Below are 57,671 nucleotides of genomic sequence, written 5' to 3'. Positions count from 1 at the left end.
TTGTGAAGAACAGCAGCCTTTCGCTGCGCACGGCATGAATGGGGAAGGAGCGGGACAATGTTACTGTTCCTAGATTGTAACAAACAAGTTAGCGTCGAACCAAACATCCTCGTAAGTGCCGTCAGTCAAAAAACGCCAACCCGGAGGCAACGACAGGAACTTCAATGCAAGGGTGCACTTTAGTTCTAAATGCGCCGTGTGAAGGGGTTTGAAATAGTCTTCGTCCTCTGACAACTGCTCGCCTCCCCAAATATACCAACCAGTTGTGTCGTTTTCTTTCGGATGTCTCAGACCATTAAGTGGAAGTATGCCATCCAATGCTGACTGAGAAATATCAACCTTTTCGCCAACGTGGCATTCACGGACTTCAACACACCCCATGGTATGATGAATCATCAACGTCGGGTTAAGGTCTACGGCGCGCGGAACTGCAGATCACTGTACATATCACTCAGAGTGCCTATTTATTTCTAACCGGTTTCCCGACCATCCTGCAGCTTTCATCGCCGTTATCAGGGCATGCACCGGTTCTGAGGTTGAGAAGGCGCGCCTTTTTATGGATTCTAAAGGAAAGTCGGGCCACGTTTGATTGTACAAGGCAGCGAGTCTACGCGCTTCTGATTGTTCCCCGTTCTCCCAATGAGCGGCCATAAGGTAAGCCGCTGAAATTGGGCCAAAAGGGCCCCCGTGTGCGATTGTCTCTTCGTAAGTTTGAATTGCAGCAGCGTAGTCACCGGTGTGGAACTGTGCGGAGCCGAGGGCGTTGTCGAAGACCAGGCCACCGCTATGTTTTGAAAGCTCTTTGTAATGATCTGATTGCTCAAGTATGCGGTTAAAACGGGATGTATATAGCAAAATAAGAGCATCAAACTCAGCAATGTGCGGGTTGTGAGGAGACAGATCTACTGCGCGGGTGGAAAGCACGATTGCTCGTTCGTGATTGCCTAACCCGAATTCCAACCAGGCGCGTGCGGACAGAGCCCAAGAAGCGTCTGGCGCTAGATTCAATGCGCGAGCGCTGTTTTTGGCCGCAGCTTGCAATAGCCTGTCTGTATCAGGTTGTTCAGGCTGGAGAAGGGCAAGCATTGTCTCAACTTGCGCAGCGCCAGCATAGCCGCAAAAGTAATGCGGATCTCGCTCGATTGCGGCCTCAAAAACCAACAACGCAGGACTAAGACGAGACAGATTTACGACCGGAAAAATCAACTCACGGCCGGCATTGCAAAGGTTCATCGCTTCTATGCGTACAGGTGCAACGTCATAGAGCGTAGTGTAGCCTTCGCTTGCAATTACTGATTGTGCACTGCGCCAGAAATGCATCGCGATCAGGGATCCGCCTATAACCAAGGCAGTGGCTGCTATGATTGCGGTTTTCAGGATATTGCGCTGCCTTCGCTGTTGTTGAGACAGATCGCTGGCGCCGTGCTTGAATTCGGGCACATAACTGCCAACTGGCAACAAAATCACTACTGGGTCCGACGTGCCTTTCCCTTCATAGTACGCATCAAGTTTCCGGCGTACACGACCTGCGTCGACACGAACTACCCCTTCGCGTTTCGAGAGATCGTCAACATCATAGCCGTACACATCCATCGCAATCGTCTTTGCCCGGATGCTGTCCTTACGACCTGCAAGCGTTTCTGCGACGACATAGGTCAGGAACGACTGCATACGTGCCGATCCACTGAATTCGTTGGACGCTAAGACACGCTGAAGCGCCGCATCAATCTCTTCTGATGAGAATGGTCGCGCGTCTCCCCGCTGTTCGGCGCTTTCTGCAGTGGTCAAGAACTATCCTTTCACCACAAGGATTTGGTTCATTTTTGTTACGGTAGCATGCGCCCTGATACGTTCAAGACATATTCTTATGCCCGCATACTTGACGGACGAATGCATTTAGAGCTCCGCCGATGACCGATGATGAATTCTTTGATGCACATTTCCCCGAAGCGGCTTCGTTATTGCAGGATTTGCGGGCCAAGGACAATGAATTTGATCAGATCTGCATGGATTATCGAGAGCTGTTTATGGAGGTGGCTCAACTACCACAACCGGCGGTGACTCTGCACTCACGATATCTAGCGGACCTCGTAGAAAGCCTCTCGGATTTGCGCACCTCGATCGAGATGAGTTTGCGATCTTATGGCAGGGATGCGGTCGATCAACGAAACGACACTGGAGAAGTCTGAAATGAAGCTGAAAGACATACTGCCTACGCTGATCCTTTGCACGAACTCCGCTTTTGCCGAGGAGAGCCCAATTATCCATGATGGGGAGTTCCAGTTTCTGCGGGCTCAGTTTGGGGAAGCTTGGGACGCGCAAGACGTAGAAATTGACGCAAGGCTTAGTGAAATCCGGGAAGCGAATGGCGGCAAGCCTCCTAACATTCTCTATATCCTAATTGATGATGTGAGCTTTGGTCAGATGGGCGATCGAAAGCTGAACTACGTCATGGGGATCGAAACGGTCAATATTAACCAACTGGCGACTGAAGGCCTGTCGCTGATGCGCATGTATACCGAACCGTCCTGCACCCCGACCCGGACCGCGATGCTGACGGGACGCCATCCAGTTCGCGCAGGTGTGGAGGAAGTCAAAGTCGCGCTTGTTGGTGAAGGCCTTCCGGGCAGTGAAGTGACGCTGCCTGAAATTCTGAAAGAGGTGGGGTATTCGACCGCTCATATCGGCAAGTGGCATCAGGGCGATATTGAACAATCCTACCCCCATAATCAGGGCTTCGACTGGGCCGCATTCCCACTACACCAACAAGTGCAGTTGAGCCTAATGACTCCCGAGGCGATGCGGTCGAACAATATGCTGGGATATGTGCCCGAGGGGCAGAACAATCAGTTTCTGCTGGATGAGCGGTTCAAGCCGTACGGACTGGTGACAGGGGTCGAGGCTGAGGCAGGCGGTACCGCCCGCGAAGTGGGCATGTCAGCGGGTGAGATCTGGACCCAAGCCAAATATGAAGAGATGAACGAGCGCTATCAACTTCAGGCTCTTGAGCAACTTGAACGTGTCGCTGCAGCGGACGCACCGTTTTTTCTGCAATACTGGCCACTCTACCCACTGAACTTCGTTTACCCGGATCAGGCGATTTCCCGCAACGGCGGTTTTCACGCCGACAAATTGCAGGTGTTGGATGGATGGATAGGCGATTTGCTGGCCAAACTCGAGGAGACAGGCAAGGCCGAGAATACGATTGTCGTGCTGATGGCGGACAATGGCCTGATGTACCACTACGAAGGTACGTCGGGCCTTAGTCAACTGATCTATCGCGGGGGAAAGACCCAGCACTTGGAAGGCGGCGTGCGCACGGACGCATTCATTCGCTGGCCCGGCGTGATCGATGCTGACAGCGCAGCGGGTGATATCTTCCATGTATCGGATATCTTCACCACCATGGCGCGGATAGCTGGCGCAACCGATCATATCCCCCGCGATCGCGTCATTGATGGCATCGACCAGACGGCTTTGCTCCTGAATGGCGAAGGCAATGGTCGTCGCGACTATGTATATGTCTATGAAGGCCCGGTTCTGCGATCAGTGGTTAAGCAGGAATTCAAGATGCACCTGCCCGCACCTGGTCAACCCGGCGCGGCCGCACCCACCTACAACATCTATCGCGACCCGCGCGAGCAGCACCCCTTGGTGGGCTACTCGTTATGGGCCGGAGCGTCGTTTCAGGACATGGTCAAACGCCATCAGAAGATGATCGCAAAATACCCACATTCGGAGATTGGTAAAGGCTTGCCCTATGAGGGCATCGACAATCTGCGACCGGAAACCAAACTGACCCGCGAGGTGTTCATGAGCTGGCAGTGAAGTCGAACGCACAAAAATTTTGCCTAAATATTAAAATATGTCAATGTGATGGTGGCACCGAGCATCGCCCGCAGGTTCAGCACTATCTTTAGGGGGAAAGAGAATGAAACTCTCACGACTTCTGGTTTTAATGGTGAGTGCCATCGCCCTTCCTGCACTTGCGCAGGAAGACTCCATCAAACACGACGCAGAGTTCTACATCCTGCAGGCGCAGCACGCCGAACAATGGGCCCAAGACGACGCGGCGGTGGACGAAGCCCTAGCCAGTTTCCGCGAAAGCAACGATGGTAAACCGCCCAATATCATCAGCGTACTGATCGACGATCTGGGTTTCGGTGACATGGGGATACCTGAGCTGAATGCAGTGCGCGGCTATGAGACGCCAAATATCAACGACTTTTCCGATCAAGCGATGCGCATGGTTCGGATGTATACCGAACCCTCCTGCACCCCGACCCGTGTCGCCCAGATGACAGGGCGCCTACCGGTACGCATTGGGATGGGTGACACGGCCGTCGACATTGCCGGTTTCGGGTTGCCGGGTGATGAGGTGACATTGCCCGAGGTACTGAAACAGGCAGGCTATTCGACCAGCCATGTCGGCAAGTGGCACATGGGCGACATTTCGGAAAGCTGGGCGATGAATCAGGGTTTTGACTATGCTCAGATGGCGGTTCACCAACAGGGGCAACTCACGATCTTCAACGATGATGCGATCAAGGAACAGGTTTCGGTCGCGATCCGAGATTACGACGACAAATACACGTTAGATGATTGGTTCAGACCCGATGCCTCGGCGATGATGACCGTCATCGAAGGAGAAACTGGTGGACCCATTCGCGAGGTGCGCATGGAAACAGGCGAGCGCTGGAACGCTGCCAAGTATGACGAGATGAACCAAGTTTTTCAGGACAAGACTATGGAAGAGCTCGAACGTCTCGCTGGTGGAAAGGAACCATTCTTCCTTCAGTACTGGCCCATGATTCCTTTGGACAACACCAGAGCGGGCCGCGACGGACCTGAAAGCGCGAACGGTGGTCTCTACGTTGATAAAATGCAACTGCTGGACAAATGGCTGGGAGACCTGTTCGCTCGTATGGATGAGCTTGGCGTAGCTGAGAACACCATCGTCGTCGTTATGGGAGATAACGGACACTTTACCAAATACTCTCCACAATCCGGGTTCACCCCGATGATTTTCCGAGGCGGAAAGGCCGATACTACGGAAGGTGGTATTCGCGTTGATGCCTTTATCCGGTGGCCAGGCATGATCGAGGCCGACGGATTGCTGAACAGCATTGTTCACGTGTCTGACCTTTATACGACGCTTTCGCGTTTTGCTGGCGCGGAACAATTCATCCCACGCGACAGATTGGTGGACGGTGTGGACCAGTCCGCAGCTTTGTTGTTTGCAGATGAATCCAAAGCTCGGCGCGATCATGTAATAATCTACTCTGTCGCCAAAGCAGAAGCGATCGTGAAGGATCAGCTCAAACTGAAACTGCCAGGGCCGGGTGAGAGTCCGATCGTCGCCAAATTTTTCGACCTCTACCGGGACACCCGTGAGGAGTACTCGGTCTCGACCGAAGTTGGTGCGTGGGGTGGTCAGGAATTCGTGCGCATTCTGGGTCGTCACAAAGCACGCAAAGAAGTGTTTCCCGATACTGCACCAGCTTATGGCGTGCCCTACGAAGGAATTGAGAACATTCGCCCGGAAACTCAGCAAGCGGTCGAAGCGTTTATAGTCAAACGCCAGTCACCGCAGCAATAAGAGCGTTCCGTTTGCAGTTTCACTGCGAACGGTCAAAGTCAGTGAACGACAGGATTGCAACATGCTCGAAACCACACTGCTTATACTGGGTTTGATCGGCTCACTTGGGATTGGTTTCGTCTATTTCCGCGATCTTGGGGACGTGTCTCAGATGCTGTTGAAGGTAAAGCGCGAGAATATGGTGCGCTTCATCCGCAATGAATACCGCCTGATTGCCGTTGGGCTTGGATCATTTGTTGTTGCAACGCTTGCACATTTTGCGCTGGGTGCCGGACCCTTTTGGCTTTGGCTTCTGACGGCCTTTCTGGTTCTCCTTCTCTATGGGTTTCCTTATATCTGGGTGCATCTGGGGTTGAGAAATCAGCTTAACAACGCTCAGTACTTTCCCATCAACGAGGCGCGCAAATATGTCGGACCAGCGGCTCCGGTGATCGTGATTGAGAACAACGGCCATGCCCGAGCGCACCCGGATGCACAGATCATGCGCCCGCATCTCGCGGGGAATGACAAAGGGCTGGATGGCGAGGATGTCGTCATGACCTATTGCGCCATGGCGAACCTCGGTCAGGGGTATTCCCCATATATCGAAGGCAAGCGGCTGAACCTTGAAGTTCTGGCCCAGCACGGCAATAACCTGATCCTGCGCGATAACGATACAGGCGAGCCAATCCAGCACATCTATGGCTTCCGCGAGGCAGACAGTGATCCAAATGCGGACGGCCCGGCCTGCCCACTTCGGCCTGAGGCTCAGATGAGGCCCTGGCCCACCTATCGGATGACATTCCGCAGTTTTCAAAAGGCTTTCCCAGAGGGCGAAGTATTCTTGAACAAACCGTCCCCGAACCCGTTGCTGCGATTGCTGGATATGGCGACTGAAATCACTTTTGGCTGGGGCATTGGCCGTCAACATCAGGAAGACGCGCCAGTGATGGACAACATGGAGCATTCTGACAACCGGTTGCCGAACAAGCCCTATGTCTGGGGCATCACAATCGGACAAGATGCCGCCTGCTGGACCGACGATTTCGTCGTAGAGAACGATTGGGTCGTCAATGCCTGTGCCGGAGGACGTGATGTGGTTGTCAGCCTCGACCCCAAATATGAAAGCCTTGGCGTCTGGTACAATGATAGCAAACAACCCGTCGTGCGGTGCGACTTTTGGGGGATGTCTGATCAGGGCCAGTTACAACGGGTTGAAACCCTGCGCGCGGGGGTGTTCTGGCACGTCTGGTCCGAATTCTTTCCAAACACGGATGTCAATCGCGTCGGTGATGGCTCGGGTAAACCCGAAGTTGTCGCAGCATGAATATGCAACACACCTCAGATTACCGGGCCACTAAGAAGGTTTTGAGTAACCCAATGCAAACGCAGTGAACCAAAACCTGCTCGGCTACTGAAATACGGAATGACGTTTAGTGAACGGGAGAACAGAAATGGGTGCGATAGTAAGATTGAGAGAGATGGCTCTCGGATTGTCATTGGTAATCTCAATGGCGACGACTGTCTCGGCCCAGCAATCGGATTGGTCGTACGAGGCGTCAATCTACCTGTTTATGCCAGAAACAGAAACGTCTGTAAGCACACCGATGGGAACTTTGGACGGTACTCTTAGCTTCTCCGATGCTCTCGAAAATCTGGATTTTGCCTTCATGGGCGCATTTGCCGCCAGCAATGGGCGATGGTCGTTGTTAGCCGACTACAATTATACAAACCTGTCCTTCAGCAGCGACACACCTGGACCGGCAAGCGCCGGTTTGGACACTTCGTTCACCACACAATATCTCAGTGGTTATGTCGGCTATCGGGTCCTCGAGGATCAGGCGGCCAAAGTGGATATTGTCGGCGGGTTCAGGTGGTTCAGCACGGAAACCGAGTTTAATCTACAACCGGGTGCCGCCCCCGGTCGCAGAACAACTGTCGACGGAAGCTGGACCGACCCCGTCATCGGTGCCCGTGCGCGCGTTGTGTTCTCGGACAAATGGTCAGGTACTGGGTTTGTCGATTACGGCGGTTTCCGCAGCGGTAGCGAGACCTGGCAGGTCTTGCTGACCGCCGATTACGCAATCAACGATCGTTGGCTGATCCGAGGAGGATACCGCTACATATCGTTCGACCACGATCTTGATGGCAACGACTTCAAGTTCGACCAGTCGGGTCCTTTGCTCGGGGCTACTTATCGTTTTTAAAGTGGGTTCCGATATTATTAGTCCCGCTTAACTCGGAGATAATAAATGTGAACGATACGCTACGACAAAACACTGAAAGTAAAATCTGAGAGTTGTTGAGCAGCTCTGATAATCAAGCACGTCGTTCACAATCGATAACCCATAGGTTATGAGCATCAGTTATTCTGCAGCAAAATAGCGTCAAAACCCACTGATGCGCTCAACAAGCCAATAAACAGACACAAAGCCGATTGCGTAGCCAGTGATAGGGGCGGCGATCGAGTGGAACCCGGATGTAACGAGCGGAGCAATGACGCGCCACGTTAGGATTGCTAGCGAAAGACATCCAATGAACGCAAGCTGACCGGCCTCAACACCGACGTTGAAGGCCAGTAATGCTGCGGGGATGTCCTGAGATGGCAACCCAATTTCAGACAATGCGCCTGCAAAACCGAGCCCATGTAGCAAGCCAAAGCAAAAGCAGACGATCCACGGATATTGCTCTGACAGCCTGATCTGTCCCTCTTTGTGTTTGAGTATCTCCAGCGCCAGAAACACGATCGACAGGGCGATCACGGCTTCGACCGGGGCAGGCGGAACTTTCAAAACCCCCAAGGTGGCTAGGGCCAGAGTAATCGAATGCGCAACTGTGAAGGCCGTTATTGCCCCGACAAGTCGCCAGGGGTCGCGCACCAGAATAAACAACGCGAAGACGAACAATAGGTGATCCCACCCGGCCAGAATGTGTTCGAAACCCAATCGGAAATAGCTGATAAAGATCGACCAGATTGATGGATGATCAGGGATCGTTAGAATTGGCAATTTGGGTGTGAACCGCAGGGTTATCGTTTCAGAATCCAGCGGCTGCAATCGTAGCAGAACGTCGTTTCGCTGCCTCTCCAGACCGTCAATGGTGACAGTTTGACCATCTAACCCTGTTTCGCATTCGGCAACCCATGTGGACACCCAGGCAACGCCGTCCGAAATAGGCTCGGGCGCGTGCGATGGCGTGCATTGTGCAGGCAGGACAGCGTCAATATCCATGGGCTGGCCATTCACATCAGGAACACGCCACAGAACTTGCCAAGTGCCCTGTGTCAACTGTCGGAGGTCCAGGTATCCCGGATCAAGCGCGTGGGCCTTTCCGGCATGCGGCGCACAGCCCAGCATTAGTGCAAGAATTAGATAAAGAGCGGCTCTCACTGCCCACCTTCTTGGGTTATCGGCGTCTCGATTTCGTAACTGGCAGCAAAACTCTCGTATTGGACCTGCGCCAAATCCTCACCTGCTTCACGGCGCCACTCCGTCAATACTACGTCACGTACATCATCAAGCGGCGGAAGTCGTCCGGGTTCGAGGTCTGTGACCCGGACGAGGTGCTCTCCAAATCCCGATTGGATTGGACCAACCCAGACCATGGGCTCTAAGTTTTCAAGGTTTTTTGAGAACCCACCGCCAAAGTTAGAAGCGATAACGCCTGGCGTCGACAAAGGCATCGTCCTCTGCAACAGGGAGGGGACACCGAGGCCCAACCAGTCTTCCCCGGCAGACAGCTCGGCAAGTGCTTTTGCAACTTTTTCAGGATCGGGCGCATCCCCCAGATAGACCTGATCAAAGGCGACCATATGTGGTGTCGTGAACCGTGCTGAATTATCTTCAAGGTAAGTTTGCAGCACAGCATCTTCCGGTGTCACAGATGAGGCTATAGCTCCGGTTAGGAAATCCATTTTTTGTGCAAGCCGTGCGCGGATCACCTGGTCACCGCGATCTAGTCCAAGTTTTCTCGCTTCCCGGACAAGAACCTCTTCGCGGATCAACGCATCTATCAGCACCTGTAGTTCCGCCTCGCTCGGTACACGCTTCCAACTGGTTTCGAACCGCGTGGACAAAAGCTCTATGTCGCCATCGCTGATAGATATTTTCTCAGCTTCTTCAGCAGCTTCACGTTCAGGGGAAATCAGATAGAACCAGCCAAAGATGGCAATCCCGAACAGAATGAAATGGAAAAGGGGTTCTTTAATAATGCGCATAGGCAACCCTGATTAAGCGAGTGATCAACATCAAATCGTTGGTCTGAGCCGCTGAACATGTCAAACGGCAAATCTCTGTATTCTTCGGAAGTCGTAGTGGGCAGAAGGACTCCCGGCGTGAAGTCTTTCGCCCCCGGAACACAGTTCTCCATGAAGGATCGATCACTCGCCAGGTGTGTACCAGATCGGAGACGAGTAAGCCCTTTCCTGATGGGTCAGCTGTGCTTCTTCCGGTAGGTCAATTCCGAACCGAAGCTTGTCATACAGCACCCAACGCGGTGTCGGGATTTCAAGGACCCGCACGTAGTAAAAGGCCCGAGCACCCGGATCGAAATCAGGGTCTGTCCAGATTGTCAGCAGTTCCGAGGCTCCGATCGTGTTGCTCCAGCTTGCGGCGTCCAGGTCGACGGTGTTGCCCACCTCAGGAAGGTTTCCATTAGCGTCCAACGCGCGATCATCCGACCAGGCAACGTTATAGACTTTCTCCTGAAGTTCACCGTCGGAATCTAGCCAGCCCTTGACGACCTGAACCCGATCCAGGTTCGCTCCGATCGGGTCACGCAAGGCGCCGATCAGGAACTTGGGTGCGCCGTCACCTTCACGCGGGCGCAGGTCGCCACCCATTGGCACGCCTTTGGTATAGCCGACATCAGCCACCAATCGGGTCAACAGGTCTTCATCGGCAAAGTTCCATCCTCCGAAGAACCGCAGCCCGATCCGTGGACCGGTGGTTGCGTAGGTTTCCCGGCGTTTGAAGGCGTCGAAAATGGCCGTACGGGTATTCTCGGACGCCCAAACAGCGGTGTATCCTGACGCCACGAGAGTGTGACCTTCGAACGCTCCAAGTTCGCTTTCGACGAATGGATGCAAAACCCGTGTGGCAGAGGGTTCGGCGCTGACGGATTTGCCGAAATAGTTGTCTTCCTCAGCGGTCGTCAGGGACGTATGGCTATCCGTTGCGCCGCCCATGCCGAACTTATAGGGGTTCACGCCGAACTTCTCTTCCAGTGCCAAACCGCGTTTCAGAGCTTCTCGGGCGTATTCCCCGGCCAGCATGTCATCTGTCTTTAGTTCAGTGATATCGAGGTTCCCGACGTCCCAGTTTTCATAGTCGGCAAACGGATCATCCGGACTCAGGTAAGGATGGGCTTCACCATCGCCCTTGATTTGCGTAACCTCGTAATGGGGCTCCCACTTGGCACGGTTCTGAACGTATTCCTCATCAACCTTACCCCCGTGATAGGTATCCTCTGTTGGGAACATCCAACCGTTCGACAGGTTCCCGTTATGGGCAAATGCAACGGCTCGACCGCCCGTATTGGCCTGGTATTCTTCTAGCCAGGCATAGAGCGCCTTTGGATCAGTATCGCCATAGGGCGGCTGCGTGACGGGTGGCACCATCTGCAACGCCCGGATCGGGCCATCGCGCAACATAACGTTCCGGTGCAGATTGAACCCCTTGGGGACCGAGGTCCATTCGAAGCCGATAAATGCGGTAAAGGTCCCGGGGTCGTTGTGGCGTTCCGCCGCCAAAACGATCTGCTCCCATGTAAACGCAAAGGCGTCCGCACCGGGGCTGTAGGATTCTAACAATACCTCTGGCAACGTCATTTGAGAGAAGTTGGTGATGATATCGAAGGCCGCTTTGGCTGCTTCTTCTCCGCCGGCCTTGTAGCCCTCATACCATTGCAAGCCTTTCGGATCGGAAAGAACCCCGGATTTCCCGGCCTGCAGATCCGGAGCAAATCCCATCAGGTCCGTATGATCCGTAAGCACCATCCAGTCCAATGGTCGCGCTAATCTAACCGGTTGGCCTGTCGATGAAATGACTTGTTCGCCTTTTGCAAATCGCCATGCGGCATCAGGCAACAGCGTGTTGCCAAATGCCCCCGCATCCAATGAAAGCCCCGTATGTAGATGTGTATCACCCCAAAGTGGGCGTTCCGGCAATGAGCGGTTGGCATAGGGTGAATACGGTCGCTCGGCAAAAGTACCTTCCGCGGCTTCCTTGCTTGGTACGGCGTCGGCCAGAACACTCGCTGAGCTATAAACCAAAACCAACAAAAAGGCGTAGAGTCGAAGCATAAGAACCTCCCAAATCCAACGCATCGCGCGACCGATTACTGGCAATGCAAAATAACATTCAAATTCTATAATATTATGTAGTGTAAGTCTCGTGTGAATTAGTTGCTTCTATTTATTTGCTTCGATAGCACTCATACCGCGAGATGAGCATTGCTCACGAACGGCGCGCGTATTGTTGTCCAATCTAGGCGGAATGCGAAGGCCGCAAAGAGGTTCCTGAAACGTCTGATCGCCGAGTTTGGTGAACCCCGAGCTGTCATTACAGACAAGTTGCGCAGCTGTACCAAACCGATCCACGATCATGCACCTGGCGCGGATCACCGCGCACATATAGGCTTGAACAACCGCATTGAGGGCTCTCATCACCCAACAAGGAAGCGTGAGAAATTCATGGGAAGGCTCAACTCACCATGGCAGGCACAAATGTTTCTATCCGCACACGACTAGATCAATGACATCTTTCGCCCACGCCGCTATCAACTCTCCGCCGATTCATACCCTCACACTGCCGCAAGACCGGCATACCGACCGACCCAACGGTTCAGGGTCGCGTGATCCAGGTTAACCCCACGCTCGGCCATTATTTCTTCCAGATCGCGGTATGACACTGCATAGCGAAGATGGAAGAACTCCGCCCGCGCTTTCCTCCTTGTCAGGTTTGTGGCTGCTGGATGGCACAGCAGCCACAAACCTTAGACAAAGCGGAATCCCAAACGATTTGATCTGTCATCCGAAACCCAGGACTCACGCCGAGGTATCGGACCAACAGAAATTGCTCGATCGACATCTCGCCTCCCTGCCCCAGATCAAAAAAGCTGCCACCTGAAGCCTCACCAATCTGTCATTCGAGCGTGACGAATAGATGCGCGCCCTGAGTGTTAACCAAATATTGCAATCACTCATTACAGGAGCATGGTGGTTATGTTTGGGGACACGATATCTTTTCTTAATCAGTTCGCAGAAGCCAATTTAGATGCGCTGGCCGCACGGTGGGTGGAGGCTGATGGCAGGATAATCAAACCTGTCCCCAAGCAGGTAGACGAGGTTTTTATGTCACCGGAGATTGGCCAACCTGTCGCACATGCCTATGAGGCGGGGTATCACGATCCGCATGACCCTTTGGTGCTGGCCTCCTACCAACAGCTAATAGGTGAAATGTTCTGTCAGTACCGCTTTGTTACCGAAACACTGAACATGCATATCGAACCCTATTTCGGCGAGGGCGAACCTTATGAAGACAGCGCAGCGATGCGGGTGGATGTGTCGGACAATGGTCATCTCTATTTCCTGACAACAACCGAAGAGGCGTTTGGCTCAGGGCAAACCAACGTGACCGGCAATTGGATGGGTCAGTCAACCGGTGTGCAGGTCGACGGGTACGAATTGCTTGTCAACGACATGTTCCGCGCGGTGCATGATTTCTTTGGCCACGCCGTGCCAGGCACCAGTTTCAGCGCCACCGGTGAGGAGCGGGCCTGGTACTGTCACTCCCGGATGTGTTCGCCACTGGCGCGTAGCGCGCTGACCACCGAGACCCGAGGGCAGAATACCTGGGTAAATTTCGGACCTCATATGCTGGATGATGCAGGCAATGTGCGCGGTGAGAGCGACAGTGGCTGGCTTGCCCCGCGCGATCGTCCGTTTGCCGAGCAGAAGAATATGATTTTACCTGCGTCGATAAGCGGTGTGCATCTATTTTTGGACCAGACAGGAGTAGTAAAGGCAACTGCTCATATACCGGCACTTGCTCAGCCGGAGTTTGCTTGATGGCTGAACCGGATCACTGGGCAGGCTACCGCACCGCAACTTACGAAGTGTTTGCCTCGGAAGGGACGTTCCTTTTGGAGTTAGGTAAACCCAACCCGGCGCTTGAGGCATTGCTGGATCTACACAATGCCGATCACGCAGCATTCATTACTGCATCCAACCCCGGAGCCAGGAAACTAACCGACGAGGAAAACCGCATTCGGGCGGCGGAGTTGCACCGCGAATGTACCATGCGCCGGTATCACCTCCTACCCGGGCGCGGAGGCGCACCCGATTGGGGGTGGGAGGAAAGCCTGCTGGTTCTGGGTATCACCGAAGCCGATGCCCTGATGCTCGGGCAGCAATTCGGACAGGACGCCGTACTTGTCACCGATAACCGCCGTCACATTCAATTGCGCGATTGCGCAAAACCCAATTCCTTCAAACAAGGATATCCGAAATGACGCACGACCCTTTCGAGATCGCATATGATCTGTTCCCCGCCAGCGAAATCCCGTTTCTGGAACGTGCCAAGTCCATTGCACGGCGAACACGACCATACGAGGGATTGAAGATTCTGCAAAACATCCCTGTGACAATGGAAGCGCTGCATAAGACGCACGCCCTGTTGCTGGGTGGCGCCGACCTGACAATCACCTGCCCCAGCTTCATGGACCCTAAGCCCGAGGCTTTGTCAGTGCTTGACGCCGCTGAGGTGAAGATCGCGGCGCCGGATGATTTGCCCACTGAGGTGGATATCGTGCTGGACTGCGCCGGCGAACTCCTGAGGCGGGTGTCGCCGAAATTGGGCGCGGTAGAACTGACCGGGACGGGCACCAATCTATATGCTGCCGCTGACGATCTGAGCTATCCTGTAATTTCCGTGGACCAATCCCGGGTCAAGGTGCTGGAAGCGCTGTTCGGAACCGGAGACGCCTTTCAGCGGGCCTTTTCAACGCTGACCGGAGAACGCCTGCAAGACAATAGCATTCTGCTGTTCGGCTATGGCAAAGTCGGACAGGGGATTGCTTATGCGCTGCGCCCGCATAATTGCCGCGTCGCGGTTGTTGATCCCAGTCCTGACGCGCTGCAGCTTGCCAGCCGTCACGGCCACGTCGCCATTCCGGCTGATGACATAACTGCGGTTGAGGACGCAGCCGCCTCGGCCTTCGTGGTGGTCACCGCCACCGGCCGACCAGGGATCATTTCAGAGCGCTACGCAGCCGCACCGTTCCTCAAAGCCGGGTATCGGGCGAATATGGGCGGCGAGGATGAGTTCGGACCGGATTTCGACGTTGATACGGTCTTGGTAGACAAAAAACCCATCAATTTCGCGATCACGCACCCTACCCGCATCCGGTTTCTTGATCCGCTTTTCTTCGCACACAACCTGGGGATTGATCTGCTTCGTCAATTTGACATAAAACCAGGTCTGCACGCTTTTCCCGGCTTCATGGCGGAACAAATCCTCGCGGAATGGGAAAGCCTGTTCCAGGTGGATGTAAACGCCGTGCTGCAACGGCAAGGGTAACAGTTGCTGTTTTGGTTTCCTAAGCTCTGAGCTGTCCACAGAAGGTGTTTAGCATTACTTGAAGCGAATGTAGAAAGTGAATGCTGCCAATGTGGTGAATCTGGGCCAATTTCGCAAATCCTACTTTCCTTACAAAGCGGCCGTCAGCGCTGACAAGTGGTGCACCCGCAGCGAAGGTTCACTTGATGGCGATTGGGTTGAAAAACTCCGGTTTTTTCCGCAAATCGAGAGAATTTGTGACCACACAGACCGAGTAGTTGGTTTTGGCGAGGGGGTTGGTCAAACTCAGTCTATGGCACTGGTGGGCGACCTCATTTTCCCTGAAGCGCAAGCTCAGCCGACTTTGGCGGATCCAGCAAATTCATCGGAAAAACACGATTTCGCATTTTGGCGTTTTTAACAATACCCAGACAGACCTGCCGTTCATGTGTTCTTCGCGAATGCCCGCTTTGCTGAGATGAAGCAGACTTGACATTGCACTGCATATCGAGATATCTCGATTTATGGACATTGAAAAGCCGATATCAGCTCTGAACAATCCGGTGCGCCGCCGGATTCTGGAGTGGCTTAAGGACCGCTCGAACTTTCCGCCTGCCTTGCCGGGGCACGAAGACTTGGAGGGTGTGTGCGTTGCTTACATTCAGGAGAAAGCGAAACTCTCGCAATCCACAATCTCAAACTACATGGGACTGCTGAAACAAGCAGGTTTCGTGATCGCGGAACGCCATGGGCAATGGACGTTCTACCGACGTGACGAAGAGAATATTCAAGCATTCCTCGCTGCCGTCCAAGACGAACTTCTGAAGCCGTAATTCACAAGGAACGAGCCCACCTAAACCCGAGGTGCGTTTAATTGAACCGAAATATCGAAATATACCGATGGAGGGGTGAAGTGAAAAACCACGATGCAATAAACCTGCTGGCGCAGCCGCTAGTCCTTCCCTGTGGCATTCGCCTGAAGAGCAGATTGATAAAATCGGCGATGTCTGACTCCCTCGGCGACGGTGCTGGAAACCCCACCGAAGCTCAAATGCGCCTTTATGAACGGTGGGCAGAGGGAGGTGCTGCCCTGTCTGTGATCGGTGAAGTACAGACAAGCCCATACTACCCCGAAAAGCCCGGTAATCTCGTTTTGGTTCCGGGCGCGGATATGCCCGCCATGAAGGAACTTGCGAAACGAGGATCAACAAATGGTGCTCATATCTGGCCGCAGCTTGGTCACGCCGGTGCGCTGGCACATGGACCGGTCAGCACCCCCAAAGGACCGTCTCCGTTGGACGTTGAGGGGTTGAAATGCGACGGCATGTCTTTGGACGAAATCCATGAGCTGCCTCAAACCTATGCGCAAGCGGCGACACTCGCACAGGAGGCTGGTTTCGGCGGCGTCTTGATCCATGCCGGTCACGGGTTTCTGTTTAGTCAGTTCCTCTCACCTTTGTTCAACCACCGGACTGATGCATTTGGCGGAGCGGTCGAAAATCGTTTCCGCATCGTTGGCGAAGTGATTGCCGCCGTTCGGCAGGCCGTTGGACCAGCTTATCCGATTGGCATAAAGATCAACTCAACCGACAAGCTGGAAGGGGGGCTATCTACGGATGATGCGCTGGAAGTTGTCCGACTTCTGAACGAAACGTCAGTAGACCTGATCGATATCAGCGGTGGCACGTACTTCCCCGGCGCTGCATCCAGTTCCGATGGCACGTCTTCGTCTGGGCCCTACTTCATCGACTTCACCAAACGCGCCAAGGAAGTCACAACCATTCCCATCCTTTTGACCGGAGGGTTTGAGACACGGGGTCAGGCCGTACAGGCTTTGCAGAATGGCTCTGCCGACGCAATCAGCCTTGCCCGTGCAATGGTGTTAAACCCGTCGCTCGCGAATGCCTGGTTGAGCGAAGTGGGTGGTGATCCAGAGTTTCCGATATTCGACAAACCTCCGCGTGGTGGTGTCACTGCGTGGTACTCAATGCGTTTGACAGCCCTTGGCGAGGACAGTGAAGACCAGTTCGACCAGAGTCCGACGGATGCCTTGGAGGCCTATGACGCGCGGGATGCGGAGCGTTGTAAGGCTTGGCGAAATCGGTTCAGTTGAAGCAATCCACTTAGCAAGGCCGACCTTCGCCACTCAACAGCAGGTTGGTAGGTAATGGGATGTACCGGCTACTTCACCCACCAGGTTAGGCTTGGCCTATTTCTGCAACATGGAGAAGTAGCATGGCAAAGAACGATTTTGATGATCTGATGTCGGTCCACATCGACATTTGCAAGGATGTCTTTTCACTTGGCTGGCTTTGGCCGTGGGCGTGACTTTGCAGCTTGGCTCGGGTTGGTGCCACGACAGAGCATCAGCGGTGGGCGCACGATATTAGGCAGCATCACAAAAAGCGGCAGCAGATATCTGCGCATGCTATTTATGCAGGCGAAACAGGCCATCATGATGCGGCCAAAAAACTGGCACAAGTTCAGCCTTGGCGAATGGCTGGAAGTGGCCGCGACACGCATGCCACCACAAAACCAGGGCCTTCATTGTCAACGGCGGTTGTGCAGACCCACTGCCCCTGCTCGCCTTCGGACCTGTGGGTACGGAACGCGTCATTCTGCGCAGCAATTGTCTCGCCTTGGCGCTGTCTGTTCTTTTCTATCACTTCGACGCTGTCAGCCATATCGGACCTTTCTTTCTCGCGGTGCAGCGGTAGGTATTGTCGATCAACCTTTATGCCTGCGGTTCCGGTCTGTTCCATCGGGCCACGGAAACGGTCCGATGGCCCTGCCGCTTGCCCCTCTTCCGCATTTTTCCCGGAAGGGAGGGCGGGCGACAAAAAGAGGCCGAAGGTGAACCCGCCGAGTTGATCAAATGGAAAAACGGAAGCTTCGCCCGCAATGCCGGGTGAAAGCTGTTTTTCTGATTGACGCGTTTAAGAAATAGATGTGATCCGCGCAGGCGGGCCTCGGATCACGCCATTCGACCCGCAAGGGTCAGCTACGCATCCTCATCGCCTGCCTGACCGCGAGGAAAAATCAGCACTGCAGACCGCGATACGGTCTGTCATCAATAAAGGAAAGAATGTCTGGGATGGGATAAGCTTGGCGTTCAGGAGGACGAGGCAAATACTGGCGATGAATTGCCCCAAATCAATCATCTGGTACCTATAACCGAAAGATCCACTGGCAATACAATTCAGACGCCAGTGGTTTGCTTTGCAGATGAATTGCTTTGAGGTGCCGCTTCAGGCAATCTCCTCATAGTGCGGGGTCCAGAATTTGGCGTCTATCGCAGCTTTCAAATCATACTCGGTGGTGTTTGGTGCAACCCCGTCCAACTGTGCCTGCTGACCTACGGCAAATGCGATAGCTTTGCTGACTTCGCAAATGTCACTCACATCGGGCAGTAAGCTGGCAGTACGATCCGATTTTGCGGGCGACAGCGCGGCCAGAGCCTCAGCAGCCGCCATGAACATTCCATCGGTAACACGGCGCGCGCCAGCCGCCAGTACCCCCAGTCCCATACCCGGGAAAATGTAGGAATTGTTGCATTGGGCAATATGGTGGATGTTACCTGCAATCGTGACCGGATCAAACGGGCTGCCAGTCGCAACCAGGGCGCACCCATCTGACCAGCGGAGAATATCTGCCGGCACGGCCTCAATCCGGGATGTCGGGTTCGAGAGAGGCAACACGACGGGATGTTCAGTATGATCAGCCATCGCACGAATGATCGCCTCGGAGAACAAACCCGCCTGACCACTGACACCAACCAGTATATTGGGCTTGGCGTTGTTAATCACATCCAGCAGTGAAATATTACCCTCAGCCCAGCCAGCCACTTTATCAACAGGCTGCACAAGTTGCTTCTGAAACGGCAGCAGGTCCGTCATTGCGTCAGTCAGCAGCCCGTTCCGGTCCACCAGATAAATACGCCCGCGTGCCTCGGTTTCAGACAATCCCTGCCGAACCATGAGTTGCACAAGTTGTTCGGCGATGCCGACACCCGCTGATCCCGCGCCCAGAAACGCAATGGTTGCGTCCTTTAGCGAAACACCAGTGACGTTGGAGGCTGCCAGTAAGGTACCTGCCGTTACCGCCGCTGTTCCCTGAATGTCATCATTGAAGGTACATAGTTGATCGCGATAGCGCGCCAGCAGTGGTGCCGCGTGTTGTTGTGCAAAATCCTCGAATTGCAGTAATACATCTGGCCACTTCCGCATTACCGCCTGCACAAAAAGATCGACAAACTCGAAATACTCATCCCCGCTAATGCGCTCGTGACGCCAGCCGATATAGAGCGGATCTTCCAATCGTTCCTGATTATTGGTCCCGGCGTCCAATACCACCGGGAGTGTTACAGACGGGTTAATTCCCCCCGCAGCAGTATAGAGCGACAGCTTACCGATAGGGATACCCATCCCACCCGCGCCTTGATCACCCAATCCCAATATTCGTTCGCCGTCGGTGACGACAATGGCTTCGACCGATGGCAGGATGGCATTGTCCAACATTTCGTCGATGCGGTCACGCTCGGGAAACGGGATGATCAATCCGCGCGGGTGATCGTAGATCTCGCTGAACTGCTTGCAAGCGTCGCCCACAACCGGTGTATAAATGATTGGCATCATCTCGGACAGGTGCCGCACCAACAGTGCATAAAACAAAACCTCGTTGTCATCCTGCAAGCCGCGCAGATAGACGTGCTTGTCCAGCGGAGTCTCTTCGCGCTCAAAGGCGGCATAAGCACGATCAAGCTGAGTTTCGAGCGTTTCAATGTGTGGCGGAAGAAGGCCCATCAACCCAAGTTGTTCTCGTTCTTGCAGAGAAAACGCCGTGCCTTTGTTCAAGAGCGGATTCGTCACGTAGTGCAAATTTGCAGGACCAGAGTAGACCATTGGCTGTCCTTTCGGATCGGCACGCACAGGTTGCACGCGTCTTGTTCATCAAGATCAGCATTATAAGACGACAATTGCAACGAGCTTGAGAGGCGAAAATATCTGGTCATCTTGCGACGGCAGTGCCTGCGCGGTGGCGGCCTAGCACGGAATTCCGCCCAAAACATCCCTCCAGCACGGACAGAGCGATCGGCAGCGGCACCACAACCTGTAACAAACACCCAATCCGCAGTTACCCAAGTTTAACCGAAAGGGTCGCGTCGGATTTGCTGGGATTGCACGACCAAGCGCCTTGGGGCACGGTGTTTGTTCAACCTGGAAGGATACTCATGACCTCGGCAAAACCCACCAACCCTTGGCTCATCTTATTGGGCCTCGCGCTCGGGGTCAGCATATCCAATGCTTTTGGTCGTTTTGCGTACGGTCTTATTCTGCCATCAATGAAAAGTAGCCTCGGCTGGAATCTCACTCAATCTGGTTGGCTGAATACGTCCAATTCGATTGGCTATATTGTGGGTTCAATCTTAACACTTTTCCTGATCCGACGTAATTCGCCGTCGCGGATATTCGCAATTGGTACAATAGCAACTGCGGTGTGCCTATTGATGACCGGGTTTGATGAGAACCTCCTTTTTCAAACCGCTTGTCGGTTTTTGGTGGGTTTATTCGGCGCTCTTTCTTTTGTGGCAGGCGGTGTCCTGGCGGCATCGCTGTTCCAAAGCAGCGCTCGAAAAAATGCACTGGCCATCGCCTTGTACTTTGGCGGCGGCGGTGGGTTCGGTATCGCGTTATGCGGCGCAACCCTTCCGACTATGTTGGACGTATTCGGACCGCAATCTTGGGATTGGGCATGGATCGGGGTCGGGATCGCCGCTCTGGTCATTTGCCCATTTTCGGTTTGGGCTTCCACAATGTTGACTGAAACCAAGCACGATGCCGCGCTTCCTTCCATTCCTCCGGTGCGCAGGATGCTTGGCGAAGTCGGAGGATATGCGCTGTTTGGATTAGGCTATATTGTGTACGTCACATTTATTTCTGTCTGGATGAAGGAGCAACATTTCAGTGTCTTATTGACGACCTCAACGTGGATGGTCCTTGGATTCAGCATTATGGCATCTCCTTTTGTTTGGCGCGGAGTATTGGCCCGCTTTGCGTCTGGAACGCCATTGGCGCTGATCTTGACTGGTGTCGCTATTGGTTCAGCCCTGCCAATCCTCGTTCCAAACGGATATGGATTGATTTTGTCGGCACTCGTTTTCGGACTTTCGGTCTTTATGCCACCCACCGCTGTAACCAGCTTCGTCCGCCAGAACGTGGATCAACAGGATTGGGGTGCAACCGTGAGTTTCTTTACAGTGATGTTCGCCGTCTCACAGGCTCTGGGGCCCATCGGGGCTGGCATCATTGGGGACATAACTGGAGAAATAGGAGACAGCCTTATCGTGGCCTCTGCGGTCCTGCTTGTAGGCGCTCTTTGTGCCATGATGCAAAAACCGCTCAAGCTTGGGATGGTGTAACCGACGTTATCAGAACCACTCTGAGTTGCCGTGTCTGGTTCGCCTATAATAAACTCTTTGGGTTCTGAGCCAGATCGATTCATCCTAAATCCGATCCACCAGATGCCGGGACTGAACAGTTGGAGAGATGCGCCGACGGAGTACGGCCTTCACAAGACGCTCTACAACCGATGGAAGCGGTGGAGCGACAAGGGCATTTTCGCGCAGATGATGGTGCGGTTGGCCGCCGCGCATGGCGAGGAGAAGGCAGTCATGATCCCCTCTCATTGATTGCTTTGCAATCAACTGCCGGGCAGTGGATGCGACCTATCTTATGGCGTACCGCACCGCGACCAGCATGGGCGCGAAAAAGGGGGATGTGACCGCCTGATCGGGAGAACCAAGGGCGGTATTAACACCAAGCTGCATACGGTGTGTGACAGCCAAGGCCGTCCTCTCGATCTGTTCGTCACTGCTGGCCAAGTCAGTGATTATATCTGCGCGCGCGCATTGCTGAGCAACTTGCCAAAGGTCGAATGGCTGCTCGGGGATCCCGGATACGACACCTATTGTGTCAGAGAAGCGTTGAAAGACAAAGGCATACGGCTTGCATCCCCCCAATCATTTGACCTGTGCGGGCCACTTCACTCAGGACTTTTTGACGCGTTTGAATACCTTGTTCCGGGTCAATGTCATACGCAAAGGTCACATCAGCTCATCCAATTCACGGGTCATGCGGGCACCAGACAGAACCCAAGATAGACGGTTCCCGACTACGCAGCGGGGAAGTGGTGTCAGCCCAATACAGCCTGAACTGCGCGCACCGTTGCGGCGACCACTTGGTCTGCTTCTGTGCGGCTGAGGCAGAACGGTGGCGCAAAACCCAGAATATCGCCCTGCGGCATTGCACGGGCGATCACCTTATCCTGTTCCAGCAACTTGGCCGAGATCTGTGGGCCGATCTTTTCTGCGGCATCAAAGAAGGTACGGCTATCCGTGTCCTTCACAAATTCTACCGCGCACAACATGCCCTCGCCGCGAACGTCACCGACATGCGCATGGCCCGACAGCGCCTCTGCCATTGTGGCGTTCAGATAGGCACCAGTTTCACCAGCGTTCTGCACCAGGTTGAGCTCATCGATCAGCTTGAGATTGGCAACACCTGCTGCGGCGCCGATCGGGTGCGCCGAGTAGGTCCAGCCGTGTCCGATCGGGCCGTTCTCGTCAGTGCCCTGCTCCAGAACTTTCCAGACCTTGTCCGAGACAACGGAACCCGAAAGCGGCGCATAGGCCGAAGTCAGGCCTTTGGCGATGGTAATGATGTCCGCTTCGATCCCGTAGTGATCTGAGCCGAACATGGAGCCAAGGCGGCCGAAACCGGTGACGACCTCATCAGCGACCAGCAGGATGTCGTGTTTCTTCAGCACTGCCTGGATCGCCTCCCAGTAGCCGGCAGGAGGCGGCACGATGCCGCCGGTGCCCAGAACCGGCTCACCGATGAATGCCGCGATGGTGTCCGCACCTTCGCGCTCGATAAGCGCTTCCAGTTCACCGGCGCAATGAGCCACAAACTGCTCCTCGCTCTGATCCATATTCGCACGACGATAATAATAAGGTGCTTCGGTGTGGATCACCTGCTCCACCGGCAAGTCGAACTTCTTGTGAAACAACTCCAACCCGGTCAGCGAACCGGTGACCAGCCCCGAGCCGTGATAGCCGCGCCAACGGGAGATGATCTTCTTTTTCTCCGGGCGACCCAGGATATTGTTGTAATACCAGATCAGCTTGACGTTGGTCTCATTTGCGTCTGAACCGCCAAGGCCGAAATAGACCTTGGACATGTTTTTTGGCGCACGGTCCAAAATCATCTTGGCGAGCGTGATCGAGGCTTCGGTGCCGTGACCGACATAGGAATGGTAATAGGCCAGCTCCTTGGCTTGTTCGCCAATTGCTTCTGCGATCTCCTGACGGCCATAACCAACGTTCACGCAGTAAAGGCCGGCAAACGCATCCAGCAGCTTGTTGCCGTCGCGGTCTTCGATGAAAACGCCGGAGGCGGTCTTGATCACCCGGTTCGGGCTTTCACCACGGGCATGCTGGGCCAGATGGGTCGAGGGGTGGAAAAAATTCTCGCGGTCCCACTGGTCGAGTTGGTCGTTCTTCAGCATATTGCTTCCTTTCTCATCCGTGCGGGGCTCAGGCCCAGTCACGGCAAACGTATTTAATCTCGGTGAATTCTTCCATTCCCAGCCGCGCGCCTTCACGGCCCAGGCCGGATTGCTTGGTGCCGCCAAAGGGGATCGGTGCACCTGTGACTTTAGTGCGGTTCACGGCCACCATGCCGTATTCCAGTGCGCGGCTCAGCCGGTAAATGCGGCGCGGATCATGGCTGTGGACATAGGCCACCAGCCCGTATTCGCTGTTGTTGGCGGTGGCGATCACTTCCTCCTCGGTATCGAAAGCGGTGATGGGCGCGACGGGGCCAAATGTCTCTTCAGACATGATCATCGCATCCGCGGGCACATCCGTCAGCACTGTTGCTTCATAAAACAGCGGCCCCAGCGGATGCCGCTTACCTCCGCAGGCCAGTTTGGCACCCTTGGCCAGAGCATCGGCGACATGCTCTTCCTGCTTCTGCACCGCCTTTTCGTTCATCAGGGGGCCGAGGTCGCAGTCCTCCATGCCCTTGTCGATTGTCAGGGCTTTGGCGGCTTCGGTGAACCTCGCGCAGAACTCGCTGTAAACCGGGCGCTCAACAAAGATCCGGTTGGCGCCGAGGCAGTCCTGGCCGGAGGTTGCAAATTTCGCCTTGATGGCTTCATCCACCGCCTTGTCCAGATCACAGTCTTTGAAAACGATCACCGGCGCGTGGCCCCCCAGTTCCATCACTAGCCGTTTCACGGTGTCTGCGGACTGGCGGTATAGCAGCTTGCCTATATTGGTCGAACCGGTGAACGACAGCGCCCGCACCCGGTTGTCCTGGGTCCAAGGCCTCACAACGGTCGAGGCTTTGCCGGTCACGATATTAAACACGCCTGGCGGGAAGCCTGCACGTTCAGCCAGTTCTGCCAGCGCCAGGGCGCTGAACGGGGTTTCGCCCGAGGGATGTGCCACAATCGCGCAGCCCGTCGCCAGGGCCGCTGAGGCCTTGCGAGTCAGCATGGCAGAGGGGAAATTCCACGGTGTGATAAGTGCCGCCACCCCCACCGGTTCGCGCCACAGCTCCACCTCGGCGTCGTGCAGATGACTGGTGACGCCTTCGATATTGGGGCGTTTGGCCTCTTCCGCGTAGAACTCCACAAAGGCCGCGCCATAGTCGATTTCACCGCGTGCTTCGGACAGGGGTTTGCCCTGTTCCAGCACCATGATGCGGGCAAGGTCTTCCTTGTGTTCCAGCTGCAGCTCGAACCAGCGGCGCAGGATGGCCGAGCGCTCCTGTGGCAGCAATGCCGCCCATGCGGGAAACGCAGCCTGCGCCGCATCCACGGCGGCAGATGATTCCTCTGTCGAAAGGCTCGCCACATGCCCCAGCTCTGCTCCGTCCGCAGGATCACTCACCGGGAAGGTTTCGCCGTTACCAGCCGCGCACCACTTACCGTTTATATAAGAAAAAGAGCGTACCAGCGCCTTATCCACGATGTCCGCACGGGCAGAGAGAGCGGTCTCTGTCATGATTGTCCTCCTCACGTCTTGCAGAAGAAACTGCCGGATTTGAACAGAGGATGTGACTGAAGTTGGCAGGGCGTGCAGAAGAAACAGCTGCTGCGCAGGCTCTTTCGTGCAGGGTCAGCCGTTGCCCAGTAGAATATCCAAGGGTGGCGCGCCTGCGCCTTTCACGGGTTTGGTCACCACATAGGTGAAATAGCGGCTTAGGCCGATGCGGGCATCCAGCATCTCATCTATCAGCCGCTGATAGGCGTCGATGTCGCGGGTGACGATCTGCAAGAGATAATCAAACCCACCCCCCAGCGCCCAGCAGGCGGTGACTTCGCTGTAACGCTGCATTGCCGTTTCAAAAGCACGGAAGCTGGCGGCCGTGTGATCGGCGATCTCTGCAGCTACGAACACGGTCACATGAGGCGCCAGTTTCTTGAGGTTGATACGGGCACCGTAACCTTCGATAAGCCCGGCCTGTTCCAACTTCTTCAACCGGTCCCAGCAGGGGGTCGGCGACAGACCGATCCGCTCGGCCAGCGCGGCCTTGGTGATGCGGCCCTCGGTCGAGAGCACGCGCAAAATGTCGAGGTCGCGCTGATCCAGTTGCATGTGCTGGCCCTATCAGGCGCCAATGACGCCGACAACTGCAACGCAGTCGCCGGACTTGATCAAGCCGGGGAAATGACGGCTGATTACCAGCCCGGCGCGGCGTGCGTAGTATTCCACCGGCGGCTGCCCGGTGCGGTCCAGCGGCCAGATGCGGGCAATCAGATCACCTTTTTCAACCGGCTGACCCAAGTCGGTCATCGCTTCGTAAAGGCCGTCGCCCTCGCTGAACAGGAAGCAATCGTCATCCGGCATCGTCAGGTTCACGGTCTCATTGATCTGCATCTCGCCCTGCAGGATGCCGAAATGGATCAGCACGTTGCGCAGGCCCTTCTTGGCAATGGCGTTGCTGCGCGCCGTGGACGAGCCGCCGCCGCCAAGCTCGGTGGTGACCAGAACCTTGCTCATCTCTTCGACCGCGGTGTCATACATGCCAGCACTGTCGATCTCTAACAGCTCAACCGAATAAGGCGCATTGAACGCCTTCATCGCGGCAAAGCAGGCCTCCTGCGTGGCCTTGTCATCCAGGATATGCGCCGCAGCAAAGGGGACGAAATCCAGCGTTTTGCCACCCGAATGGAAATCCACCGCCACATCCGCCAGCGGCAGCAATGTGCGCTGAAAGTAGTCTGCAATCTTTTCGGTCACAGTACCGTCAGGGCGGCCCGGGAAAGCCCGGTTCATATTACCCTTGTCAATGGGTGAGGTGCGGGTGCCTGCCCGGAATGCAGGATAGTTGAAGGCTGGCACAATGATCAACCGACCGGTCACGTCTTCGGCGCCGGTGATCGAGGCGAGCTCATGCAGGGCAATCGGGCCCTCATATTCATCGCCGTGATTAGCGCCGGTCAAAAGAGCAGTCGGCCCCTCGCCACTCTGGATCACAGTCAGTGGGATCATCACCGATCCCCAGGCGCTGTCATCGCGGCTATAGGGAAGCTTCAGATAGCCGTGATGCACCCCGTCCTGATCCAAGGGGATGGTGGACGAAATCGGATTAGCCTTCATGGATCAATCCTTTACCAGCAATTTGCGCGGCACGTCGGACAGGCATTCCGGCCCATTCGCTCCGATACGGATGCTTTCTGTGATCTCGAAACCCCAGTTCTCCATCCAGAGGCCCGTCATGAAGTGGAAGGTCATGTTCTCTTTCAACACCGTGGTGTCACCGGGACGCAGGGACATGGTGCGCTCGCCCCAGTCCGGCGGGTAAGAAACACCAATCGGGTAACCGGTACGGTTGTCCTTCTCGATGCCGTATTTTTTCAACACCTTGAAGAACGCCTTGGCGATGTCCTCGCAGGTGTTGCCCTCCTTGGCCATTTCCAGCCCCGCGTCCAGGCCTTCGAGCACAGCCTTTTCAGCATCAAGGAAGGTCTGGGTCGGCTTGCCCAGAAAGACGGTACGCGACAGAGGGCAATGGTAGCGGTGTACGACACCCGCGATTTCAAAGAACGTGCCTTCACCGGATTTCATTGGCAGGTCGTCCCAGGTCAGATGCGGTGCTGCTGCGTCCGGCCCCGAAGGCAACAGCGGCACAATGGCGGGATAGTCGCCACCAAAGCCCAAAGCCTTGTCATAGCGCAGGCCCGCGTCATAGATCTCGGCCGCCAGGTCGCATTTGCGCATGCCCGGCTCAATTTTGTCAAAGATGCGCTGATGCATCCGCTCCACGATCTTGCCGGCCTGACGCATATAGGTAAGTTCGGCCTCGGATTTCACCGCGCGCTGCCAGTTGACCAGGGCGTTGGCATCACCAAAGCGAGCGTTGGGCAGATGTTTCTGTAGTGAAGCATAGGCGGCGGCTGTGAACCAATAATTGTCCATCTCGACACCGATATTGCCGCTGTCCAGTCCGCGGTCTTTCAACTGCGCCGACAGGTAGTCCATCGGGTGTCGCTCGGTCGACTGCACATAGTGGTCCGGGTAGCCGATGATATTGGCAGAATCCATGAAACAGGTGCGCAGGGCACCGTTGGCATCCTGGCCACGGCCATACCAGATCGGCTCACCCTCCATGCTCAGCACCACACACTGATGCACATAGAAGGACCAACCGTCATAACCGGTTAGCCAGTTCATGTTGGACGGATCAGTGACGATCAGAAGATCGAGACCGCGGCGAGCCATTTCGGATCGGGTTTTATCCAGGCGCTCTTGGTATTCAGCGTGGGAGAAATACAGCTTGGGGTCTGCCATGTGTATGGTTCCTGATTAATCAGCTGGAGAAGGTGGAGCCGGCACCCGCCGCCTCCGCGCGATTGCCTGCAAGAGTTGCGATGGCGGTGTCCTGCACACCGGTTCCGGTCAAGTCGGCGACGATCAGATCATTGTCCGACTGGCGACCAACGGCCTTGCCCGCAGTGACATGACCCAACTCGGTAAAGCTGCAGCCCTTGGGGATCAGCCCAGATTCGATTGCGCTGCGCAGTTCGCCCTTGACGGCACACTGCGCTTGGCTGTCGGGAACATATAGGTTTGCCTTGGTCAGGCAGGCGGGCTCAAGCTCACACTTGTGGTCCTGATCCGATCCCATCGCGATGACCAGTTGCCCCGGATGCAGCCACTCCGCCTTGACCACAGGCGCGGCTGCGGGCGTCGTCGTGACAACAATATCCGCTGAGGCGACAGCCTGAGCCACATCCGTGCTAACGGTTACATCAATCCCAAGTTCCTCACGCAGGCCGGCAGCTGCGGCCTTAGCCTTGGCTGGGTCCCGCGCCCAGATCACGGCGCTTTTGATCCCGCGCACCAGAGTCATGGCCTTGAGCTGCATCTTCGACTGCACTCCGGCACCGATGATGCACACATGCGCCGCATCCTCGCGCGCAAGGTGGCGGGCCGCGACAGCCCCTGCTGCGGCGGTGCGCACATCTGTTAGGTATCCATTGTCCAGAAGCAGCGCCTCGAGAATGCCGGTCCTGCTGGAAAACACCACCATCAGCCCGGTCGTGCTTGGCAGGCCAAGCTTGGGATTGTCGAAAAACCCCGGACTCATCTTCATTGCAAAACTTTCGATCCCCGGCACATAGGCGGTTTTCACACAAACCTCGCCGTTGTGGTCATGCACCGGCAGCGTCATGATCGGAGGCATCACCACCCTACCCCCGGCAAGCGTTGTAAAGCCCTGTTCGACGCAATCCACAGCGTCACTATCCAACGGCACCAGATCGCGCAGTTCCGCTTCGGTCAGGATTTTGATATCAGGCATCTTCGCCTCCCTTGGATTCGGCTGCCACATCGACGTTTTCACCGTCTATGATGCGCTTGTGCAGGTCCATGGCAATGTTCTGGCCGCTGACCAGCGCAACACATCGGCCGGGGTTTTCGATTTTGCCCGACAGCAAAGCGGCGATGCCTACACTACCCGAGCCTTCGATCACCTGACATTCTTGGAAATAGGCGTGACGGATGGCAGCGGCGATTTCCTCTTCAGAGACCAGCACCACGTCATCGACAAAAGCCTTGGTCATCTCAAAGGTATAAGCATTGTCTAGCCCGATGCCGCCGCCCAGAGAATCTGCTAGCGTTGCTTGTTCTTCAACCAGAACCGGCTTGCCCGCCTTAAGGCATTCATACATCGCCGCGCCGCGTTCCATGGTGATGCCGATCATCCGGATATTCGGGTTTGCGGCCTTTAACACCATACCCATGCCGGAAATCAGCCCGCCGCCAGACAGTGGAACCAGCACGGTGTCCAGGTCCGGCGCCTGCTCCAATATTTCCAGTGCAACGGTGCTCTGGCCCGCAATGATGTCGCGGTGATCAAAGGGCGGCAACATGGTCATACCTTCAGCCACCAGCCGATCGACCTCAACCTGTGCATCGTCTTGTGAACGGCCCACAATACGCACCTCAGCACCGTGGGATTTGATGCCTTCAAGCTTGTTCTGCGGTACCAGCTCGGACATGCAGATGATGCAGCGCACCCCGGCCTGCGCGGCGGCATAGGCAAGCCCACGCCCGTGGTTGCCAGTAGAGACACCCACGACCCCCACCGCGCGCTGTTCTTCCGTCAGAGACAAGACTGCACTGGTTGCACCGCGAAGCTTGAAACTGCCGGTGATCTGGGTGCTTTCCAGCTTGAGGGAAATCTGCCCGCCGCTCAGCTTGCTGAGCGAAGGAGACTCCACCAGAGCAGTTCGCCGGATGCGCCCGGAAATCCGCGCCTGTGCCTGATAGCTGTCCTGAAGGGTAATTTTGCTCGTCATTGGACCTGTCTTGCCTGATTAGAGTTCGAAAAGCCTGCCATAACCCGGTACTGAATCCGTGATCCCGGCCAGCCGCAGACAGCGCCAGACCATCGCTTGGTTCGAGCTGACAACCGGTTTGCCAAGCCGGTCTTCGATCCGCTGCACGCAGGTAGCGGCGCGCAGCGCGGTGCAGGACAGGAACAGCGCATCGGCCTGGTCGTTGCAGGCCGCAATCCCAGCCTCGACAATACTGTCCTCGGAAATACGCGCCATCTGGCGATCGTCAGTCAGGCCGAAACAGACAGCGTTGATCACCTCCGGTCCATGCGTCGTGAAATACTGCGCCAATTCATCCGTCACTTCGGGACTGTAAGGCGTCAGCACTGAGACCCGTTTAACCCCCAGCGCGTCAAACGCATCGAAGGCGGCAGAACTGGGGGTGACGCAGGGTGTATCCGGCTTGGCCGCATTCAGATACCGGGTGACGGCATCATTGCCCAAGACAATAGAGGCGGCAGTGCAGCCGTAGGCCACGACATCCACTTCTTCATCAGGCAGGATTTGCGCTGCGGCCTCACTCAGTCGCGGGCCGGTCCGCAACAGCGTTTCCTTGGTGGTCGGGTTCTCAAACGCGATCCGGTTTGTATAAACGCCCACCTGATCCGGGTCGCAAATTCGGGCAAAGTCGCGCTCTGACGTGTGGTCTGTCGCCAGCGCTACCAATGCAATCCGCTTTCTGACAGGACGGTCATCCAGTAAGGCACGAGCGCGCGAGGGCGTGGAGTGAGTATCCAAAGCCATTTTCTTTCCTAAATAACAAGAACCGGAGTTTCAGACAGGCTCGTCACTTTGTGAGAGACACTGCCCAGAAGAACCCCTTCTAGCGAGCCAAGGCCGCGACTGCCGATTACGATCAGATCATGCCTGCGCTCTTTGGCAAACCCGGTGATAGTACGGGCCACCGGCCCGGCTTTGACAAACGCGCGCGGTGCCGAAATGCCGCTTTCCACCACCAGTGACTTGCCGCGCTCGGCAACCTCTTTGGCGTGGCTGCGCATGATATCGTCCAGATCAGCGGGCTCGTCAGGGCGCAGCATATGCATGGAGGCCTCCAGCAGCGAATGATGGCGGTAAACCGTCAGCAGCGTCAACTCTGCCCCGCAAAGCTGCGCCAGTGCCGCCGCCTTGGCCAACGCGGCCTCCGCACCTTGCGAACCATCAAAGGGAACCAGAATGGATTTGAACATCGCCGTGGCTCCTTATTTCGCAAAGGCCAGGTCGCGCAGGAACAGCGCAATCTGCGGGAAGAAGATCAACGCCACTGACACCGCCAACAGCATCAGGATGAACGGTGGTGTGCCGCGCACCACCTCTGCGTAGGGGCGCTTGAACACTGCAATGGCGGTGAAGATGTCACAGCCGAATGGCGGCGTGGCTGAGCCGATTGCCACCTGTAGCGTGATGATAGTCCCGACGAGCACAGGATCGATACCCACTGATTTCACCACCGGGGCAAAGACCGGCACCAACACCAGTATCACCACAATCGGGTCAACAAACATGCAGCCGATGAAAAAGGCGATGGAAATAACAAACAACACTCCGATCGCACTCATCTCGGCAATGCCGATGGCGCCCAGGATCTGCTGCGGCACCTGCGCGAAGGAGATCACCCAGGAAAACGCCGCACCCGCGCCTACCAGAATGAACACTATGGCGGTGATCAGCCCGGTAGATTTGGCGGTGTCATAGACATCCGCCAGCGACATGGAGCGGAACACGCCTACCTCAAGGATCAGCGCATAAAGAACACAGGCCGCTGCCGCCTCGGTCGGGCTGAACACGCCGCCATAGATGCCGCCGATGATGATCACCGGGAACCCCATCGGCCACAGCGCCTGCCGCATTGTCTGCAGCCGTTGACTCCAAGTAGCCTTGGGTTCGGTCGGCACGTTGTTGCGCACTGCATAGATATAGGCGTAGATGGAAAACAGCATCAGGATCAGCAGGCCGGGGCCGATGCCTGCAATGAACAGCTCGGCGATCGAGGTGCTGGAGACCACGCCATAGATGATCATGCCGATTGAAGGCGGGATCAGGAATGCAATGTCGCTGGCATTCACAATCAGCGCCAGCACGAAACTGTCTTTATACCCCGCCTTCAGCATCCGGGGGCGCAGCGGGGAGCCGATGGCCACAACTGTGGCTTGGGTGGAGCCCGAGACCGCACCGAACATAGTGCAGGCGGCAGCTGTGGAAATTGCCAGTCCGCCACGGATGTGACCTATGTAGGCCATCACCACATTGATCAGCCGCCCGGCCGACTGGCCACGGGTCATGATGTCGGCAGCAAGGATGAACATCGGCACCGCTATCAGCGAAGCAGGGCGGATGCCCGCCATCATCTGCTGCACCATGGTTTCAGTCCGGGCCAGATCGCCGAACAGCATCAGAAAGCCGATGAACGCGCCGGCAATCAGCGGGATCATCATTGGAAAGCCCAGAAGCAGCAGGACAATCATGGTCAGGAAAATTGTAGCGGCCATGGGTTCGCCCTCAGATCTCGATTTCTTCCGCGCTCTCGTATCCCTCTTGCACGTGGGTCGAGAGATAGATGCCGGAGGAGGTGAAGTTGCGCACAGCAGTTAGCAGGTACTGCATACCGGTCATGAAAAAGCCCGCAGGCACCCAGACCAGGATGATCCAGACCGGAATTTGCAAGGCAGGCAGCACCCGGCCGCGCGACGCCTGCGCTGCGATGTATTTCACTGAATAATAGCAAAGCAGAAACATGAACCCGGCAGTGATCAGGGCAATTGCCACCATCAGCACCTTACGGATCTGCGGCGGCAACGCGTCATAGATAGCCGACATGCGAATGTGGCGGGCATGGCGTGCGGCATAGCTGATCCCAGCAAAGGTGATCAAAATTATCAGGATGCGGTTCAACTCTTCAGAGAAGAAGATGGAATGGCCCAGCAGGAAACGCCCGACCACGTTGGCCACGGTATTGGCAGCCATCAGCAGCACGCCTGCCGCCAGCAAAAAGGACTCGGTCCGGCTGATTGCCGTGTCCAGAACGCCCAGAATGCCGGGCAAGGCTGTCTCATGCGTTTTCATCGTCCCTCCCCAAGAGCTTTCGGGTGGCAGGCCGTGCTGATACGGCCTGCCGCGGTTGTTTTTTGAAGCATCAGTTGGCGGTGGCCGCCAGATCTGCCTTCATCTGCGCAAGGATCGCAGCGCCGCTGTCACCGGTCATCTCGATGAATTTGGCCTCAACCTCAGCCGCCGCTTCCTTGAAACAATTGCGCTGATCGTCGCTGAGGATCGTCACCTTCATCTCTGGCTTGGCTTCCATGATCTTGGCCAGCTCGGTTTCCGCCGCTTGCTGCTGGTAGACCACAGTGTGGTCATAGGCAGCCTGCGCTGCGCTTTGCACCACCTGCTGATCTTCCGCGCTGAGGTCGTCATAAAAGTCCTTGTTGGCCATCACTGCTGTGGTGAAGTTGTTGTGGCCGGCGTAGGTGATATAGTCGGTGACCTCGTAGATCTTGGTTGAATAGAGGAAGAATGTCGGGTTCTCCTGCCCCTGGATCACATTGGTCTGCAGCCCGCCATAGACCTCGCCCCAGGGCAGCGGCGTCGGAGTGGCACCGAAGGCCTTGTAGCTTTCCACCAGCAGCGGGTTGGTCATTACCCGGAACTTCACCTCATTCAGGTCGGAACAGGTGGCAACCGGCGTTTTGGTGGTCATCGCCACTTCGCCCTCGGGGAACATGTTCAAAAGCTCCAGCCCCTGATCTGCATAGAGTGGCTTGAACATATCGTTGATTGCCTTGCTCTGCTTATAAAAGCGCGCCAGATGATCTTGATCAGTGGGCAGCAGATAGGGAACAAAAAACACTTGCGCCTCGGGAATCAGCGAACCGGTGAAGCCCGGCGACTGATCCACAAACTGTAGGATACCGTCCTGAGTCTGCTCCATGATGTCAGCGGATTCACCCAAGGTACCGTAAGGGAACAGCTGGATCTCGTGATCCGAGTTCGCCTCGATTTCTTCTTTGAATTTTTGGGCATAGACGCCCTGCACATCGGTTATCGCCTCCTCGAAGGCATAACGCCAGGTGTCGGCCTGCGCAGCCGAACCGGCGGCCAGTGTAATCCCCGCGGCGGCAATGGCCCCAAAGGTGAGTTTGATGGATTGAGCCATGATTTCCTCCCAAGTCTCATCGGTGCCTGTGCACCGCTGTGGCAGACTTGTTAGGAATTGTACTGCATGTCAATTACTTTATTGTTGCAGGACAATGTCAGTAATTAAGCAGCGCAACCCCTTCCGGCGGTCGGCTGAGCATTCCGCCGACCAGCTCCATGGCCTGCTTGAAACGGGTCAGATCCTGAACGCTGCCCAGCGAGATGCGAACGGCATTCTGCGGCGGGGTCTTGGGTGTCAGGAAAGGAGCGTCCGGTGCCACTGCGACCTTTAGCTGCCGGGCGTAGGAAACAAAGCTGGCAGTCGTCCACCCGGATTTCAGGGGCAACCAGAGGTGCAGCGCAGAAGGGTGTCCGCGCCACTCCTGCCCTTGAAGCGTCTTAGTGGCAATTTCGTAGCGTTCAGCCAAGGCGCGCCGCTGCCACCCTGCCAGCTCTAGTGCCGTGCCGTCTTGTACCCAGCGGGTGGCGATTTCACACATCAGAGGGGTTGCCATCCATCCGAATACAACAATCCGCCCGGTTAGCGCAGGCAACAGGTGTTCGGGAGCCGCCATGTAGCCCGCCCGCAATCCGGAAACGGTGCATTTGGTGAAGGTGGTAAGGTAGATCGTGCGCTCCGGCGCCAAGGCCGCAACCGGTACAGGGCGATCTTCCGCGACGGGACCGAAGGCATCGTTTTCAATGATGTGCAGATCATGTTTGCGACTGACCCGGATCAATGCCAGGCGGCGATCCTCCGGCATCAGCTCAACTGTTGAATTGGCCAAAGATGGGAGCAGGAACAATACTTTGACATTGTTCTCGGAGCAATACCTGTCCAGGGCATCCGGCTGGATGCCGTCTTCGTCGGAGTCAACTCCTGCGAGATTCAGCCCCAGATAGGAGCAACCTGAAACCAAGAGATGATGCGTGATCCGGCTCGACACGACCGTGTCGCCTGGCCGGGTGAGTGCAGACAGGGCTGCTGACATGCCGTGGCTGACGCCATTGGTCATAATGATTTGCTCTGCTGGCACATCCAACCCGCAACTTTTCAGCCACGTGACCCCCGCCGCCCTATGTGCGTCATGACCTACATTCGGGCGGCAACCCAGATAGTAGCTGGGATCCAAACCCTGCGGCAGGTCCGCCAGCGCCTGCTGAAACAGCTCCGCATGATGCTGAGAGAAGGAGGGGCGTGAAATCGAGAGATCGAAACTGCGGTCCCGCTCAGAACTGAGTTGAAACGGCTGATCATTCGAGGTGTCCGGGTCCAAAACATAACTGCCGCGCCCGACCTGACCATCAATTAGCCGCTGTCTGCGCAGGCTTTCATAGGCTTTGCTTACTGTATGGACGCTTAGCCCCAGTTCTTCGGCCATTTTTCGGTGGGTCGGCAGTTGGGTTCCCTTCGGTAACATGCCATCCGAGATTGCCTTCGCAATGGCTAGGGCAAGGCTGGAATGCAGCGGGGAACTCAGCGTGGACGGGTCAGGTAGCCATATTGTCATGCAGTACATCTACAATTGAATGACGCGCTTTCGCAATGTGTTTGCCACTCTGTGGACATTCTCCTAAACGAAAACCCGCTGTTTGCTGAGTTTGTCGCCGCTTGAGTGCACGTATGCCTCGGCTGGCATCTCGCCTAGCGCCTCCACCCTAAGCCGTTTTTGTTGCAAAGTTTTGAGCACGGCGAGCTGATTCAGTAATCGCATCGATGTTAACCGGCTAGTTCAGCGAGTTGTTTGAATGGACCGACTCCAGGTGTGAGTTGCCCTTTGCGGATCATGTGCGCGACTTCGATTCCAGCAAGAGTTGCCGCAGCCGAGATAAAGGATTTGAGGCCGAGCATCGGACGGGTTCGCCTATTGATGAAGCGGTGGTCTTGTTCCACAATGTTATTGAGGTAATTGCGCCTGATCATCTCGATCGGGATCGGGCAGCCAAACCCCTTTAACATCTTGTTGATGGCGTTGATGCCAGCGGTGTTTGCTCCGCTTTTGTCCATGACGATCTCTCGCGGAATGCCGTTGACCTCCAACGTCCGGGCAAAGAACTTCGTAGCAGTCGGCTTATTGCGCTGCTCAGACAGCATGAAATCAGGTTCTGTCGCAAAGTTTTGTTTGTTGGGCAGTGTTGTAGTGTTGTGTTAGCAGCGGGTCTTTGAATTTAAAGGCGGGCGTTCAAACGTGATGATTAATTTCAAGGGCAGCCATTATCCAAAGTCGGTGATCCTGTATGCGGTGTTTTTCTATGTTCGCTACGGTGTCTCATATCGGGACCTTGAGGAAATCATGGCAGCGCGTGGCGTCGATGTCGGCCATGCCACGCTGAACCGTTGGGTGGTGAAGTTCTCGCCGCTGGGCGTTGTTCTTCATGTTCTCTAGTTGTTCCTCACAACGCCCAATTATGCACGTTCGGGGTACTGCCAAGTTGTTTGAACGTGCGATCACCCGAATGCAATTCATGAAAACGCAAGCTGACTTACCGCACCTGAAAGGCTTTCGTTACCCCCGTGAGGTTGTCGCCTACGCGGTTTGGGCGTACCCGGACCTCTTCTTTGAAAAGCGACTATAGAATAACGAGGGATCGTTCCCCCCGAGACAATGCACGGAGTGTGAGCAACCCACTTTGAAAGACCCTTTTGGAAGGCCAAAGATCAGAACAGGCGTGTACTACCATGACCCTGATCGCGCGATGGACTGGTTAGAGGCTGCGTTTGGCTTGACCCGATTGATCGAGGTCCGCGACAAGTCTGGTGCTCTGGTTCACGCCGAGATGCAGCATGATGGATGCTCGATCGTGATCGACGGAGAATGGGAAGACTTCGTATCAAGCCCTGCGTCATTGAAGGGCGAGACAACCCAAATCATCTATGTGCAGGTTGAAAGAGACCTGGATGCTCACTGCCGCAAGGCACGGCGGAATGGGCCGGAGATTCTCTCAGAGCCTGAAGAACAGTACTATGGTAACCGCCTTTACCGCGCCAAAGACACAGAGGGCCACATCTGGACTTTCTCTCAAGCGGTGAAAATTTTCGGCCGAGAGGGAGCTGAACAAGCAGGGGGGTCAACATAGCAGGTTGGCATGGGGCCTCAGCGAAAAATACCAACTCCTAGAACTTCCCAAGTGCGGTGAAGATGTCGAAATGGGATGTACCGGCTGCTTCACCCAGCAGGTTAGGCTTAGCCTAGTTTCACCTGCAAAAAGGAGAAGTAGCATGGCGAAGACTGAATTTGATGAGCTAATGTCGGTTGGTATCGATATTGGCAAGGATACATTTCACATCGTAGGATTCGATCCTGATGGTAAACGTGTGTTGAGAAAACAGATCAAGCGTCTCGCATTGATCGCAACGTTCGAAGGACTGCCGCGGAGTATTGTCGGAATGGAGGCGTGTTTGAGCGCACACTTTGTGAGCCGGACGCTGCGCAAACTTGGCTTTGAACCACGGATCATCCCAGCGATTTACGTAAAGCCTTTCAACAAGGGCCAGAAGAACGACTACAACGACGCGGAAGCGATTGCCGAAGCAGCTTTGCGACCCAATCTGTCGGTTGTTTCCGAGAAGAACCAAAAGCAGCTGGACCTTCAAGCACTACACCGTGTCAGATCACGGTTGGTGTCGCGCCGATGCAAGCGCAGCAATCGCCGTTCGCTGCACGGCGCACGAACTGGAAGACGTGGACAAGTGAACTTTCGCTACTTCTGCACCAAGGTCTGCTTTCCCCGTTTCACAAAGCGAGCTTGCGCTGCTATGAACGTTCAGTGTTGGGCTGTTCTGAAGCAAATTATCCCAAATGAAAGAAGGGATATTACCGCTTATCTTTGGACTGGCGATGGTATCATTTACAGTAGTCTTTTGGTACATTGGTGCAAGTCAAAGCCACGAAGCTGAGTTGCTAGCATCAGAGGTTAAGATGTTCTTGGAAAACCATAGAACTGAAAGTGCCGACCATTTGACTACTTATCAGCAGGCACGACAGCTGAACTTCTTAGTCCAAAGTCCAAATAGAATGCTCCTCAGCATGCTTTCGTTGGTGATAGCAGTACAATTTTTTTCTGCGTTCTTCCAAAACACCAAAGGGAGGCTAATTGTTCAAAAATTCTCTAAGGCTTGGAACTGGCGGCCATAGACGCCTGCAACTGATCCAAATTCGCCTCATAGCAGACCTTTGGGCAATTCGTATCATCATGCAAGATGGGCTCACTGCTGCCATTGGAACTGACGCAGCATCTAAGCCTGGGGCTTCATTGCGACCCTCAAGGACGGCCCATACCAGCCGTTCACTCACCGCGCAGGTGTCGCATTGCGACCCGTCATTCCTGACATTCGCTGCAACTGCACAGTCTGGACGAGTGTAAGTTCACACATTGATTCCACTTGGTCGATCCGGCTTAAAGGGAGGATTCCATTACTTCGAGTTCTCAGGTAATACGTATTGATGGATATCGTCGTCATTACGACCATCATAACTTCTCTTTTTGTTGTAATCGGCGTGGCAGAGCCACTGGCTGCGCGGTTGCGCCTGCCCTACAGCGTTATCCTAGCCGTTCTGGGAATAGTGATTGGCCTTGGCGCGGCATTCTTTCTCAACACTGACCTAACGGATGCGCTGAACCCGGGGGCGCAAGCGATTATTGATCTGCCGATCCGGTCCAACGTTTTTCTCTATGTTTTCCTGCCAACGTTGCTCTTTCAGGCAACGCTCGGCATGAACTTGCGCAGGATGCTGGACGACTGGATGCCCATCCTGATGATGGCCGTTGTGGCAGTGATTGTGGCAACACTGTCCATTGGCTATGCGCTCAGTTGGGTAAGTACGCTACCGCTGGCCGCCTGCCTGTTGATCGGCGCAATTGTATCGACAACCGATCCTTCGGCCGTTGTCAGCATCTTTCGATCGATCTCGGCACCGCGCAGACTGTCGCGAATAATTGAGGGTGAAAGCCTTCTTAACGATGCTGCTGCGGTTGCTCTTTTCGGGCTATTTATGAGCTTTGTCATGCTCGGGAGACCCGATCCGCTACTAAGCGAAGCCGTGGGGCAGTTTCCGCTGTTGATCGCAGGCGGAGCACTCACCGGTTGGCTCATGGCGCGTGTGGCGGTTTGGATGATGGCTTTTGTAGATCGCTGGGAAATGGCGCAGATTTCAATTTCCATTGCGCTGCCCTATCTCGCCTATATCGTTGCAGAACAAAGCGTCGGGGCTTCGGGTGTCATTGCGGTGGTGGCCGCAGGTCTTACGCTCAACCTCACAGGCCCCGGTCGTTTGTCACCGGCCGCTTGGACAAATCTGCAAGAAGTTTGGGACCTTCTGGCACATTGGGCCGGAGCGCTGATCTTTATTCTTGCAGCCTTGCTGATACCACGATTGCTGGAAGAGGTGCGGCCGTCCGACTTTGGCCTGCTGGTTGTGGTGGTTCTGGCCGCCATGTTCGCGAGGGCGGCAATTCTGTTCGGGTTGCTGCCACTACTTACGGCAATCGGTCTGTCACCTGCTGTCGAACGCCCCTATCGCACCGCAATACTGTGGGGTGGGCTGCGTGGTGCCGTGACGCTGGCTCTGGCTCTGGCAGTCACCGAAAGCACGCATATCCCGCTTGAGACGAAGCGCTTGGTCGGCATTCTGGCCACTGGCTTTACGCTGTTTACACTGATTGTTCAGGGTACAACCTTGCGCATGGTGATCACAAAACTGGGGCTCGACAGGCTTTCTCCGCTTGATACCGCTCTGTCGCGTCAGGTGGTCGCGGTCGCCTTACAATCGGTTCGCGAGGACGTGTCCCGCACAGCAGAAAACTATAACCTGACGCACGATATCGTCAGAAACGAAGCCAAACAGTTTAGTGAACGCCTGGACGAGGCCGTAAAGGCCGCTGAAGACAGCGCGCAGATCCTTGATCGCGACCGGGTCACACTTGGCCTTATTGCGCTGGCAGGTGCAGAGCGGGATTCCGTCTTGGCCCGGATGCGGGAACGCACCATGTCATCGGTTCTGAGTGAGAAGATTCTGTCCGACGCTGATCGACTCATTGAAGGCGCACGGACCGGAGGGCGGGTCGGCTATCAGCGCGCATCAAATCGGTCCGTCGGTTATGGCAGGTCTTTCCGGATTGCCGTGTTTCTGCACAATCGCCTCCGAATCTCGTTCCCACTCACTCGTATTACAACGGATCGATTTGAAAGATTGCTCATGCAGCGCCTGATCCTGCGGGATCTCGATGGATTCGTCCGCGGTCGCATACGCTGGATCCATGGCCGTCGGGTTGCGGAATTGCTTGATGAAGTGTTGGCGCGGCGATCCGAGGCGGTTGAGACAGCACTTGAAGGTTTGCGGCTGCAATTTCCCGGCTATGCCGAAAAGTTGGAGCGACGATTTATCCGACGAACGGCGCTGAGGCTGGAAGAACGTGAATACTCGGTCATGCGCGAAGACGGCCTTGTGGGCGAAGAACTTTATTCTGTGTTGATGCAGGAAGTGGCGACGCGACGTGCGTTATCTGAAGGACGTCCGAAACTGGACATCGCCCTCAAAGGACGGGATCTGGTCAGGCAGTTTCCGCTGTTTTCTGATCTCGACAAAGCGTCACTGCGGAAACTTAGCAGAGCGCTGCTTACCCGCTATGTCAACGCGGGTGAGACCATCATTTCCAAGGATGACTTCACCAAGAGTGTATTCTTCATTGCTTCCGGTGCGGTCGAGGTAGAGCTCGGCAGACACACCTCGCGGCTGGGGCGTGGCGAAATGTTCGGGCAATTGGCGATGCTATTGAAACGGCCCCGTCGCGTAAACGTGCGGGCGTTGGCACCCTCAACTCTGCTTATGCTCGACGAAGCACGTTTTCGGCGATTGCTCCGACGAAGTAAGGCCATGCGGGATTCTGTCAAGATGAGCGCAGATAGGCGCAGGATCGATCCAGCAGTTTTGGACCTGAATGAGCCGGCAGCATCCTCTGAAAACGGGGGCATTTCTTGAGAGGTCATCAATCGGAAAGGAACCGCGACAACTATAGCGTCATTTCACGTACGCCAGTCGGGTTCGGTTTTGTTGAATGTCTGCTCCAATCAAATGGCTTGGTCACTCGAAACAGCCCTCACTACCCTCAACATCTCGGACAATCGCCCCAGTTTCCGACCTCCCACTTTAAGAGCGTCAGTCAAGAAGTGCAGCTGTATGAGACGACTGGGTACGCGATCTGCGACAGATCCGGCCCTGAGCTGTCGTTCGCTTCAATAAGCATCTCTGCAATGCGGCTTCCAAAAAGCGGACATTGGTTGGCGTTTGCAGCAATCGTCCACTTTGGAGCCCGAAGTGCAAAACCTTGCGTGTGCAAAACGCGCCGCACATGTACAACGTCAACCGTTCTTGGGTGGTTCTGTCGACACCATGGTGGCGAGAGCACAATGCGTCAATAAATCGGACCTCCTATCCATGCGCAGAGTTCTTTAGGGGGCTAAGACACCAAACTGAGTTCGGAAAGTAACCCAGTTTTGTATCTTAACTTTTCTGGTGCTCCAAAGGACGTTTCACTAAATTTACCACTTTCCACTGCTAAGTTTCACAGGGTGCTGCCGGGTGCATTGAAAGTTACTGACCACGACCAGCAACCGCCCAGACGTTTGCCGTCAAAAAGGCTCGGTTGGGATACTCTCGGACAGTTTTCCGAAGAGCTAGAACGCAAGATACGGGCGTGTCACCTTGTTTTGCGAGCTAAAGCGACATTCGGAACAGATGCCGATCATCTTTTTATGATGCAATCAGTGTCACCATGCGGCCTACTGCACAGGTGATATCGCGCGCATAAGCTAGGTCTATGACTTGATCACTTTGCCGATGGTAGTTTGGATTTGGATCCGCTGACGGCTCGGTTGCATAGTTGGCGAAGAAGTCCTCACTGGCGAGCACAGCGCCATAGCCATGCTGGTGAAAAGCGGCATGATCAGAGCGATTGATTGCGCCGTCATAGACGCTCCGATCTGGCGCGCCGTTCCAGCTTGTTCCCTTATAAATCTGCGCTGGAGCGAGAACGCCGTATTCGGCGGCCGCAGCGGCCAGCTTGTCCGCCAGCGGTATGCTCAGGTCGCGTACGGCGGGATCTGTGTAGCCCGCATGGACTTCAAAGAGCCGGCTCGCATCTGAGTTAAACCCGATCATGTCTGCGCAGACTACGCCTTTGATCGGAGCGCCATGGCTCTTAAGTTCAGCGGCATAGGCCTTTGATCCGATCAGCCCCGACTCTTCGGCGTTGAAGAAGCAGAACCTGACAGTGTGGGTGAGCTGTCCGGCGAGACTGCGGAAGTATCGGGCAAGGCTCAAGAGAGCCGCAACCCCTGAACCGTTGTCGTCGCATCCAGGAGCCGCGTCACTGCCAGCAGAATAGTCAGGCTCAAAACCCGCGGTCGAGTCCATATGCGCGCCAACAATTACAATGCGTGCCCCAAGACCAGGCATCGGGCACTTGAGCTGCCACCAAGGAAACCACGGTTCAAGCTTCAGAATGCGCTCGATGTCGTATCGGATCTCGGCGTCGGAAAGCGCGCGCAGCCGCTCTCCAAAACCCTGCCCGGGAAAATCCCTTTCTATTTCGCGGATAACCGGGTTCCACGGCCGCGGCCTTGGGTCCCGCAGGATCCGACGGTAGCGTTCAAGAATTTCGCGGCGAATACGGAACCGCCCGACGCCGGGCAGATCGGCGATAATGTTGCTGTGCACTTGTCCGGCATGCGTGAAGTCGTGGCACCACGGGCTATACCCCATCGCACGCAGGTCGTTCATAAGCTGCGCTTCAGCCCGTTTGTTGTCAGGATGCGCCGAATGCCGGGATGCGATTGACCCATGAGCATCCAAATCCGTCACCCCTGTGTAGCGGTCCAGGTCGGACTTGTAGGACGCCGTCACGGTAGCGCATGACGGGCGCAGCCTAAGGATGGCCTTACGAATGTCTGGCCTTACACGGACGGACTCCAAGATCTCTGGAAGGCGACCGACCTCTGGTGTCTCAAAGTCGAAGCCGTCGGCGCGTGGCGGTTGCAGGAGCCCAGAATCAGGCGCAAGAAACTCGGAATGACCATGAGCACCGTGAACGTGGAATGCGTTTGCATCTTCGTCTGCCTTGAGTGAAATCAACACTTGGTTCTGCTCAGCATAGACCAGAGACCTTCCCTTAAGCGCTGCGCGCATCTCGTCTAGATTGCCATCGAGACGCGCCCACAAAAGATCCTCTGTCTGCGGGTCATAAGCCAAAGGTAACACCCCGAACTGCGCAATCGCGGCCTCGGCGAGATCTTCGGCTGACATGAGCGCAATCAGGGCCCAATCGTCGTCCACTTGCGAAGGTTGGAAGGACATTGGGAGCAGTCCGCGCTGCAAGGCGAAACGCTGGAGCGTATCACGAGGACCGGTCAACCGCGCCCCAATCGGCGCGTGCCCCCTCGCCATCATCGGCAGCAGCAAAGGATGCGGCGCAGGTAGAAACCCGGTCTTTTCAGCATCTCCGCGCAGTCGTCTGTCAGCCGAGACAAATGCCGTTGGAGTGCGGGGCACTTCGAGGCCCGCTAAGGCATCACCCGAGTCCTTTGCATAGGTGATCGGCGGAACCGATGTGATCTGCATTCCCAGTTGCTCGAAACCTTTCAAAATATTGTCAGAGAAGCCGGATGAGGTATCCGTCTGCGACGCAACCAGCGTAATCTCAAATCCCGCAAAGGCCGACCGGCTGGCTTCAAGGGCGGCGCTGAGACCAGGTGCCACATCAAGACCCAATACCTGACCCGACTGGTCCAGGCGCAACGCGCCGCTTGCCTGGTCGAGCATCACAATAGCACGGGTAATCGGGGGCATGATATTCTCCTTTTTGCTATGGCGTGGGTGCGCCAAAACGCATGCTTACGAGCCGGGAGGTGCACCACGCGCGGGAGATCACGAACATGCGGTCGAATTGGTGTTCGGCCAACTCGAGCACACCCGACGCGCCGAACGCTGCCGCGATGTCGTCCACAGTGTTGGAATGCGCCACCACCAGCACCGTTTGCCCAGCATGGTGCGAACGCACGCGGGCAGCTAACCATGCCGCATCAAGCGCTGGATAGTTGCTAAGCACCACACCTACAGCCGTCGCGGTCGGCGTCCCAGTTTGCCGAGAGCGGTTCGTATTGGTCACAAAGACTGCTCGAATACCTTCGTCCTGCAGCATATCACGCAACAATTCTGCGCGTGCCTGACCTGCGGCTGAAAGACTGGGGTCCGCACCTCCGGGTGCAATGTCGGCGTGCCGAACAAGAATGATCGTCGCCGTCCACAAGCGCAGCGCATAGCGCCTACGCATCACTGGTGTTGGCAAGATCTTGTGGACCGGAAAGCGGCGGGTGAGTATCGGGCGCTGTCTGAGCATTGACACTGAGCCTCCCTGAATGGTTCGTGATGGTGCGCCCCCGGGCCGTGGCAAATCTCGCCATAGTCGGAGGCGCTCTGTCATTGGGAAGTTCAGGCGTCCGTGTCGAAGCCGTCGTCGAACTCATCGAATTCATCGAGTTCGTCCATTTCAAATTCGTCTTCGAAATCGAATTCTAGCCGGATCGTTCGGATCGGGCTCCTTCCGCTTCGACTGATCTGTCCCCGCAGGATCTTGAGGATTTCCTCAATCGTGGGACGTCGCGAGACCACGACCGGCCGATCTTTCGGTTTTTCGTCTTCACGATCAGGCTTTTCCTCTTTTCCGGTGTCGAACGACAATTGGTAGGTCATGCCGCCCGAAATCTCGCCATCAAGATGGGTTACAACGTTGATTTTGTCGTCGCCCGCGGAGATTGCCTTGCGCGCGAGTTCTGGCTCGAACTGCTCGCCCGGCTCAATCTGCAGGACCACTTTCTGGGTCTCTCGCGGCCCCATCTCAAATTTGGTACCGCCCCGAGAAACAACCTTCATCTCCCAGCCAAGTCGGCGCATGAAGCGCGGCAATTGGATTTCGATCTTGGCCACGACCACCGTCTTGTAGGGGTTCCGGACCCAGAGGATGTGCTCTCTGAACCACTGCACCAGGGAACGAAGGCTCGGCAGAACCGGGTTAACGTTGCGCTGGCCGATGTTGTTGTCGAAAGGCACAAGCCTGTGTTCCGGAACCGTCCCGTTGATCGTTGTGTCGTTGCCCGCGTCACCATCGGCTTGTGCGATCGCTAACAGGCATTCATGCCCGACCTGAGTTGGTACGAAGGCGAAAGGACCAACGATGGTGCTTCCGCCAGAGGCAATTGAACCTGAGGCAGGCAGGCTCGCAGTGGCCATAGGCTGCCAATCGTCGGGGAAGGCAAGGCCAGTGCCCGGTAATGCGTGATAGGCATCCACCCTGACAGCGTGCGCGGTTTGCGTGCCACGGTTCTTGACGCGCACATACATGTAGTTTGTCTGCCCCACGATGGGTTGCTCATGGGCGGACCCACCATCAGCGGAACGACGCACCCACATGTCTTGGCACGACCAATGGTTTGCCTGGTATTGGTACTCACCGCCCCGCCCATCGTCGATATACACATCGACCGCCGGCGGGTTGCCTTCGGTGTTGACATTATTGCCTTGTCCTGGCGCGGCGCCAGGCTGGAACAGCCCCTGTTTCTCAAAGGACCAGCGGACGACCTTGTGAACGGCACCGCCCGGAATCCCCTTAAAGCTCGTAGTGGTCTTATCGGCAGTCTCAAGATTGCCTTCATAGACCTCCGGGAACTGCGTGGTAGAGGTCAGAAGACCAATCGCTTTGAAGATCAGAAAAGCTGTCCAATCTGCTGCGCGACGCTGCCCGGTCAGACTCGAAGCATCGCCGCCGATGGCGCGATATAGCCGGAAGAGTGTCGTGCTCAAAACCTGCTCGCCGCCATATTGCGTGTTCCAGTTTGGTCCAAACCACGCCCAGCCGGAGCCGATAGTGCGGTCATGGCGGCGGCTAATGCCCTGCACGCTGGCCAGCACCCATGGGAACGTAGCGAACCGGTCGTGCTCGTTCGTGCCGGGATCGTTTAGGATCGCGGCCAGGGCGTCACCGGCAGAGTGAGCGAACCCAAAGTTGGGACTGTTCACATGATCCCAAAGCAACGCGTGACCGAATTCGTGCCAGCAGACCCGGTTCGAGGTAGCAATCCCAATTGTCTGACCTGCGGCCAGCTTGCCGTATCGCAATTCGCGCAATCCATTACCGCTCGTATTACCAGGCGCCTGCGCGTTGATGTCGTCGCCGAGCGCGCGCGCGTCCACGGGTACTGGAAAGGTGGTTCCGTTGAAGTAGTTCTGAACGTTGAAACCATAGTCCTGCATCGTGCGGAACAGCCGGTCGTTGTTGTGATAAGCGTTGACCGCGTTGAAGTTCTCGGTCTGCGCGTTGTAACTAAAGGCACCGGCAGGTGTCCCGACCGTAGGTGGCGCCTGCGCTGGGACTTGCGTCTCGGTAACATGCACAAACTCACCGCGCAGATCCTGTGGCGTGTTGGCGACCAGGCCTTGCAGTGTCTGGTTGGTGCGGAACGGATTCAATTGCGCATTTGTGCTGTTGGCAGATACGTTCGCGCCTGTTTGGGTCTGCGGGTCACGATCAAAGACCATCCCGGTCGCGCATGCAACGAGCGCCCGCAAGTAGAGCACTGTGCCGGTTTCGGGCTCGACCAACGCGCGCCAGTTTACGGGCGACTGCCCCTTTCCCAGTGGCGCCTCAAAAAGCACCTCGTCGGCGATGTAGTGTTTTCCCTTTTCCAGACCGTCAAAATCAGGTTCTTTCAGCGCGGGGATGTCTGTGGTGTCCACAATGCACCCTTGATGCTCATGCCGCTCTTCGCGTTCCTCTGGCTCGTACCGGTAGATGACTTGCCGCTCGATCCGGATATTATCGGACCCTTTCAGACCAAAACCCAAGTATTTCTTGAGGTCCGACTTCCGGACTGGCCGTGTCTCAGTGGTGTCTGAAAAAGCTGTCGTGTTTTCGATCATTACGTTGCCGTGCGCGGACGATTGCAGCGATGTCATCGCCAAGCTATCACCATCCAAGGACATCCCGATCCGCGCACCGAAAACGTCGAGACCCATCAGCGTTTGCTGATAAACCACAACCTTGGTGCCGCCGATGTCCTTTTCGTTCTGAAAGGTCAGCATAGGATGCGATTGCGCGCTCTCAAGATGGGTCGCAGGGTCACCTTCCATCATGTTCCCGGCCAAGCCAGCCTCACCACGCGTGGAGCGCAAATACCAATCGGCAACCTGTTGAGGCGTCGCCAAAGGTACGGCGGACTCGAGCATCGGTTGTGTTGGATTGGTCATGTAGACCACTTCGCCGTATTCGTTGCGAATGACATTATCTACCATGATTTTCTCCCTCCTGAATGCCTCACTTCACGCGCGAGCCTAGGGGTAAAATAAGAAATAGTATAAAATGCTCCGACCGAAGGAGGTGCTGAATAATCTGTTAAAAATACACCATTAACGAGATTCGCACAAGAAAACACAACGTCAAGGCAGCAGCCTCGACCCTAAATACGCCGCACTTACTCAGTTTGACCTCGCCGACGTCATTTATCTTTGGTCGTCGAATGACGCGTTCTCAATTCAAGGCAAACATCGCCAAGAAAGTTCAGGTGACCTGTTTGAATCTGCAATCAATATCGCCGCAATCACCGGCTTCTGGCGCTGTGTCCAACACCTAGAGAGCCGCCCGTTTCTGTGTTAAGCTCCCACCATATTAACCAAAACCCCTTGTCGTCCGGCGTAGCGTATTGAGCGCATCAGAATTGGAGAGCGCATGACCCTAGACGAAATCGTCCGCGAGCGAATTCGCCAGTGCCATTCGGACATCACCTATTCGCTACATGAAATTCGCAACAACAACCCCTATGGCGGCGAACCGAGCTATGAACGCGTCAAACGCCGGATGCAGCGCAAGATGCACCTGACGCCGAGCGATGCCAAATTCCTTAGTGCTCAAGTTAGGCGTCAGTCTTCGCAACGAGGTGTCGCCGCTGAAGCTTACACCGCCGAAGCAGGCGTTGACGCCGAACTAGCACGCGGCAGGGCCGAAGCCATTTGGGGCGACACGGTGGATTTCGTCTCTGTCGCATTTCTGGAGATCGGTGCGCGCAAGGCCCGGTCCGTCGGTCGCGTCGCCTTCAAATCCGGGCAGCCCAACGGCACTGGCGTACTGATTGGCTCGGACCTGTTCCTGACCAACAACCATGTGATCGACAGCCCCGCAAAAGCCGAGCAATGCCTGCTCGAATTTGACTATGAACGTGGCCTCACTGGGGCCGTACGCGAGCCCACACGTTTCCGTATCGACCCGTCCCTTTTCATCACACATCCCATCAACGGGCTGGACTACACCGTCTTTGCAGTGGGTGCGAAATGGGACGGTCCCGAAGTACTGGTCGCCTATGGCAACGCGCCGCTTTCGGATGCGGGCGACAAACACATGATTGGGGAATTTGCCAACATCATACAGCACCCGCGTGGGCGCTTCAAAGAGGTGGTGCTGCGCGAAAACCGCCTGGTGAATCGCTTCGATGATGCGCTGCACTATCTCGCGGATACCGAGCGCGGCTCGTCCGGCTCGCCCGTGTTCAACAGTGAATGGCAAATGATTGCGTTGCATCACTGGGGCGGACCTTGGATTGATGGGGATGATGTCGACGATCCATCGTCCTTCGAGATCAACGAAGGCATCCGCATCAGCTCCATCGTGCGCAACCTGCGCACGCAAATGCGTAGCCTACCCGCCTTCCAGCAGGAACGCCTCGCATCCGCGCTGAACGCAGAAGGCATCGGGGCAAGCCCAAGCAGCACGGCACGCAACACCCCCGCCCCCCAATCCGGTTCAAGAGTCGAAGTGGCCGAGGACGGCACCGCAACATGGACCGTACCGCTGGAGGTTTCTGTGCGCATCCCCGCACTGGCCGGACAGCCTGCCCCCGAGCCAACCGCGACGACGCCCCAAGCGTCTTCACCGACCGCTGAATCCGACAGCTTCTCGGATCGGCGCGGCTATTTGCCGGACTTCATCCCCGGCTTTCACGTGCCCCTGCCTCAGCTTGGCCCGGGACTACGCGACGATGCCGCCCCGCTCTTGGACCCGGTCCCCGGCGCCAACCCGTTTGAGCTCAAATACCACCATTTCAGCGTCGTGACGAACAAACGCCGCCGCCTTGCGTTTTTCACCGCCTGCATGATCGACGGCAAAACCGCCAAAAGCATCGGGCGCTCCAGCCGCAACATTTCCGATCTGCAAGCCACCGACCGCGGGCTGGCCGAAACCGTCGCTGGGCTCGACGGTGCCGAAGCCGACAGCTGGTCAACCGACAACCGCATTGACCGATCCCATTACTCAGGCGACGAAATCTACAAAAAGCAAAAAGTGCCGGGCTTCCCGAACCCCCGTTCCAAGGACCGCATCGCGCGCATGTTCCAAAAGGGCCACCTCGTGCGCCGCCTGGATCCGGCATGGGGGGACGACAACCGGGCCCTTGCCGCAGAACTGGATACGTTCTTCTGGACCAACGCCGCGCCGCAGGTCGGGTTCTTCAACCAAGGCACCGCGGACGAGGAGCAACCGGGCACTGGCAAGGGCAACCTCTGGCGCGCCGCCGAAAACTACGTACTGCGCAACGCGGTCGCCGAAGACCAGCGCGTCGTCTCCTTTACAGGCCCCGTATTCAGCGACGACGACCGCCCCTTTCGCCATATCCGCATCCCCGGAAAGTTCTTCAAAATCACGGTTTGGGCCGAGAACGGCCAATTGCGGTCGCTGGCCCTGCTCGTTGACCAATCCCAAGTCTTCGACGCCTGGCCCGAGTCCTTTGGCACTCAGGAATTCCTCGACACCGCCACCGAAGCCGAAGCATTTCTTGATGCCAATGAATTGAGCCGCGTGCAGGAATTCCTGTCCACCATCGAAGAGATCGAAGACCTGACAGAACTTAACTTTGGCACCGCCGTCCGCGCCGCCGACGTGCGCAAAGGCCAAGGGTCCGCCGTTGTCGAAACCGACGACGATCTACCTTTGAACGATGGTACGCCAATGACCGCGATCCCCGGCGCTCTGGATGTCCCGGACGGGACCGAAGATGACCTGACCCGCATTCGCGGCATCGGCGCATCGCTGAAACGACTGCTCAACGCCAACGGTATCTTTCACTTCCACCAAATTGCCGTGTGGGGCGATGCAGAGATCGAAATCGTCAGCAACCTGTTGCGGTTCCCCGGACGCATCGAAGGGGACAACTGGGTCGGTCAAGCACAGGCGCTGGAAAACTAACGACGAAATGGTAGTGTCTATACCGGGAGAGGCTGTCTAACCGGTCTCAATTCTCGCATAAATCTAGCGTTCAACCACCCGATCATTTGCCGAAACTCCAAGATGACTGCCGATACCGCTTTAGAAGGAACGAATCCAAAAAAGTCGGTAACGGCCCACAGGAGACATTCAGCGGGCCTTGCCACGCCGCGATGCGGCTTTCGCTTGCGCAGAAAATGTTCGTAGTCGCAGCGGTGAATTTTCGGCGATGCAGCGGATTTCACCAAGCCTGCTGTTCACCCATATCGTTCCCACCGAATTTCAAACCGCCCATTCGTCGCGCCTAGGCTGAACCATCTTAACGCGGAAAAACCGACCTTCGCAAACAACTGCAGACTCGAAGACCAGCACCGGTATTGCGTGGTAAATCCAGTTGTTTCAATCATGGGGCCTCTTGGTGCATCAGCAATTATGTTACTGCCTAGCCTATGTTCGGCGAAAGACGCCCTTGACAGAATTGCCATCTACGATTTTCCTGAGTTCAGATTGGTTTACCGACAGATCATCAGGGCGTTAAAGAGGACATCAATTTGTTTGAACTAGTTAAAACTGTTTGCACCGCGGTCTTTCTTTCGAGCGGTATCGCGCAAGCTCAGAGCTTCGAAGATGTCATGGGTCGCGCGCAAGGCGCTGTCGGCGACATTTCAAAGTACCAGCAGGCTTTGCAGAATCCCGACCTGAGATTGCAATATGCGCTTGTTCAGGAAATGCTCAAACTTCAGGATCCTGCGTTGCAGCGGCTTGCCAAGGAACACGCGCTGTTTTCGACCAACCCTGTCATGCGCGAAGCCGCGATCAAAGCCATTCTGGACAGCGGTGCAACCTTGCGGATCCAGGTCGCGGGAGAACAAGAAAAATATGTCTACGTGAGCAAGTGGGCGAGCGGTTTAGGCGGCACGTTTGTTCAAAATCGAGGTGAAGTTCTGGTTGTTGTACCGCCTGCTGTGAATGATGCTTGCTGGGGCGACAAGGATCGCTGCATATTCCGCCAAGTCGGCTCGACGCTACAATACAACCCTCACATTGTTAATCTCAGCTACCTACCCCGCTTTGTACTGACCCTTGGAAATGACGGTGTCTTACGTGGTACCGCCTCTAATCCGACCGGTGAGACCTTGCAGGCCCAGATTGACCTCAAGGAATAATCTCTACTCGATGACCAACTGATCCAGCCTCACATCCAGGTCAGGGTTCCAAACATCCGTCAGTGTGATCCGGACGCGTCGGCCAATCGTCCCTCCGGTGGTCATCTCGAACACACCGTTAGGTGCCATGTCCGGTGCAAACAGGCGCGCCCAATAGACTGTGCCCGGCAGGCCGCGATCAATTTCGACTCCAACCTGACGCGGCGGCGTTGTCGTTTGATCCGGCAGTGTTTTCATCGTGATCCGATTGATCTGAACCAGTTCTTCGTTGGACAAGGTGATCTCAAAGACAAGCGGTGTCCCAGACCATTCGGCAATCCATGGCTCATTCAGGGAATCCGGTTCAAGCGCGACAACCCCGCCGCCGTCACCGGCACCAAACCCTGTGACACGAAAACCCAACCCATCTTGCGCCTGAGGCATGGCGCGTGCTTTCGGGTGGTCCGTTGACAGGTTGGCCCCAACCAGGGCGGCGATCCTGTCCATCCTCAGAAACCTCGCCTCGGCCGCCGAAGTCGAGTCGATCGCAATTCCGGCAGGACGCCCAGCGACGGACAAAAGCGCACCGGAAAGCCCCTGCATCACCTCGGCGTCTGTGCCAGCGTCATTGATCCGAACGGTCACGAAACGTTCGTCGACATCCACCAGCGTTGCACCGAGCCGGTCAAAGAATGCCCCACCGAAATGAACGCTTTTGATCATGCCTATCTCAGTGTTTTGCAACGTTTGAGACAAGTCAGAATTGAGCAAGCCGAGATCGAGCTGGCATCTGTTTTGCAGATCTCCCTCGACAAAAGCCAAGGCCAGATCAGAGCCCTGATCGCGCCAGAAAATCTCGGCAGTACCAGTTTGTGCAGGTTCAGCAACCGCCAAAACGATTCGGGATTTGCCGGCCGAGACGTGATTGGGCAAAACCGCGTAGCAAAGCCCACGATTTTGAAACAATACCGCCTGCCCAAGTTCATCGTCTACCATGGCGACATCTGCGGCCGCAGCGGGCAAGGCCCATAGAGCAAACAGGAAAAGGCTTCGCAGGTTCATTGCAATCGTCTATAGTTTTCCAATGTAACCAGTATCTACGAAAATTGATTTTATGCGACAGCTAATTCCAATGATCCTGGCAAGTGTGTTGCCTTTGTCGGCCATGGCCGAACCTCAGCCCCTTGTAGGACGCGTAATTGATGAAGCCGAGTTGGATCGCGCGTTAATCTCCAAGCCAAGCTGGTTGCGAGGGTTGCACATCGTGGGTCAGGATCTTGGCGATGCAACACCACAGATACTAACAATATTGCCCCGAAGCTGGCTAGCACAGGAATTCTGTGCACGGATCACCTCGATCAGTGGCAATTATGCCGCGATCGCGCAGTTCGTAGCCCCTGAAACCTATGATAATCCTAACACCTCGAAAGTCGAAGACGATCCCAGCGTCGAGTTCAATTTGAGATTTGATGAATTGAAGAGCTCGTATGTCGAAACAGTTACACCCAACAACAGCGGTGTCGCGCTGGAGCTTGGGGCTTGCGCTGACACCGAAAACGCTGGGCAGCCCGCTCGCCAGTTCATAGCGAATTATCTAAATGAGATCAGCAACCCAAAACTGACCAGTGATGGAGACATACAGGTGTTGTTGAACATGAACATCGCGCGCGCCGATGAGCTGATCTTTGAGGCTGAACTGGACGGTAAAGAAATCCGGACCTCGTGCCAGAAATTAAACGTCTCAGAGGCGCTGGCCTTCAATTATCGTTGCATTCTTATGGTGCCACCCGGGCAATTGGCGGCCAATGATGGCGGATTGATCAAGGTCAGTTACAAGCGTTTGTACCGAGGCCGGACCTCGGACTCGCGTAGCGCTGAGATACTGATCGGAGCGAAACAATAGAGAGCCGTTTCCCACGCCTGTCCGCAGTCAGGAACTGGCTGCAATCATTCCGCTTCATCCCGACCAGCCGGGGCACGATAAGTAGGGTTGTGGGTATCCTTTTGCTTGGGTGGCTGGTCATCTACTACGTCCCGGATCGCGAGCAGTCCTTTGCGGTTTCGGCACGGACCGAGGTTGTCCGCGTTGAAATCGTTGACGACACCTCTAACGAATGGTCGTTGCCAGGGGTCGAAGCTTGTTTGCGTAAGGAGCCGGGCGAGCATGCAAGCGAACTGGCTTGGTGCGACCCTTCGAATTTTATGGGCAGGAAACTGGGTGAAACGGCCATCCGCTGGATGGATGGTTATCACCTCACATTCCGCTCATTCGACAAACAGTGGATCGAAGTGCTTGTCGAGCATGAGGAAGGTGCAAAGCCTGTCTTTCTGATTGGTGACGAGAAAATCGACAATGGCTCTGTTCTTCGCATCCCTTTTTATCACGACTATGGCCGGACGGTGATACCGGTCCGTGGCATCGCGACGATCGGTGAAGTGCCAAGCGCCACAGATTCCTTATTGCTACAGGAGGGGCGTTACGAGATTCGTCAGGAATTGGGGCTACTTTGGAAATATCCCAACGTGGTCAAACAAGGCACGTTCTTTCCGGGCGACCGCGTCAGTTTTGCCGTTCAACCAAAACCAGGCTGGCGGCGCTGGTTTGGTCTTGCGCAAACAGCAGGAGATACCTCGAAAGACGTTCCTGCGCAGATGTTCATTGCTGACCTTGACCCAAAAGACAACGGCGTCGATCTGGTCGCAACCACAGAACTGAAATACAGCGCCCTGTGCCTGGATCGGGTAGGTGTTATTGAAAAGCGCAAATGCCTGCCGGTATCGCCGACCGAGCGTCTGAAGGAAGACGCATTTCCCGTCGCATTGGCTACTATACTGGGGCTGATTGGCAGCCTGGTCGCATTGGCAAACGCCTATATCTTACCCACACCGAGACCAAAGAGTTAACTCTTCTACTTTAGGGCGATCTGCCGTCAGGAGTTTCATATGGACGTTAAGTGTGAACCCGGCTAACCTCTAGCGCATTCAAAATAGTTCACTTCTTTCAAAGTTGCCCGGGGGGCTTCGTTATGAAAAAGCAATCCATTGCCACTATTGTTGCTGCATCCTTGGCCGCCTCTGTTCCGATAACGGCAGCGGCTGATACCAAAGATTTGCTGATTGGTGGGGTTGTCGGTGCGCTAATTCACAAGGGCATCACCGATAATCAGAAAGCCAAGAAACAGCAGTCGGTTGTGACTCAAAAGCCCAGCTCTGGCACCGGCGTGAAATCCCCGGCCAGCCTCAATAGTCAATATACCCGCGCAGAGCGCATTCAGATTCAAAGCGCATTCCGGGATCTGGGTTACAACATCGGTACGGTTGATGGTGTTCTGGGCAAGAACAGCCGCGTTGTTATTAGCCAATACCAATCTTCGCTGGGCTCGCCGCAGACCGGCCAACTGACGCGTTCGCAATTTGTAACGCTTCTTAGTCAGGTGCCAGGCTCCACTCCCGTCTTTGCCCGGCGCGAACTGACCCGGGACGAAGTGCGCATGCTGCAACAGGGATTGCAGACTCTGGGCTATTATCACGGGGGCATCGACGGCTCGAACGGGCCCGGCACACGTGGGGCGACCAATACGTTTCTGGCCCAGCAGGGCATGAATCCCTCCACGACGACACCGGTGCAAGGTCTGGTGATGGCACGCACGGCAGCCGGGCTGCAATCACCGCCATATCTGTATCAAGAGGCGAACGGCCAGAATGCTATCGCACAGCCCCAATTGCAGGCCGGGTTTGGTACGCAGCCGCAACAAGCCAACCCGTTCGGAGCACCCGCTGCGCAGGGCTTTGCTCCGCAAAACCAACAACCGCAGCCCAACCCGGTGTTCGGGGCACCCGCCTCGCAGCAGCCGGTGCAAGCCTTTGGCGCTCCGGTGCAGCAACAACCGGCGGCGGGCCAAGGTAGCTTTGTTGCCGCGCCAGCCACCCCGCAACCGGTGTTCGGTGCGCCACAGCAACAGCAGCCGACCACCTCGACCCCAATATTTGGTGCGCCTCAGCAACAACAAACTGTCACACCACAAGTGACAGCACCCGCGAATACGCAACAGAATTTGTTCGCTCCCGCCGCTCCGCAGCAGCAGGCCCCGCAGCCCAGTGCTCCGCAAGGGAGCGGCGGGCAGACCACTACTCTGTTCGCCGCCGGAGGGGGCGCTGCAACGCCTGCGCCACAGCAACAGGCTCCGCAAAGCAGTCTGGACATCTTCTTGGGCACAGCCCAACCACAACCAGCGCAGCCGCCCGGGCAGATTGCTGGTCAAACCTTGCCTGCCACCACCGGCGGAGACCTGTTCAATACGCCGGCCACACTGGCCGTGACCAGCACGGTCGGCAACTAACGAAAGTTTACTCGCTGGCTTTCGGTGCGGTGGCTTGTGCCTGCTTTGGAGGCTGGGTTGCGATGAACCTGCCTAAAATCGGGTAGGCGTTTGTCTCGCTTATCTTACCGTTAGGATCCACTTGCAACACCACGGCTCGCCCCGTCACCGGTGCGGATGACGCGGTGACATTGTTGAAATCAACCTCGCCATAGATTGTGAGATAGCGTTTCGCGCCCGGTGTGTTGGGTAACGCAGGCACCTGCCGGTTCAACTGGGGGGCGGCAATACGCATGATGAAGCTGGTGGCCCCCACGGCAGCGGAGCCCGATACCTCATATGTCCCCCCAGCGGTCACGCCGGTTCCCCGACCTTGCCCTTTGCCCTTTGCGATGGCCCTGAAACCTTCCTGCTCCAAAGTTACGGTTGCGTCCAAATTCAAGGGTTCGGATTTCACAGCCAGCTTGGTCGCGACGTCCAGATAGTTGGGCTGTCCAAGCGTCGGATGTGCGAAAGTTCTTGCGCGCACAACTGAGTTATCTGACAGACCGAACAACTGCGCATTGGTCGGAATGACCTGAACCCGATACGTCCCATCGCTGGCTGCCAGCACCTGATAACCCACAATCGAGTAAAGCTGCCGACCAAACTGTTCGAACAGTGTACGCGCGTCTGCGGCGTTCACCTGCAGTGCATTCGCAAAAGGAAACCCAGGTGTTTCGGTTTTTCCCGCTTCATTCACGATCTTGAAATCCCAAGGGAAAGTATTCGTCTCTACAGACGTACCCTGCAGCATCTGTGTTGCGCAGCTGCGGCCCTGTCTGGAGCTCATGGACTGGCCCAACTGTTCACCGATGCTTCGTATGCTACTAAACGGGAGGTTGCCGGTGGCAAAATCATACTCACCCGTAATGACCTGGTAACTGATCTCGAAACGCTCAGGGATTGTCTTGTCGGCAATGACCTGTTGCAGTTGCGGCAAAGCTTGGAACGAACGCGTAAAAAAATCCCGCCTCTCAAATTCGTTGCTAAATGCTTCGTAGCAATTGTTTTCCAGCTTGGTCGAAATCAAGTATGATACAAAGTTTACATAGAACTGCTGATCGTTCATCAAGCTTGGATTTGCTCGTAAAAACTGAAACAGAGCCCGCGCGTAGGCGTTCTGCATTGAGAGGTCATTTGCCGCCGACACAAGGTCGACCGAAGAAGCCTTCCCGGATTGTGAAGCTAGGTTTTGAGCGTAGCCTAGCCCAGCTATAAATTGTGAGAATACCAGACCCGTGAGCCCGACTACCCGATTAAGGGATAGTAAATACTTTTTTGTCCAGAACATGCTGACCTCGCAGCTTACCAAATACCCCCAAAATGCTAACACAACTCTGAACATGATCCAGTATTTTCATAATATGTTCATGCAGCTTTTGCCGAATTAGCTTCCCCTGAGCCACTCAAACGCCGGCAATCACAACCAGTTTCCCGACCCCGCCGCTTGCTGAGGGGAGTAGGTTCCGTTGCAATCTTTGGACAATACCGCCGATGGCGGTACCGATTGGCCTCCCGATATTGGCCCTTAGTTTGAAGCAGAACCGCCCGCAGCGTTGTTGCTGCGGGCGGTTCTGTAACGTTGGTCGTGGGAGGGCGCAACCAGGCTCTGTCGCAAATTTTTTTATGGATCAGAGCGAGCGGTTTTTCTAGACAGATTTATCCCGCGAGCTCAGCAAACTGGCGA

43 protein-coding genes and 7 pseudogenes are annotated in these 57,671 nt (G+C 55.7%); 24 read left to right on the top strand and 26 right to left on the bottom strand.

Annotated elements, in window-relative coordinates; genetic code table 11:
- Positions 1–69: 69 nt before the first annotated feature.
- Both HW561_RS24385 and HW561_RS20830 read right to left on the bottom strand, forming a co-directional pair.
- Complete coding sequence (locus HW561_RS24385; protein WP_456239028.1) at positions 70–381, bottom strand: immunity protein Imm33 domain-containing protein; 312 nt, start codon at positions 379–381, stop codon at positions 70–72.
- Between the two features lie 66 nt (positions 382–447).
- Entirely contained in the window at positions 448–1,788 is a 1,341-nt protein-coding gene (locus tag HW561_RS20830; protein WP_176867280.1) for a tetratricopeptide repeat protein, read from the bottom strand.
- Positions 1,789–1,910: 122 nt separating this feature from the next.
- On the opposite strand from HW561_RS20830, the gene HW561_RS20825 reads away from it, so the two are divergent.
- From HW561_RS20825 to HW561_RS20805, 5 genes are all read left to right on the top strand, one after another.
- The gene (locus HW561_RS20825; protein WP_176867279.1) at positions 1,911–2,189 is read left to right on the top strand and encodes a hypothetical protein; all 279 of its coding nucleotides are present in this window, start codon (positions 1,911–1,913) and stop codon (positions 2,187–2,189) included.
- A gap of 1 nt (position 2,190) precedes the next feature.
- On the top strand, positions 2,191–3,828 hold the full coding sequence (locus HW561_RS20820) for a sulfatase-like hydrolase/transferase (protein ID WP_176867278.1): 1,638 nt from the start codon (positions 2,191–2,193) through the stop codon (positions 3,826–3,828).
- A 103-nt stretch (positions 3,829–3,931) separates the two neighbouring features.
- Positions 3,932–5,599: a sulfatase-like hydrolase/transferase gene (locus HW561_RS20815; protein WP_176867277.1), complete on the top strand. Its 1,668-nt coding sequence runs from the start codon at positions 3,932–3,934 to the stop codon at positions 5,597–5,599.
- Between the two features lie 61 nt (positions 5,600–5,660).
- Entirely contained in the window at positions 5,661–6,905 is a 1,245-nt protein-coding gene (locus HW561_RS20810; protein ID WP_176867276.1) for a DUF3179 domain-containing (seleno)protein, read from the top strand.
- 184 nt (positions 6,906–7,089) lie between these two features.
- Positions 7,090–7,785 carry an outer membrane protein gene (locus tag HW561_RS20805; protein ID WP_176867275.1) on the top strand — a complete coding sequence of 232 codons (696 nt, stop codon included), beginning with the start codon at positions 7,090–7,092 and terminating at the stop codon, positions 7,783–7,785.
- A 180-nt stretch (positions 7,786–7,965) separates the two neighbouring features.
- Here the strand turns inward: HW561_RS20805 and HW561_RS20800 are convergent, their stop codons facing one another.
- The 3 genes from HW561_RS20800 to HW561_RS20790 form a co-directional block, all read right to left on the bottom strand.
- Complete coding sequence (locus HW561_RS20800; protein WP_328803318.1) at positions 7,966–8,967, bottom strand: HupE/UreJ family protein; 1,002 nt, start codon at positions 8,965–8,967, stop codon at positions 7,966–7,968.
- Positions 8,964–9,794 carry a peptidyl-prolyl cis-trans isomerase gene (locus HW561_RS20795; protein ID WP_176867274.1) on the bottom strand — a complete coding sequence of 277 codons (831 nt, stop codon included), beginning with the start codon at positions 9,792–9,794 and terminating at the stop codon, positions 8,964–8,966. Before HW561_RS20795 ends, HW561_RS20800 begins: the two co-directional genes overlap by 4 nt.
- Positions 9,795–9,956: 162 nt before the next feature.
- On the bottom strand, positions 9,957–11,879 hold the full coding sequence (locus HW561_RS20790) for a DUF3604 domain-containing protein (protein ID WP_176867273.1): 1,923 nt from the start codon (positions 11,877–11,879) through the stop codon (positions 9,957–9,959).
- 171 nt (positions 11,880–12,050) lie between these two features.
- Here HW561_RS20790 and HW561_RS20785 point away from each other — a divergent pair.
- A pseudogene (locus tag HW561_RS20785) lies at positions 12,051–12,434 on the top strand (DDE-type integrase/transposase/recombinase); the annotation flags it as partial.
- Here the strand turns inward: HW561_RS20785 and HW561_RS20780 are convergent.
- Positions 12,386–12,562, bottom strand: a pseudogene (locus HW561_RS20780) (IS6 family transposase); the annotation flags it as partial. The pseudogenes HW561_RS20785 and HW561_RS20780 sit on opposite strands and share 49 nt — an antisense overlap.
- A 367-nt stretch (positions 12,563–12,929) precedes the next feature.
- Here HW561_RS20780 and HW561_RS20775 point away from each other — a divergent pair.
- The 7 genes and pseudogenes from HW561_RS20775 to HW561_RS23740 form a co-directional block, all read left to right on the top strand.
- Positions 12,930–13,646, top strand: coding sequence for a hypothetical protein (locus HW561_RS20775; RefSeq protein WP_176867272.1), 717 nt, complete (start codon positions 12,930–12,932; stop codon positions 13,644–13,646).
- The gene (locus HW561_RS20770; protein WP_176867271.1) at positions 13,646–14,089 is read left to right on the top strand and encodes a DUF3293 domain-containing protein; all 444 of its coding nucleotides are present in this window, start codon (positions 13,646–13,648) and stop codon (positions 14,087–14,089) included. The genes HW561_RS20775 and HW561_RS20770 overlap by 1 nt, the downstream gene beginning before the upstream one ends.
- The gene (locus tag HW561_RS20765; RefSeq protein WP_176867270.1) at positions 14,086–15,156 is read left to right on the top strand and encodes an NAD(P)-dependent oxidoreductase; all 1,071 of its coding nucleotides are present in this window, start codon (positions 14,086–14,088) and stop codon (positions 15,154–15,156) included. Before HW561_RS20770 ends, HW561_RS20765 begins: the two co-directional genes overlap by 4 nt.
- Positions 15,157–15,232: 76 nt before the next feature.
- A complete protein-coding gene (locus tag HW561_RS20760) occupies positions 15,233–15,556 on the top strand; it encodes a hypothetical protein (RefSeq protein ID WP_176867269.1) in 324 nt (107 codons plus the stop codon).
- A 103-nt stretch (positions 15,557–15,659) separates the two neighbouring features.
- Positions 15,660–15,968 carry an ArsR/SmtB family transcription factor gene (locus tag HW561_RS20755; protein WP_176867268.1) on the top strand — a complete coding sequence of 103 codons (309 nt, stop codon included), beginning with the start codon at positions 15,660–15,662 and terminating at the stop codon, positions 15,966–15,968.
- A gap of 80 nt (positions 15,969–16,048) precedes the next feature.
- Positions 16,049–17,248, top strand: a complete 1,200-nt coding sequence (locus HW561_RS20750; protein ID WP_328803317.1) for an NADH:flavin oxidoreductase/NADH oxidase family protein — start codon at positions 16,049–16,051, stop codon at positions 17,246–17,248.
- Between the two features lie 198 nt (positions 17,249–17,446).
- Positions 17,447–17,570, top strand: a pseudogene (locus tag HW561_RS23740) (transposase); the annotation flags it as partial.
- Between the two features lie 813 nt (positions 17,571–18,383).
- Here the strand turns inward: HW561_RS23740 and HW561_RS20740 are convergent.
- Positions 18,384–20,036 (bottom strand): NAD-dependent malic enzyme, encoded by a 1,653-nt coding sequence (locus HW561_RS20740; protein WP_176867265.1) that lies wholly within the window; start codon positions 20,034–20,036, stop codon positions 18,384–18,386.
- 329 nt (positions 20,037–20,365) lie between these two features.
- On the opposite strand from HW561_RS20740, the gene HW561_RS20735 reads away from it, so the two are divergent.
- Positions 20,366–21,553: a YbfB/YjiJ family MFS transporter gene (locus tag HW561_RS20735; protein WP_176867264.1), complete on the top strand. Its 1,188-nt coding sequence runs from the start codon at positions 20,366–20,368 to the stop codon at positions 21,551–21,553.
- Between the two features lie 120 nt (positions 21,554–21,673).
- Positions 21,674–22,150 (top strand): annotated as a pseudogene (locus HW561_RS20730) (IS5 family transposase); the annotation flags it as partial.
- Between the two features lie 176 nt (positions 22,151–22,326).
- Here HW561_RS20730 and HW561_RS20725 read toward each other — a convergent pair.
- From HW561_RS20725 to HW561_RS20660, 14 genes and pseudogenes are all read right to left on the bottom strand, one after another.
- The gene (locus HW561_RS20725; protein WP_176867263.1) at positions 22,327–23,700 is read right to left on the bottom strand and encodes an aspartate aminotransferase family protein; all 1,374 of its coding nucleotides are present in this window, start codon (positions 23,698–23,700) and stop codon (positions 22,327–22,329) included.
- A 28-nt stretch (positions 23,701–23,728) separates the two neighbouring features.
- Entirely contained in the window at positions 23,729–25,204 is a 1,476-nt protein-coding gene (locus tag HW561_RS20720; RefSeq protein ID WP_176867262.1) for an NAD-dependent succinate-semialdehyde dehydrogenase, read from the bottom strand.
- 114 nt (positions 25,205–25,318) lie between these two features.
- Positions 25,319–25,798, bottom strand: coding sequence for an Lrp/AsnC family transcriptional regulator (locus tag HW561_RS20715; protein WP_176867261.1), 480 nt, complete (start codon positions 25,796–25,798; stop codon positions 25,319–25,321).
- Positions 25,799–25,810: 12 nt separating this feature from the next.
- On the bottom strand, positions 25,811–26,803 hold the full coding sequence (gene doeB / locus HW561_RS20710; RefSeq protein WP_176867260.1) for a N(2)-acetyl-L-2,4-diaminobutanoate deacetylase DoeB: 993 nt from the start codon (positions 26,801–26,803) through the stop codon (positions 25,811–25,813).
- 3 nt (positions 26,804–26,806) lie between these two features.
- Entirely contained in the window at positions 26,807–27,994 is a 1,188-nt protein-coding gene (gene doeA / locus HW561_RS20705; protein ID WP_176867259.1) for an ectoine hydrolase DoeA, read from the bottom strand.
- A 19-nt stretch (positions 27,995–28,013) separates the two neighbouring features.
- Positions 28,014–29,006: an ectoine utilization protein EutC gene (eutC, locus tag HW561_RS20700; RefSeq protein WP_176867258.1), complete on the bottom strand. Its 993-nt coding sequence runs from the start codon at positions 29,004–29,006 to the stop codon at positions 28,014–28,016.
- Positions 28,999–30,006 carry a hydroxyectoine utilization dehydratase EutB gene (eutB, locus tag HW561_RS20695; protein ID WP_176867257.1) on the bottom strand — a complete coding sequence of 336 codons (1,008 nt, stop codon included), beginning with the start codon at positions 30,004–30,006 and terminating at the stop codon, positions 28,999–29,001. The genes eutC and eutB overlap by 8 nt, the downstream gene beginning before the upstream one ends.
- An 18-nt stretch (positions 30,007–30,024) precedes the next feature.
- Complete coding sequence (gene eutA, locus HW561_RS20690; protein ID WP_176867256.1) at positions 30,025–30,789, bottom strand: ectoine utilization protein EutA; 765 nt, start codon at positions 30,787–30,789, stop codon at positions 30,025–30,027.
- An 8-nt stretch (positions 30,790–30,797) separates the two neighbouring features.
- On the bottom strand, positions 30,798–31,235 hold the full coding sequence (locus HW561_RS20685; protein ID WP_176867255.1) for a universal stress protein: 438 nt from the start codon (positions 31,233–31,235) through the stop codon (positions 30,798–30,800).
- 12 nt (positions 31,236–31,247) lie between these two features.
- The gene (locus HW561_RS20680; protein ID WP_176867254.1) at positions 31,248–32,534 is read right to left on the bottom strand and encodes a TRAP transporter large permease; all 1,287 of its coding nucleotides are present in this window, start codon (positions 32,532–32,534) and stop codon (positions 31,248–31,250) included.
- A gap of 10 nt (positions 32,535–32,544) precedes the next feature.
- Complete coding sequence (locus tag HW561_RS20675) at positions 32,545–33,108, bottom strand: TRAP transporter small permease (protein WP_176867253.1); 564 nt, start codon at positions 33,106–33,108, stop codon at positions 32,545–32,547.
- A 70-nt stretch (positions 33,109–33,178) separates the two neighbouring features.
- Positions 33,179–34,198: a TRAP transporter substrate-binding protein gene (locus HW561_RS20670; protein ID WP_176867252.1), complete on the bottom strand. Its 1,020-nt coding sequence runs from the start codon at positions 34,196–34,198 to the stop codon at positions 33,179–33,181.
- A gap of 97 nt (positions 34,199–34,295) precedes the next feature.
- Positions 34,296–35,690 (bottom strand): MocR-like ectoine utilization transcription factor EhuR, encoded by a 1,395-nt coding sequence (gene ehuR, locus HW561_RS20665; RefSeq protein ID WP_176867251.1) that lies wholly within the window; start codon positions 35,688–35,690, stop codon positions 34,296–34,298.
- Positions 35,691–35,899: 209 nt separating this feature from the next.
- Positions 35,900–36,295: pseudogene (locus HW561_RS20660) on the bottom strand (DDE-type integrase/transposase/recombinase); the annotation flags it as partial.
- A gap of 76 nt (positions 36,296–36,371) precedes the next feature.
- On the opposite strand from HW561_RS20660, the pseudogene HW561_RS20655 reads away from it, so the two are divergent.
- The 4 genes and pseudogenes from HW561_RS20655 to HW561_RS20640 all read left to right on the top strand — a co-directional run.
- Positions 36,372–36,542 (top strand): annotated as a pseudogene (locus tag HW561_RS20655) (IS6 family transposase); the annotation flags it as partial.
- Between the two features lie 307 nt (positions 36,543–36,849).
- Positions 36,850–37,257, top strand: a complete 408-nt coding sequence (locus HW561_RS20650) for a VOC family protein (protein WP_211198718.1) — start codon at positions 36,850–36,852, stop codon at positions 37,255–37,257.
- Positions 37,258–37,399: 142 nt separating this feature from the next.
- Positions 37,400–37,831 (top strand): annotated as a pseudogene (locus HW561_RS24345) (IS110 family transposase); the annotation flags it as partial.
- A gap of 793 nt (positions 37,832–38,624) precedes the next feature.
- Positions 38,625–41,159: a cation:proton antiporter gene (locus HW561_RS20640; protein ID WP_176867250.1), complete on the top strand. Its 2,535-nt coding sequence runs from the start codon at positions 38,625–38,627 to the stop codon at positions 41,157–41,159.
- Positions 41,160–41,930: 771 nt separating this feature from the next.
- Here HW561_RS20640 and HW561_RS20635 read toward each other — a convergent pair.
- The 3 genes from HW561_RS20635 to HW561_RS20625 all read right to left on the bottom strand — a co-directional run bounded on the left by HW561_RS20635 (position 41,931) and on the right by HW561_RS20625 (position 47,522).
- Entirely contained in the window at positions 41,931–44,024 is a 2,094-nt protein-coding gene (locus HW561_RS20635; protein ID WP_176867249.1) for a M28 family metallopeptidase, read from the bottom strand.
- A 16-nt stretch (positions 44,025–44,040) separates the two neighbouring features.
- Positions 44,041–44,574, bottom strand: a complete 534-nt coding sequence (locus HW561_RS20630; RefSeq protein ID WP_176867248.1) for a histidine phosphatase family protein — start codon at positions 44,572–44,574, stop codon at positions 44,041–44,043.
- 92 nt (positions 44,575–44,666) lie between these two features.
- On the bottom strand, positions 44,667–47,522 hold the full coding sequence (locus HW561_RS20625) for a hypothetical protein (RefSeq protein ID WP_176867247.1): 2,856 nt from the start codon (positions 47,520–47,522) through the stop codon (positions 44,667–44,669).
- A 433-nt stretch (positions 47,523–47,955) separates the two neighbouring features.
- On the opposite strand from HW561_RS20625, the gene HW561_RS20620 reads away from it, so the two are divergent.
- Complete coding sequence (locus HW561_RS20620) at positions 47,956–50,460, top strand: DNA/RNA non-specific endonuclease (RefSeq protein ID WP_176867246.1); 2,505 nt, start codon at positions 47,956–47,958, stop codon at positions 50,458–50,460.
- A 650-nt stretch (positions 50,461–51,110) separates the two neighbouring features.
- Positions 51,111–51,644, top strand: a complete 534-nt coding sequence (locus HW561_RS20615) for a hypothetical protein (RefSeq protein ID WP_176867245.1) — start codon at positions 51,111–51,113, stop codon at positions 51,642–51,644.
- A gap of 3 nt (positions 51,645–51,647) precedes the next feature.
- On the opposite strand, the gene HW561_RS20610 is transcribed toward HW561_RS20615, so the two are convergent.
- On the bottom strand, positions 51,648–52,685 hold the full coding sequence (locus tag HW561_RS20610; protein ID WP_176867244.1) for a hypothetical protein: 1,038 nt from the start codon (positions 52,683–52,685) through the stop codon (positions 51,648–51,650).
- Between the two features lie 70 nt (positions 52,686–52,755).
- Here HW561_RS20610 and HW561_RS20605 point away from each other — a divergent pair, with 70 nt between their 5' ends.
- From HW561_RS20605 to HW561_RS20595, 3 genes are all read left to right on the top strand, one after another.
- The gene (locus HW561_RS20605) at positions 52,756–53,526 is read left to right on the top strand and encodes a hypothetical protein (RefSeq protein WP_176867243.1); all 771 of its coding nucleotides are present in this window, start codon (positions 52,756–52,758) and stop codon (positions 53,524–53,526) included.
- Positions 53,527–53,744: 218 nt separating this feature from the next.
- The gene (locus HW561_RS20600) at positions 53,745–54,527 is read left to right on the top strand and encodes a hypothetical protein (protein WP_176867242.1); all 783 of its coding nucleotides are present in this window, start codon (positions 53,745–53,747) and stop codon (positions 54,525–54,527) included.
- A gap of 122 nt (positions 54,528–54,649) precedes the next feature.
- On the top strand, positions 54,650–55,963 hold the full coding sequence (locus HW561_RS20595; protein ID WP_176867241.1) for a peptidoglycan-binding domain-containing protein: 1,314 nt from the start codon (positions 54,650–54,652) through the stop codon (positions 55,961–55,963).
- A gap of 7 nt (positions 55,964–55,970) precedes the next feature.
- Here the strand turns inward: HW561_RS20595 and HW561_RS20590 are convergent, their stop codons facing one another.
- Positions 55,971–57,275, bottom strand: a complete 1,305-nt coding sequence (locus tag HW561_RS20590) for a hypothetical protein (RefSeq protein ID WP_176867240.1) — start codon at positions 57,273–57,275, stop codon at positions 55,971–55,973.
- Positions 57,276–57,671: the final 396 nt, after the last annotated feature.

Source organism: Ruegeria haliotis (genome assembly GCF_013377785.1).
GTDB lineage: Bacteria > Pseudomonadota > Alphaproteobacteria > Rhodobacterales > Rhodobacteraceae > Ruegeria > Ruegeria haliotis.
Note: the sequence above shows the minus strand (reverse complement) of the source record. Positions and strands in the feature narration are given on the sequence as shown.

Excerpts from the sequence above, each read along its gene's own strand:
- eutC (WP_176867258.1), bottom strand. The coding sequence starts at position 29,006 with ATGCCTGATATCAAAATCCTGACCGAAGCGGAACTGCGCGATCTGGTG.
- HW561_RS20740 (WP_176867265.1), bottom strand. The coding sequence starts at position 20,036 with ATGGTCTACTCTGGTCCTGCAAATTTGCACTACGTGACGAATCCGCTC.
- HW561_RS20670 (WP_176867252.1), bottom strand. The coding sequence starts at position 34,198 with ATGGCTCAATCCATCAAACTCACCTTTGGGGCCATTGCCGCCGCGGGG.
- eutA (WP_176867256.1), bottom strand. The coding sequence starts at position 30,789 with ATGGCTTTGGATACTCACTCCACGCCCTCGCGCGCTCGTGCCTTACTG.
- HW561_RS20680 (WP_176867254.1), bottom strand. The coding sequence starts at position 32,534 with ATGGCCGCTACAATTTTCCTGACCATGATTGTCCTGCTGCTTCTGGGC.
- HW561_RS20825 (WP_176867279.1), top strand. The coding sequence starts at position 1,911 with ATGACCGATGATGAATTCTTTGATGCACATTTCCCCGAAGCGGCTTCG.
- HW561_RS20630 (WP_176867248.1), bottom strand. The coding sequence starts at position 44,574 with ATGCTCAGACAGCGCCCGATACTCACCCGCCGCTTTCCGGTCCACAAG.
- HW561_RS20625 (WP_176867247.1), bottom strand. The coding sequence starts at position 47,522 with ATGGTAGATAATGTCATTCGCAACGAATACGGCGAAGTGGTCTACATG.
- HW561_RS20770 (WP_176867271.1), top strand. The coding sequence starts at position 13,646 with ATGGCTGAACCGGATCACTGGGCAGGCTACCGCACCGCAACTTACGAA.
- HW561_RS20790 (WP_176867273.1), bottom strand. The coding sequence starts at position 11,879 with ATGCTTCGACTCTACGCCTTTTTGTTGGTTTTGGTTTATAGCTCAGCG.
- HW561_RS20755 (WP_176867268.1), top strand. The coding sequence starts at position 15,660 with ATGGACATTGAAAAGCCGATATCAGCTCTGAACAATCCGGTGCGCCGC.
- HW561_RS20725 (WP_176867263.1), bottom strand. The coding sequence starts at position 23,700 with ATGCTGAAGAACGACCAACTCGACCAGTGGGACCGCGAGAATTTTTTC.
- HW561_RS20685 (WP_176867255.1), bottom strand. The coding sequence starts at position 31,235 with ATGTTCAAATCCATTCTGGTTCCCTTTGATGGTTCGCAAGGTGCGGAG.
- HW561_RS20605 (WP_176867243.1), top strand. The coding sequence starts at position 52,756 with ATGATCCTGGCAAGTGTGTTGCCTTTGTCGGCCATGGCCGAACCTCAG.
- HW561_RS20675 (WP_176867253.1), bottom strand. The coding sequence starts at position 33,108 with ATGAAAACGCATGAGACAGCCTTGCCCGGCATTCTGGGCGTTCTGGAC.
- HW561_RS20715 (WP_176867261.1), bottom strand. The coding sequence starts at position 25,798 with ATGCAACTGGATCAGCGCGACCTCGACATTTTGCGCGTGCTCTCGACC.
- HW561_RS20610 (WP_176867244.1), bottom strand. The coding sequence starts at position 52,685 with ATGAACCTGCGAAGCCTTTTCCTGTTTGCTCTATGGGCCTTGCCCGCT.
- doeB (WP_176867260.1), bottom strand. The coding sequence starts at position 26,803 with ATGAAGGCTAATCCGATTTCGTCCACCATCCCCTTGGATCAGGACGGG.
- HW561_RS20820 (WP_176867278.1), top strand. The coding sequence starts at position 2,191 with ATGAAGCTGAAAGACATACTGCCTACGCTGATCCTTTGCACGAACTCC.
- HW561_RS20765 (WP_176867270.1), top strand. The coding sequence starts at position 14,086 with ATGACGCACGACCCTTTCGAGATCGCATATGATCTGTTCCCCGCCAGC.
- HW561_RS20815 (WP_176867277.1), top strand. The coding sequence starts at position 3,932 with ATGAAACTCTCACGACTTCTGGTTTTAATGGTGAGTGCCATCGCCCTT.
- HW561_RS20595 (WP_176867241.1), top strand. The coding sequence starts at position 54,650 with ATGAAAAAGCAATCCATTGCCACTATTGTTGCTGCATCCTTGGCCGCC.
- HW561_RS20810 (WP_176867276.1), top strand. The coding sequence starts at position 5,661 with ATGCTCGAAACCACACTGCTTATACTGGGTTTGATCGGCTCACTTGGG.
- HW561_RS20735 (WP_176867264.1), top strand. The coding sequence starts at position 20,366 with ATGACCTCGGCAAAACCCACCAACCCTTGGCTCATCTTATTGGGCCTC.
- HW561_RS20615 (WP_176867245.1), top strand. The coding sequence starts at position 51,111 with ATGGGTCGCGCGCAAGGCGCTGTCGGCGACATTTCAAAGTACCAGCAG.
- HW561_RS20620 (WP_176867246.1), top strand. The coding sequence starts at position 47,956 with ATGACCCTAGACGAAATCGTCCGCGAGCGAATTCGCCAGTGCCATTCG.
- eutB (WP_176867257.1), bottom strand. The coding sequence starts at position 30,006 with ATGACGAGCAAAATTACCCTTCAGGACAGCTATCAGGCACAGGCGCGG.
- HW561_RS20590 (WP_176867240.1), bottom strand. The coding sequence starts at position 57,275 with ATGTTCTGGACAAAAAAGTATTTACTATCCCTTAATCGGGTAGTCGGG.
- ehuR (WP_176867251.1), bottom strand. The coding sequence starts at position 35,690 with ATGACAATATGGCTACCTGACCCGTCCACGCTGAGTTCCCCGCTGCAT.
- HW561_RS20635 (WP_176867249.1), bottom strand. The coding sequence starts at position 44,024 with ATGCCCCCGATTACCCGTGCTATTGTGATGCTCGACCAGGCAAGCGGC.
- HW561_RS20640 (WP_176867250.1), top strand. The coding sequence starts at position 38,625 with ATGGATATCGTCGTCATTACGACCATCATAACTTCTCTTTTTGTTGTA.
- HW561_RS20795 (WP_176867274.1), bottom strand. The coding sequence starts at position 9,794 with ATGCGCATTATTAAAGAACCCCTTTTCCATTTCATTCTGTTCGGGATT.
- HW561_RS20720 (WP_176867262.1), bottom strand. The coding sequence starts at position 25,204 with ATGACAGAGACCGCTCTCTCTGCCCGTGCGGACATCGTGGATAAGGCG.
- doeA (WP_176867259.1), bottom strand. The coding sequence starts at position 27,994 with ATGGCAGACCCCAAGCTGTATTTCTCCCACGCTGAATACCAAGAGCGC.
- HW561_RS24385 (WP_456239028.1), bottom strand. The coding sequence starts at position 381 with ATGGGGTGTGTTGAAGTCCGTGAATGCCACGTTGGCGAAAAGGTTGAT.
- HW561_RS20775 (WP_176867272.1), top strand. The coding sequence starts at position 12,930 with ATGTCACCGGAGATTGGCCAACCTGTCGCACATGCCTATGAGGCGGGG.
- HW561_RS20805 (WP_176867275.1), top strand. The coding sequence starts at position 7,090 with ATGGCGACGACTGTCTCGGCCCAGCAATCGGATTGGTCGTACGAGGCG.